Annotated in this window: 44 protein-coding genes and 1 pseudogene; 11 read left to right on the top strand and 34 right to left on the bottom strand. The window is 67.3% G+C overall.

Going from position 1 to position 40,603, the window contains the following annotated elements:
* From WAS25_RS02765 to mraY, 4 genes are all read left to right on the top strand, one after another.
* A partial coding sequence (locus WAS25_RS02765) for a glutamate ligase domain-containing protein (RefSeq protein ID WP_422309980.1) occupies positions 1-329 on the top strand: 329 nt, incomplete at its 5' end.
* A 279-nt stretch (positions 330-608) separates the two neighbouring features.
* A complete protein-coding gene (locus WAS25_RS02760) occupies positions 609-1,595 on the top strand; it encodes an L-threonylcarbamoyladenylate synthase (RefSeq protein WP_422309979.1) in 987 nt (328 codons plus the stop codon).
* Positions 1,592-2,941 (top strand): UDP-N-acetylmuramoyl-tripeptide--D-alanyl-D-alanine ligase, encoded by a 1,350-nt coding sequence (locus WAS25_RS02755; protein ID WP_422309978.1) that lies wholly within the window; start codon positions 1,592-1,594, stop codon positions 2,939-2,941. Before WAS25_RS02760 ends, WAS25_RS02755 begins: the two co-directional genes overlap by 4 nt.
* A gap of 21 nt (positions 2,942-2,962) precedes the next feature.
* Positions 2,963-4,051 (top strand): phospho-N-acetylmuramoyl-pentapeptide-transferase, encoded by a 1,089-nt coding sequence (gene mraY, locus WAS25_RS02750; protein WP_422309977.1) that lies wholly within the window; start codon positions 2,963-2,965, stop codon positions 4,049-4,051.
* On the opposite strand, the gene WAS25_RS02745 is transcribed toward mraY, so the two are convergent.
* Complete coding sequence (locus tag WAS25_RS02745) at positions 4,029-4,850, bottom strand: EAL domain-containing protein (protein WP_422309982.1); 822 nt, start codon at positions 4,848-4,850, stop codon at positions 4,029-4,031. The genes mraY and WAS25_RS02745 overlap by 23 nt on opposite strands.
* A gap of 119 nt (positions 4,851-4,969) precedes the next feature.
* Here WAS25_RS02745 and murD point away from each other — a divergent pair, with 119 nt between their 5' ends.
* Entirely contained in the window at positions 4,970-6,298 is a 1,329-nt protein-coding gene (murD, locus tag WAS25_RS02740) for a UDP-N-acetylmuramoyl-L-alanine--D-glutamate ligase (protein WP_422309976.1), read from the top strand.
* Positions 6,295-7,707, top strand: a complete 1,413-nt coding sequence (locus WAS25_RS02735) for an FAD-binding oxidoreductase (RefSeq protein WP_422309975.1) — start codon at positions 6,295-6,297, stop codon at positions 7,705-7,707. The genes murD and WAS25_RS02735 overlap by 4 nt, the downstream gene beginning before the upstream one ends.
* 89 nt (positions 7,708-7,796) lie before the next feature.
* On the opposite strand, the gene WAS25_RS02730 is transcribed toward WAS25_RS02735, so the two are convergent.
* The 5 genes from WAS25_RS02730 to WAS25_RS02710 form a co-directional block, all read right to left on the bottom strand.
* Positions 7,797-9,569, bottom strand: coding sequence for a cytochrome c biogenesis protein (locus tag WAS25_RS02730; RefSeq protein WP_422309974.1), 1,773 nt, complete (start codon positions 9,567-9,569; stop codon positions 7,797-7,799).
* Positions 9,570-9,571: 2 nt separating this feature from the next.
* Complete coding sequence (locus WAS25_RS02725; protein ID WP_422309973.1) at positions 9,572-10,723, bottom strand: cytochrome c biogenesis protein ResB; 1,152 nt, start codon at positions 10,721-10,723, stop codon at positions 9,572-9,574.
* Positions 10,716-11,366, bottom strand: coding sequence for a hypothetical protein (locus WAS25_RS02720; protein ID WP_422309972.1), 651 nt, complete (start codon positions 11,364-11,366; stop codon positions 10,716-10,718). Before WAS25_RS02720 ends, WAS25_RS02725 begins: the two co-directional genes overlap by 8 nt.
* A gap of 70 nt (positions 11,367-11,436) precedes the next feature.
* Positions 11,437-11,682 (bottom strand): 4a-hydroxytetrahydrobiopterin dehydratase, encoded by a 246-nt coding sequence (locus tag WAS25_RS02715; protein WP_422309971.1) that lies wholly within the window; start codon positions 11,680-11,682, stop codon positions 11,437-11,439.
* On the bottom strand, positions 11,679-13,274 hold the full coding sequence (locus WAS25_RS02710) for an aromatic amino acid hydroxylase (RefSeq protein ID WP_422309970.1): 1,596 nt from the start codon (positions 13,272-13,274) through the stop codon (positions 11,679-11,681). The genes WAS25_RS02715 and WAS25_RS02710 overlap by 4 nt, the downstream gene beginning before the upstream one ends.
* A gap of 81 nt (positions 13,275-13,355) precedes the next feature.
* On the opposite strand from WAS25_RS02710, the gene WAS25_RS02705 reads away from it, so the two are divergent.
* Positions 13,356-14,147, top strand: a complete 792-nt coding sequence (locus tag WAS25_RS02705; RefSeq protein WP_422309969.1) for a TrmH family RNA methyltransferase — start codon at positions 13,356-13,358, stop codon at positions 14,145-14,147.
* A 47-nt stretch (positions 14,148-14,194) separates the two neighbouring features.
* Here the strand turns inward: WAS25_RS02705 and WAS25_RS02700 are convergent, their stop codons facing one another.
* The 6 genes from WAS25_RS02700 to WAS25_RS02675 all read right to left on the bottom strand — a co-directional run bounded on the left by WAS25_RS02700 (position 14,195) and on the right by WAS25_RS02675 (position 21,141).
* Positions 14,195-15,124 carry a DUF4402 domain-containing protein gene (locus WAS25_RS02700; RefSeq protein WP_422309968.1) on the bottom strand — a complete coding sequence of 310 codons (930 nt, stop codon included), beginning with the start codon at positions 15,122-15,124 and terminating at the stop codon, positions 14,195-14,197.
* Complete coding sequence (locus WAS25_RS02695; RefSeq protein WP_422309967.1) at positions 15,121-17,943, bottom strand: carboxypeptidase-like regulatory domain-containing protein; 2,823 nt, start codon at positions 17,941-17,943, stop codon at positions 15,121-15,123. Before WAS25_RS02695 ends, WAS25_RS02700 begins: the two co-directional genes overlap by 4 nt.
* Complete coding sequence (locus WAS25_RS02690; RefSeq protein ID WP_422309966.1) at positions 17,930-18,781, bottom strand: molecular chaperone; 852 nt, start codon at positions 18,779-18,781, stop codon at positions 17,930-17,932. The genes WAS25_RS02695 and WAS25_RS02690 overlap by 14 nt, the downstream gene beginning before the upstream one ends.
* A 78-nt stretch (positions 18,782-18,859) precedes the next feature.
* A complete protein-coding gene (locus WAS25_RS02685) occupies positions 18,860-19,462 on the bottom strand; it encodes a DUF4402 domain-containing protein (RefSeq protein ID WP_422309965.1) in 603 nt (200 codons plus the stop codon).
* Positions 19,463-19,486: 24 nt separating this feature from the next.
* Positions 19,487-19,975 carry a DUF4402 domain-containing protein gene (locus tag WAS25_RS02680; RefSeq protein ID WP_422309964.1) on the bottom strand — a complete coding sequence of 163 codons (489 nt, stop codon included), beginning with the start codon at positions 19,973-19,975 and terminating at the stop codon, positions 19,487-19,489.
* Positions 19,976-20,358: 383 nt separating this feature from the next.
* A complete protein-coding gene (locus WAS25_RS02675) occupies positions 20,359-21,141 on the bottom strand; it encodes a response regulator transcription factor (protein ID WP_422309963.1) in 783 nt (260 codons plus the stop codon).
* Between the two features lie 270 nt (positions 21,142-21,411).
* Here WAS25_RS02675 and WAS25_RS02670 point away from each other — a divergent pair, with 270 nt between their 5' ends.
* The gene (locus WAS25_RS02670; protein WP_422309962.1) at positions 21,412-22,296 is read left to right on the top strand and encodes a tetratricopeptide repeat protein; all 885 of its coding nucleotides are present in this window, start codon (positions 21,412-21,414) and stop codon (positions 22,294-22,296) included.
* Here WAS25_RS02670 and WAS25_RS02665 read toward each other — a convergent pair.
* From WAS25_RS02665 to WAS25_RS02655, 3 genes are read right to left on the bottom strand one after another with little or no spacing between them, the layout of a single operon-like run.
* Positions 22,293-22,862 (bottom strand): thioredoxin family protein, encoded by a 570-nt coding sequence (locus WAS25_RS02665; RefSeq protein WP_422309961.1) that lies wholly within the window; start codon positions 22,860-22,862, stop codon positions 22,293-22,295. The genes WAS25_RS02670 and WAS25_RS02665 overlap by 4 nt on opposite strands.
* 14 nt (positions 22,863-22,876) lie before the next feature.
* Positions 22,877-23,635: a DUF1295 domain-containing protein gene (locus WAS25_RS02660; RefSeq protein WP_422309960.1), complete on the bottom strand. Its 759-nt coding sequence runs from the start codon at positions 23,633-23,635 to the stop codon at positions 22,877-22,879.
* Positions 23,632-24,147: a GNAT family N-acetyltransferase gene (locus WAS25_RS02655; protein WP_422309959.1), complete on the bottom strand. Its 516-nt coding sequence runs from the start codon at positions 24,145-24,147 to the stop codon at positions 23,632-23,634. The genes WAS25_RS02660 and WAS25_RS02655 overlap by 4 nt, the downstream gene beginning before the upstream one ends.
* A gap of 105 nt (positions 24,148-24,252) precedes the next feature.
* Here WAS25_RS02655 and WAS25_RS02650 point away from each other — a divergent pair, with 105 nt between their 5' ends.
* On the top strand, positions 24,253-25,296 hold the full coding sequence (locus WAS25_RS02650) for an NAD(P)-dependent alcohol dehydrogenase (RefSeq protein ID WP_422309958.1): 1,044 nt from the start codon (positions 24,253-24,255) through the stop codon (positions 25,294-25,296).
* A 51-nt stretch (positions 25,297-25,347) separates the two neighbouring features.
* The gene (locus WAS25_RS02645; protein WP_422309957.1) at positions 25,348-26,130 is read left to right on the top strand and encodes a tetratricopeptide repeat protein; all 783 of its coding nucleotides are present in this window, start codon (positions 25,348-25,350) and stop codon (positions 26,128-26,130) included.
* Between the two features lie 7 nt (positions 26,131-26,137).
* Here WAS25_RS02645 and WAS25_RS02640 read toward each other — a convergent pair whose 3' ends face one another.
* The 18 genes and pseudogenes from WAS25_RS02640 to WAS25_RS02555 form a co-directional block, all read right to left on the bottom strand.
* The gene (locus WAS25_RS02640) at positions 26,138-27,709 is read right to left on the bottom strand and encodes an esterase/lipase family protein (protein ID WP_422309956.1); all 1,572 of its coding nucleotides are present in this window, start codon (positions 27,707-27,709) and stop codon (positions 26,138-26,140) included.
* A 35-nt stretch (positions 27,710-27,744) separates the two neighbouring features.
* Positions 27,745-28,257: a dihydrofolate reductase family protein gene (locus tag WAS25_RS02635; protein ID WP_422309955.1), complete on the bottom strand. Its 513-nt coding sequence runs from the start codon at positions 28,255-28,257 to the stop codon at positions 27,745-27,747.
* Positions 28,258-28,288: 31 nt separating this feature from the next.
* The gene (locus WAS25_RS02630) at positions 28,289-28,666 is read right to left on the bottom strand and encodes a VOC family protein (protein ID WP_422309954.1); all 378 of its coding nucleotides are present in this window, start codon (positions 28,664-28,666) and stop codon (positions 28,289-28,291) included.
* Between the two features lie 64 nt (positions 28,667-28,730).
* The gene (locus WAS25_RS02625) at positions 28,731-28,907 is read right to left on the bottom strand and encodes a hypothetical protein (RefSeq protein WP_422309953.1); all 177 of its coding nucleotides are present in this window, start codon (positions 28,905-28,907) and stop codon (positions 28,731-28,733) included.
* A gap of 51 nt (positions 28,908-28,958) precedes the next feature.
* Positions 28,959-29,441 carry a hypothetical protein gene (locus tag WAS25_RS02620; protein ID WP_422309952.1) on the bottom strand — a complete coding sequence of 161 codons (483 nt, stop codon included), beginning with the start codon at positions 29,439-29,441 and terminating at the stop codon, positions 28,959-28,961.
* A 61-nt stretch (positions 29,442-29,502) separates the two neighbouring features.
* A complete protein-coding gene (locus tag WAS25_RS02615; RefSeq protein ID WP_422309951.1) occupies positions 29,503-29,781 on the bottom strand; it encodes a hypothetical protein in 279 nt (92 codons plus the stop codon).
* A 54-nt stretch (positions 29,782-29,835) separates the two neighbouring features.
* Positions 29,836-30,282, bottom strand: coding sequence for an SRPBCC family protein (locus WAS25_RS02610; RefSeq protein WP_422309950.1), 447 nt, complete (start codon positions 30,280-30,282; stop codon positions 29,836-29,838).
* Between the two features lie 125 nt (positions 30,283-30,407).
* On the bottom strand, positions 30,408-30,785 hold the full coding sequence (locus WAS25_RS02605) for a VOC family protein (RefSeq protein ID WP_422309949.1): 378 nt from the start codon (positions 30,783-30,785) through the stop codon (positions 30,408-30,410).
* Between the two features lie 69 nt (positions 30,786-30,854).
* A complete protein-coding gene (locus WAS25_RS02600; protein ID WP_422309948.1) occupies positions 30,855-31,523 on the bottom strand; it encodes a methyltransferase in 669 nt (222 codons plus the stop codon).
* Positions 31,524-31,667: 144 nt separating this feature from the next.
* A complete protein-coding gene (locus tag WAS25_RS02595) occupies positions 31,668-32,372 on the bottom strand; it encodes a hypothetical protein (protein ID WP_422309947.1) in 705 nt (234 codons plus the stop codon).
* A 235-nt stretch (positions 32,373-32,607) separates the two neighbouring features.
* The gene (locus tag WAS25_RS02590) at positions 32,608-32,910 is read right to left on the bottom strand and encodes a hypothetical protein (protein ID WP_422309946.1); all 303 of its coding nucleotides are present in this window, start codon (positions 32,908-32,910) and stop codon (positions 32,608-32,610) included.
* Positions 32,911-33,017: 107 nt separating this feature from the next.
* On the bottom strand, positions 33,018-33,554 hold the full coding sequence (locus WAS25_RS02585) for a hypothetical protein (protein WP_422309945.1): 537 nt from the start codon (positions 33,552-33,554) through the stop codon (positions 33,018-33,020).
* Between the two features lie 129 nt (positions 33,555-33,683).
* Positions 33,684-34,370 carry a M23 family metallopeptidase gene (locus WAS25_RS02580; protein ID WP_422309944.1) on the bottom strand — a complete coding sequence of 229 codons (687 nt, stop codon included), beginning with the start codon at positions 34,368-34,370 and terminating at the stop codon, positions 33,684-33,686.
* Positions 34,371-34,492: 122 nt separating this feature from the next.
* On the bottom strand, positions 34,493-34,867 hold the full coding sequence (locus WAS25_RS02575; protein ID WP_422309943.1) for a hypothetical protein: 375 nt from the start codon (positions 34,865-34,867) through the stop codon (positions 34,493-34,495).
* 149 nt (positions 34,868-35,016) lie between these two features.
* Positions 35,017-36,309, bottom strand: coding sequence for a dihydroorotase (locus WAS25_RS02570; protein WP_422309942.1), 1,293 nt, complete (start codon positions 36,307-36,309; stop codon positions 35,017-35,019).
* A gap of 92 nt (positions 36,310-36,401) precedes the next feature.
* Entirely contained in the window at positions 36,402-37,862 is a 1,461-nt protein-coding gene (gene guaB / locus WAS25_RS02565) for an IMP dehydrogenase (RefSeq protein WP_422309941.1), read from the bottom strand.
* 129 nt (positions 37,863-37,991) lie between these two features.
* Positions 37,992-38,603, bottom strand: coding sequence for an ATP-binding cassette domain-containing protein (locus WAS25_RS02560; protein WP_422309981.1), 612 nt, complete (start codon positions 38,601-38,603; stop codon positions 37,992-37,994).
* An 88-nt stretch (positions 38,604-38,691) separates the two neighbouring features.
* Positions 38,692-38,874: pseudogene (locus tag WAS25_RS02555) on the bottom strand (ATP-binding cassette domain-containing protein); the annotation flags it as partial.
* Between the two features lie 133 nt (positions 38,875-39,007).
* Between WAS25_RS02555 and WAS25_RS02550 the strand changes: the two are divergent.
* Entirely contained in the window at positions 39,008-39,241 is a 234-nt protein-coding gene (locus WAS25_RS02550; RefSeq protein WP_422309940.1) for a DUF465 domain-containing protein, read from the top strand.
* 341 nt (positions 39,242-39,582) lie between these two features.
* Here the strand turns inward: WAS25_RS02550 and hutI are convergent.
* Positions 39,583-40,603: imidazolonepropionase (gene hutI, locus WAS25_RS02545; protein ID WP_422309939.1), on the bottom strand; the 1,021-nt coding region annotated here is incomplete at its 5' end.

Raw genomic sequence — 40,603 nt, 5'->3', positions numbered from 1 at the left:
CCCTCATGGCCGCGGCCGTGGCCGCAGGCGCCGACGTGCTGTGGCACACCAGCGACAACCCCCGTACCGAGGATCCGGAGCGCATCCTCGACGACGCCGCGCCGGGTATTCCCGAGGTCATCTGCGGCGATGCCGCTCGCTACCACCGCAACGCCGATCGAGGCGAGTCCGTGCGTCAGGCCTTGGCCGACTGCCGACCCGGCGACCTGCTGCTGCTGGCCGGCAAGGGCCACGAGCCCTACCAGGAGATCCACGGCGTCAAGCATCCCTACAGCGACCGAAGCGCCGTGGAAGCTGCGCTGTCTCACAGAAAGAGAACCCATGAATGACCTGGGTTCCCGATCAGCCGCGTCTCCGAGCATTTCAGCTCTTGATCGGTATTCATCGGTGTTCATCGTTGGCTCAAAACATTCCTTCCACGCCGGGTTCACCGAATTTGCCATGAGGCAAGATCCAGAGCTGGAGATCACTGCTGGTTTTCTAGATCGATCAACCACCGATGAACACCGATGCACACCGATGAAAGAACCTAAGTCGTCGGTTCCGACAGGTTGCCCGGCGACGAAGCATGGCCCATGCGGGAAGCCAGCGTCGATCGGAGGCTTCCGATGACCCGCCTTCTGTCTGTCCACTCGGTGGACGATCCGGCCATCCTCGAAGCCGCGGCGATCCTCACTGCGGGCGGCCTGGTGGCCTTCCCCACGGAGACGGTGTACGGCCTTGGCGCTGACGGCCTAAACCCCGCGGCGGTGGCCCGCATCTATGCCGCCAAGGGTCGGCCCGCCACGAACCCCGTGATCCTCCATGTGGACGGCCCCGCCTCCGCGAGGGCGCTCACCTCGCGCTGGCCAGCCGAAGCCACGGCCCTGGCGGAGCGGTTCTGGCCCGGCTCCCTGACCCTGGTGCTGCCCGCCTCGGAGCAGGTTCCGGCCATCGTCCGGGCCAACGGCCCCACCGTGGCCCTGCGCTGTCCGGCCCATCCTGTCGCCCAGGCGCTGATCAAGGCGGTGGGCCGCCCCCTGGCCGCCCCCAGCGCCAACCGCAGCCAGCACCTGTCGCCCACCCTCGCCGAGCACGTGGCCTCCAGCCTTGGCGAGGGGGTGGACCTGATCCTCGATGGGGGGCCCACGGCGGCCGGCCTGGAGTCCACCATCCTCGACTTGAGCGGGGCGCGACCTCGCATCCTCCGTCCGGGCCCTGTGGCCCCCGCTGACCTGGCCGCGCTCCTCGGCGTCGTGGACCTGTGGGAGGGCGCCGTGAAGCCCGGAGCGACCCAGGCTGCGCCCGGAATGGCCGAGCGCCACTACGCCCCCAGGGCGCGGCTGGAGCTGGTTGCGCCCGGCAGCGGGCAGGCCGCGGGCCCTGGGCCGATCGCCTACGTGGCCTTCGGCCACCTTCCGCCCCTGCCGGATTCCATCCGTGGCATCCTCCTGCCGCTCGATGCGGAGGCCGTGGGCACGCGGCTGTTCGCGCTGCTCCACGAGCTGGATGACGCCGGTTTCGAGCGCGTGGTCATGGAGCGTCCCCCCGAGGGCGAGGCCTGGATGGCCGTCCGGGATCGCCTGCGCCGCGCCTCGGTGAAGGAACCTGTATGACGCTCTGGTCCCTCTTCCAGGTGGCCTCCCAGGTGGGTGGGGAGCTCCTAGGTGATGGCTCCGTGGTGCCGTCGTCACTCTCCCTCGATACGCGCACCCTCCAGCCTGGCGCCTGCTTCGTGGCCCTGCGGGCCGAGCGGGATGGCCACGACTTCGCCGCCCAGGCCGTGGAGAAGGGCGCCGCCGCGCTCCTGGTCGATCATCCCCTGTCCGTCGACTGTCCCCAGGTGGTGGTGCCAGACACCCTGGCCGCCCTGCAGCAGTGGGGCCAAGCCCGCCTGGCGGCGGTGCGTCCGAGGCAGGTCTGCGGCATCACGGGCAGCGTGGGCAAGACCAGCACGAAGGAGCTGCTCGCCGCGGCCATGGGGGCCTGGAAGACTCCCGGCAACCGCAACAACACCTTGGGCCTGCCCGAGGCCCTGGCCACGCTGCCCGAAGGTTTGGACTCGGCGGTGTTCGAGATGGGCATGAGCACGCCGGGCGAGATCCGGCAGCTCACCCGGATCGCGCCACTGGACGCGGGTCTCATCACCCTGGTGGGCACCGCCCACATCGAGAACTTCCCCAGCGGCCAGCAGGGTATCGCCGAGGCGAAAGGTGAGCTGGTGGCGGGCCTGAACCGTGGCGGGCTCTGGGTGCACCTGGCCTCGGATCCCTGGTGCCGCTGGATCGCGGCCCAGACCTGGGCTCAGCATGCCGAGGCCCTGGCGGTGGGTGAGGGCGAGTCCTTCGGCTGGGAAGCCGTGGAATCGCTCGGTGCCGCTGGCGGAGCCTTCCGGCTGCACACGCCGGCGGGGGACGTTCCCATCCGCCTGCAGCTGCCCGGCGAGCACCAGATCCGGAACGCGGCCCTGGCTGCGGCCCTGGCCCTCCGGCTCGGGCATGGCCCGGAACAGGTGGCCGAGGGCCTCAGTCGCGTCACTCCCGAGGCCGGACGGGGACGACTGCACACGCTGCCCGGAGGCGGCTGCCTGCTGGACGAGACCTACAACGCCAGCTCCGATTCCATCCTGGCCTGTGTGCGCGCCCTGCTGCAGCTTCCCGGCGGAGAGGCCGTGGCGGTGCTGGGCTCCATGCGGGAACTGGGGCCCGATGCCCCGAAGATCCATCACGAGACCGGCCGGGCGCTCCGGGACCTGGGCCTCGCGAGGCTCTGGGCCTACGGGGACCATGCGGGCGACTACGCCGGGGGGTTCGGCCCCAGAGCCCAGGCCTTCCCGGATTTCGAGGCCCTGCGCGATGCCGCGTCGGGACTCTCCGCAATTCCGCCCGGAGCCCGTATCCTGGTGAAGGGCAGCCGGTTCTGGCGCGCAGAACGCGCCGTGGACTGGCTCCTCGCCCACTGACCCGCCGACTCCGGACGACTCATGCTGCCTTGGCTCCTCTATCCCTTCCGTGATGTCGTGCCGGGCTTCTCGGTCTTCCGCTATGTCACCTTCCGCACGGCCATGGCCGCGGCCACGGCCATGGTGCTGAGCCTGTGGCTCGGCCCCTGGGTGATTCGCACGCTGACGGCCCTGAAGATGGGCCAGCACATCCGTGACGTGGGCCCCGAGAACCATCAGAAGAAGGCCGGGACGCCCACCATGGGCGGCATCCTGATCCTGCTCGTGATCACGGTCTCGACCCTGCTCTGGTGCGACCTCAAGAGCGGCGCCATCTGGGTGGTGCTGATCGCCCTGCTGGGCTTCGGCACGGTGGGCGCCTTCGACGATGCGCAGAAGCTGCTCAAGAAGCAGAACCTGGGCCTCACCAGCTGGCAGAAGATGGCGCTGCTGACGGCCATCTCGCTGCTGGTGGCCTGGCTCATCCTGCACTTCGGGCTGCGCGGTGCCGCCACCAGCAAGCTCTCGGTGCCCTTCTTCAAGAACTTCCGCCCCGATGTCGGTGTATTCCTCATTCCCTGGATCTGGTTGGTGATGGTGGGCACCAGCAATGCCGTGAACCTCACGGATGGGCTGGACGGCCTCGCCATCGGCGGCACGCTCATCGTGTCGCTCACCTACGCGATCCTGGCCTACGTGGTGGGCCACGCGAAGATCGCGGGCTACCTGGTGGTGCCCTATGTTCCCGGCGGAGCGGAGCTTTCGGTGTTCATGGGCGCCATGGCCGGGGCCTGTCTGGGCTTCCTGTGGTACAACGCCCATCCGGCCGAGGTCTTCATGGGCGACACGGGCTCCCTCGGCCTGGGCGGGGCGCTGGGCACGGTGGCCGTGGTCATCAAGCAGGAGGTGCTGCTAGTTATCGCGGGCGGCCTCTTCGTGCTGGAGGCCGTCAGCGTGATCCTGCAGGTGGGCAGCTTCAAGCTGCGCGGCGGGAAGCGCATCTTCCGCATGGCGCCCTTCCACCACCACCTCGAGCTAGGCGGGCTGCAGGAGACGAAGGTCGTCATCCGCATGTGGATCACCGCCATCGTCTGCTCGATCCTGGCGCTCAGCTCTCTGAAGCTGCGTTAGGAGCATGTCCAGGTATTCGCGCGGGGCATTCCAGTGACTCGGACAGACTCCTATCCCCGATGATCGGCCGGGGCTGGGTCGGCCAGGGTTGGCCCAGGATGTAGCCCTGTCCCCAAGGTACGTCGGCGTCCATGACCGCCTGCAGTTCCTCCAGGGTCTCGATGCCTTCGGCGATGAAGCCGATGCGCATGCGTTCGGCGAAGTGGGCCAGCGCATTCAGGAGGGCCGCCTGGTAGGGGCGGCGGTGCACCTGCTCCACCAGACTGCGATCCGCCTTTATGAAATCGGGAGCCAGCCGCGCCATGTGGGTGAGGCTGGCGACGCCGGCGCCGAGGTCGTCCACCGCGACCCGGAGGCCGAGGCCGCGCAGGCGGTTGGCATAGCCCTGCAGAACCTCGAGGTCATGCACGCCCTGCGACTCCGTGAACTCCATCACCACGCAGCCGGGATTGAAGGGCAGGGCCTCCAGCCAGCGCGGCAGGCAGTCCCAGAAGCCCGGCGCCTCAAGGCTGACGGGCTCCAGGTTCACGAAGTGCAGGTAGGTGTCGTGGCCGGTGCGGGCCAGAGTCTGAAAGGTGGACTCGAGAAAGCGCAAGTCCAGGGCGAGACGGTCCTCCAGGCACAGGGAAGGATCCTGCAGGAGGGGGCCCACGGGATGGGCCACGCCTGCCTCATCCAGATGCCTGGCCAGATACTCCTTGGCCATGAGGCGGTTGTCGTTGAGGCGGTACATGGGCTGCACATGGGGCTCGATGACGCCTTCGCCCCTCAGCATGCTCTCCAGGATGCCCTTCGGCATGTTCACTTCGCCTCCGACCCAGCGTCCTGGCCCAGTGTAGCGCGGGCAGCGTTGACTGTCCTTGGCACACGGGCATTCCAATCGCATGGACAGGCTCCTAGTCTGGAAGGGGAGGTGGCATGCGCACCGTGGTCATGGGAGCAGGACGGTCGGGGCTGGCGGCGGCACGTTTCCTCGCCGCGCAGGACCGCCCGGTGGTCCTGACGGACAGCCGCCCCGATCCCGGCCCCGTCCTGGAGCTGGACCTGGCCCAGGCGGGCATTCCCGGCGTCTGGGGCGACCACCCGTTGGCCCTGCTGGAGGACTGTGCCGAGCTCGTCATCAGCCCGGGCATCCCCCGCGCCACACCCTTCGTGCGCGAGGCACTGGAGCGCGGGATCCCGGTGATCGGCGAAGTGGAACTGGCCCACCGCCGGATCCGCGAGCGCTCGGATGGCAGCCGCGTGCTGGCCGTGACGGGCACCAACGGCAAGAGCACCACCACGGACCTCACCGCCCACCTGCTGCGCGCTTCTGGGATTCCCGCCATCGCCTGCGGCAATCTGGGCACGCCCGTGATCGAGGCTGTCGCGTCGGCGGCGCCAGGCTCGGTGTTCGTCATCGAGCTGAGCAGCTACCAGCTTGAGTCGACCCTGGCCTTCCACGCCGAAGGCGCGGCCTTCCTGAACCTCACCCCCGACCACCTGGCTCGGCACGGCGACATGGAGACCTACCGGCGCACCAAGCTGCGGGTCTTCGAGGGGCAGACAGGTGAGAACCTGCGGGTGGTGCCCGTGGCGCACCCGGAGTGGTGGCAGGATGCTCCGGGGAACGGGCGCGTGGCGCGGTTCGGCTGGTCCGAGTGCGAGGCCTGGTGCGATCCCGCTGGTGCGATGACGCTGCTCGGCGAGTCCATCCTGCACCGCTCCGAACTGCGGATCCCCGGCGGGCACAACGTGGAGAACGCCCTGGCCGCCTGTCTCCTGGCGGCCCATGGTGGGGCCTCCATCGCCGCCCTCCGCGAGGGCCTGTGCACCTATCCCGGTCTTGCCCACCGCATCGCCTTTTGTGGCGAACGCGGTGGCGTGAGGGCCTACAACGACTCCAAGGGCACCAATGTGGACGCCACGCTGACGGCCATCCGCGCCCTTCCGGGGCCCCTGGTCCTGCTGCTCGGGGGCACCGACAAGGGGGCCAGCTACGAGCCGCTGCGTGAGGCGCTCGCGGGCAAGCTGCGGCGCTTGGTCTTCCTGGGCCAGGCCATCCCCCAGCTCGTGCGGGACCTGGGCGACATGCCCCACGAGGTGGTGCCCGCTTTTGATGAAGCCACGGCCGCCGCGCTGGGTCTGGCCCAGGCAGGCGACCAGGTGCTCCTCAGTCCGGCCTGCGCGAGCTTCGACCAGTTCGACAACTTCGAGCAGCGGGGGGACCGCTTCGAAGCCCTCGTGCGGACCTGGAGTCGGTCATGAGCGCTGTCTTGATCCAGGACCTGCGGAACCTACTGGGCGCGGATGCGGTGCTCACGGAACCGGCAGACCTGGTCCGCTACGAGGAGGGCTGGCGCTACGGCAAGGGGAAGGCGCTGTTCGCCGTCCGCCCCGGCACCACCGCCCAGGTGGCGGAGGTGCTGAAGGCCTGCCGCACGACCGGGATCCGGCTCATCCCTCAGGGAGCGAACACCGGGCTGGTGGGCGCCTCCACGCCGGATGGCAGCGGCCGAATGGCCGTCCTGAGCCTGGAGCGCCTGAACCGGCGGCTGGAGATCGATCCTGTCAACCGCACGGCCTGGGTGGATGGCGGCGTGCTGCTGAGCGCCCTGAACGAGGCCCTCCTCGCGCACGGCCTGATGTTTCCCATCGACCTTGGCGCCGATCCTTCCATCGGGGGCATGATCGCCACCAATACCGGCGGTACCCGGCTGCTGCGCTACGGCGACGTGCGTCACAACCTGCTGGGTCTGGAGGTGGTGCTGGCCGACGGAACCGTGCTGGATGCCATGAACCAGCTGCGGAAGAACAACACTGGCCTGGATGCCAAGCAGCTGTTCGTGGGCACCAGCGGCGTGTTCGGCGTCATCACGGGAGCGGTACTCCAGGTGGTGCCGGTGCCCGGCCAGCAGGCCACGGCCCTGGTGGGCTGTGCCTCCGGCGAGGCGGCGCTGCTGCTCCTGAGGGCGCTGGAGCGGGACCTGGCCGATGTCTTCACGGCCTTCGAGGTCATCAGCGCTGAGGCCCTGGCACCGGTCTTCGTCCACCACGCCGGCGTGAGGAATCCCTACGGGGCGGCCCAGCCTCCGGCCTACACTGCCCTGGTGGAGCTGGCCTCCACCCTGCCTCCCGCCGCCCTGGATCTGTCAGGCCTGCTGGAGGAACGGCTGGGCGTCTTCCTGGAAACGGAAGGGGGCGAGGGGATCACGGATGTCTTCATAGGCCGCGCCGAAGATCTCTGGGCCATCCGGCACCACGTGAGCGAGAGCCTGCGGCAGGAAGGCAAGGTGCTGGCCTTCGACATTAGCGTGCCGCGCAGCCGCATGGCGGACTTCACGCAGGCTGCCCGGGACCTGCTGGCGGAGGCCTATCCCTTCGTGCGCTGTTGTGACTTCGGCCACTGGGGGGATGGGGGAACCCACCTGAACTTGGTCTGGAACGAGGCTGAGGCGCCACGAGTGGCGGCGGACCTGGTCCCCGAGCTCCAGGTGCGGATCTACGACCTCGCCGTCCGGGGCTTCGACGGCAGCTACAGCGCCGAGCATGGCGTGGGCCCTCACAACCAGCGGTTCTACGAGGCCTATACCCCCGCCGTCATCCGGTCCCTCAGCGGGGCGCTGAAGGCTCACATGGACTGCGATGGCATCCTGGGAACCACCCGGCTCGGTTGAGCAGGGAGTTGTTCGGCGACCGATCCTTCTGACCCCAATGCAAAGAAGCCCGGCGGTGCCGGGCTTCTTTGCATTGGGCTGACCTGCGCCTAGGCCTTGGCGCCGGGTTTCTGGACCCAGAACCGGGCGGGGGCCCAGCAGAGGGCCATGAAGGCCACCTGGGTGATCCAGAAGGACAGCAGCCAGATGAAGCCGCTGTCGGTGAAGCCGTAGGCATGGAGTCCCACACCGAGCAGGTTCACGCCAAACCAGGAGGCGGCGGTGATCATGTTGCCGAAGATGGCCATGACCATGGTGCCGCGCTCGCGCACATAGCCGGCCATGCGGGCGTGGAGGATGATGGCGTTCCACAGCACGATGAGCAGGGCGCCGTTCTCCTTGGGGTCCCAGCCCCAGAAGCGACCCCAGGACTGGTCCGCCCAGATGCCGCCGAGCACGGTGCCCACGAAGCTGAAGAAGAGGGAGAAGCAGATGATGCCGTAGGCCATGTCCCCGAGCGCCTTGTCGGTCTCAGGGTCCACGTTGGGGGTGATGTGCTTCCTCAGGGCGTAGGCGATGGCGAGGGAGCCGGCGAGGAAGGTGCCTGAGTAGCCGATGGTGATGGTGGTGACGTGCGTGGCCAGCCAGAAGTTGGAGTCCAGCACGGCGCGCATCATCTCCATGGTGTCGCCCGATTCACCCAGGTTTTGCGCCACGATCAGCGTGGCAAAACCAGCCAGGGCGGCCACGGCCGTGCCGAAGCCCTTGCGATACATCCGCTCGACGATGAGCCCGAGGATCACGGCGCCCCAGCCCACGAACACGGCGGAGGAGTAGAGGTTCGTGACAGGCGGACGACCCTGCAGGATGATGCGGGCGGCCAGGCCAATGGTATGGACGATGGCTCCTGAGCAGAGCAGGGCGTAGGCCGTGGGTCGCAGGAGTTCAGGCTTGTAGATCCAGGAGACGCAAAGCACCAGGAAGGCCACGAAGTAGATCGACAGGCCCACGAAGAAGGGCTGGGCCCGATTGAAGACGAGCTCGTTCGACGCGTGGCTGAGGGCATCCGGCTTGAGCGATTTGACCAGGGTGTTCATCTCCGTCAGGGCCGAGTTGAAGCTGGCGGCGTCATTGGCCACGTAGGCGGCGTTCAGCTTGGCGAGGGGCACCAGGCCGGGGTGGACCCCGGCTCCGGCCTGAGTGGCCGCCAAGGCCTGGCCGACACTCTGCCAAGCGTCTGGATTGGCCGCCGTGGTGGGCGGCAGCATGCGGAAGTGGGCCAGCTGGGTCAGGTCCTGGTGGCGCAGGGCCGCCTCGGGTGTGCCCAATGACTGGAGTTCCCAGCCCAGCCCCGGGGAGCCGGCCAGTTGCAGGGTGTTCCGCAGCTTGTAGTAGAGGTAGACCCGGTCGAAGAGGTTCACGACGGCGCCTTGGAACCGCGTGCGCTTCTGGGCGGCGATGGGCTGCGCGGAGGCCGCCTGCTTCTGGACCTCGTCCAAGTGGGAGGAGAGGTCGGCGAAGCTGAAATAGTTGCGGTTCTTGGTCTGCTGGGCGCCGATGAGGCTGATGACTTCCGGATCGTCGATGACGAAGATCCGCTGCTGGTCAGCCACCTGGGGGCGGAACATCACGTCGAGGATCCACTCGTCGGGGCCCACCATGCGGCCCTCGTGCCGGAACACCTGGCGACTGTGGATGAGGAGCAGCGAGTTGCGGGCGAGGGAGTCCAGAGGCTTGACGCGGCCCCCTTCGAGGACGGGCAGCGTGCCGAAGCCGCCGACATCGAAGCCGCGGGCCTTGCCGCCGGGCAGGGCGAAGATGAGGGCGACCAGCAGGGCCAGGACGCCGGCACCCCAGGCGAGGTATTTCTGTACGAAAGCCATGATCAGCCCTCCTTCTTGTCCTGGCGACGCTTCAGGGAGCGGCGCAGGACGATGGCGAAGTGCACAAGCAGGCCCAGAGACACGAGCACGCAGGACACGTAGGGAAGAAGCCAGCCGGGATTTTCAACCACGGAAAGGACGGAAAGGGTGTCGTTCTTGCCGAAACTCGCCTGGTAGAAGGTCTTGCCCTCGTACCGCAGCGGCTGGTTCATGTAGATCAGCACCTCGCGGGATTCATTCCGGGAGGGATTCACCACCTGGACCAGGCTGGAGAAGTTCTTGGGGATGTCGGTTCCGGGGTACACGTCATGCCGGAACTGCTTCAGGGTGAAGGCGTAGGGGAGGTATTGGCGGCGCAGGCGCATGGCCAGCGTGTAGGTGCGGCCCTCGTGGGTGAAGGACTGGGGGGCGCCCAGGGCCACGGACACCAGCCAGGTGCCGTAGCTGCGGCCGCCGGCCACGGGTTCCACGAAAGCCGAGGTCTGGTTCATATCGTTGTCAGCGGAGACGACGGGACGCTCGATGATGGACACGCCCGGGCCCACGCCAGCCGTGGCCAGGGAGGGCGGCGCGCCGGGGGTCTGGCTGGCCAGCTCGGCGTTGGCGTAGAACTTCTTCACATTCAGGGTGATCGGCGTGCCCGGGATGGCGACGGCGCCCCCCTTGGCCAACAGGGTGTCCGGCACCGAGTAGACCTCATCCCAGGTGGGATCGGTCACGTCGATGACGGCGAGCTCCATCTGCTTGTAGCTCTGCACGAAGTTGACCGTCTGGCCCACCTCGATGGACAGGTTGGTATCCACCTGCATCATGCCGGCCACGAACTCGCCGGCGAAGAGCACCACCAGGCCGGCGTGGACCAGCCACATGCCGGACTTCTGCCAGGTGAGCTTGATGTCGATGGTCTTGGCGATCAGGTTGAGGGTCAGTAGCAGCCCCACCAAGGCTCCGCCGGGGAAGGGCAGCCTCAGCAGCAGCGGCTGGTTCCAGACGATGAAGCTGCGCATGTAGGCGTTCACGGCGCCCTGGGTGCCCATCTCCACCTGGGCCAGGGTGCAGAACACCACCAGGCACATCAGCAGTGCCAGGAGGACGACGGTGAGTTGGAAGGACTTCAGGAGAGCCCAGATGCGGGAGGCGATGGTGTTAATCAAGGTGCAGGCTCCCCAGGATGGTCATGAAGTCGGGCTTGGCTTTGGCCACGGGATCGGCATCGCCCGTCAGCTTCAGGAACCAGGTGTTGCCGTCCGGCGTGGCGACGTAGCCGGCCACCATACGGCTCTTGGCCTGGCCCTCGCTGGTGAAGTCGTACACGTTCACCGCGCCGACCTTGCTCTTGAGGGTGCTGCGGGACTTGGCCAGGCCGGCCTCGTCCAGGGCGGGAAGGGCGATCTGGCCGCGCCAGCGGTTCACGTTGGCCAGTTCGCCGCCAGCAGGGCCCGGCAGCACCACCACCGTGGCCTCCAGCTTCCCGGCATAGGGGGTCTTGAACGTGGCGAAGCGCATGCCGCCGCCCGGCAGCTCACTCCAGCCCTTGGGCAGGGACCACTTGAGGGAGCCCTTGGGCTTGGGCGGAGGCGGCACATCTGAGGGCTCGCCCGTCCGCTCGCCCATGGGCTTCGGGGGCATGGCCGGAATGGGGGCCTGGGGGGTGGCGCTCTCCTTGGGCACGCGGTAGTGGGACACCCGATCGGAGCTGCAGCCGAAGCCCAGGAGCAGCAACCCGGCGCCCATGATGGCGGCCGAGGTGGGGTGCGTGAGGCAGGGACGATGGAGGGGGGTGGGCGGGTTCGGCAAGGGACTCCTCGATGGACATTTCAGAATACCGGACCCGGCAGTGATTGAACAGGCCGATTTTCTGCAAACCTTATAGATCAAATGGTTTAACCGCTGCGTCAATGGCGGCGGCAAGCTGGTGGTCCAGCTCTGTGATGCCGCCCGCGTCATGGGTGGTGAGGGTGATCCGAAGGTAGCCCCAGCCGAAGGCAATGTCCGGGTGGTGACCCAGCTCCTCGGCCGGCCCCACGACGACGCTCGCCAGGTTGTAGGCCGTCAGGAAATCCGGGGTCTTGAAGGTCCGCACCAGGGTCCCGCCTTCCTCTCGCCAGGTCATCGCATCGCCTCCAGCTCAGCCAGCTCGGCCTGCAGCAGCCACTCCCCGGGGTGCTCGGCAGCCCGGACGGCCAGGCTGCCGAGCCGATGGGCCTCGATCCGCCCGCCTTCCCTAAGGGTCCTGGCCTCGACGTAGAGGGCCGCCAGGTCACCCGGCAGGGCCTGGGCCTTCCGGTCGCGGGCCTGGGCCTCGGCCTCCCCCTCGGCGAGGGCGGAGGGATCGCCGAACCAGGCGTCCCAGGAGCCGGGATCGGCCGGTCCGCCGGCCACCGAGGGCAGGCTCCCGCTCAGGAAGAGCAGGGCCCAGCTGGGCAGGTCCAGGGGGCGGCCGTCCTGGTGCCCCCGCAGGTTGATCACCTCGTGCTCGCCCACCCGGAAGCCCGTGAGGAAGAGCCCCGAGGGCAGGTCCAGGCTGAAGGCGCCGCGATGAGGTAGCAGCCCGCTGCCGAAGGCCACCAGCGCCTCGCCAGGCCAGGGCCGCTGCCCGGCCTGGCCGTGGCGGGAGAGCTGGACGGGGCCCTCGATGCGGGCCAGGGCCGTGGCCAGGCCTGGCACCAGCTCGCCCCGGGCGGGGATCCGTGCAACGACCTTGCCCGTGAGCTCCAGACCGTCGTCCAGCACCAGGTGGTTCACGGTGCGGGCGCGCAGGGCTTCTTCCAGGCCGTGGTCGCCGCCGCGCCGCCAGCCGAGCGTGGCCTCGAAGGCCTCCAGCACCTCGAAGAGGTGGTCGAAATCCCGCGCCACGAAGAGCTGGGGCTGCATGCGTGTGATGTCGTATTCCGTGTCGGCGCAAGAGAGGCTGAGGGGCACCTTCTTCACCGCCAGGGTGAGGCAGTGGGCGGCTTCTCCCAGGCTGCTCAGCAGGCCCGCGCCGTAGAGTTTGGGATCCTCCAGGCTGCCCACCAGACCGTATTCCGCGGTCCACCAGTAGAGGCGGCTGGCCTTGGTGCTCTCGCTCACGTAGCGGCGGCTGGCCCCAGCGGCGTGGAGGCGCTCCTGGGCGAGACGAACCTCCTCCTCGGTGGCGGCGGGATCCTCTTTCACCACGCTGAGGTTGCGGATGGCCTCGTAGACCGCCTGATCCTCCACAGAGGCGATGGCGCGGAAGCCCGCTTCGCCGCAGCGCTTCAGGTACGCCGCATAGCGCTGGTCCGCCAGGATGGGCGCGTGGCCCGCGCTCTCGTGGACGATGTCGGGGGCGGGCGTGTACTCGATGTGCTCGTGGCTGCGGATGTCCGCGGCGATGGCCAGCACCCCCAGGGACTGAAGCTCCGTGAACACGGCCGGGGGGATGAAGCCCCGCACGCCCACGGCGGACCAGCCCAGGGCTTCCAGCTTCTCGTTCATCTCGTCCAGGCTGGGGATGCGCTCCAGGCCGATGCCCGTGGCCGCCAGGCCCGAGAGGTAGCTGGCATGGGCCGTGTCCTTCAGCCGACCGGCCAGCCGGTGCAGGATGTGCCGCCACACCGCGTGATCCCGGGGCGTGTATGCCTCGTGGTCCTGGTCCACCACGAAGCGGCGCAGGTGGGTGGGCAGGCGGTCGATGGCGCGCCTGGTCGGGGATGGGACAGGGAGCATGGCGGTGTCGGACATCATTAAAGTCTAATTTGGAAACAATCTGCGCGGGGTTTTCAATTCCGGGTCTTGGGCCAAGCCGGAGGCTACGCTGGTCCCATGAGCTTCGATCCCTGGGACCCCTACCGCGACCTGCGCTTCGCCGGCACGCGGGAGCACCCGGAACACGGCACCTGCTTCATCGCCGAGGGCCGCATCCTGGTGGAGGACCTGCTGGCGGCCGGCCGCGCTGGACGCCTGAAAGTGATATCCGTGGCGGCGACCACGACCGCGGCCCTGGACCTTCAGGAACGCCTGCCGGCGGGCACGGAGCTGCTCACCATGGAACCCGCCGCCCTGTCGGAGCTGGCAGGCTTCCCCTTCCATCGCGGCCTCATGGCCTGCGCCCAGGTGCCGGCGCCGCCGCCCGCCGAGTCCCTGTGCGCTGCCAAGCGCCTGCTGGTGCTGCCGCGTCTCTACGACAGCGAGAATCTGGGCCTCCTCCTGCGCAGCGCCGCCGCCCTGGGCCTGGATGGGGTAATGGCGGGACCTGGGCCGGGCCAGTGGACCCGCCGCACGGTGCGCGTCTCCATGGGTGCGGTGTGGCGCATCCCCGTGTGGCGCGTGGAGGATCCCTGGGAGCGCCTGGCCGACTGGAGGTCCGCAGAGTCGGGCTCGGAGGTCGTCGCCGCGGCCCTCACCGAGGTCGCCGAGGACGCCCGACTCTGGCGGCCCGCAGACCGCTGTGCCCTCGTGATGGGGCCCGAGGATACGGGGCTGGACGCCGAGCAGCTGGCCCGCTGCGACCGCGCCGTGGCCATCGCCATGGCCTCGGGCATGGACAGCCTCAACGTGGCCGCGGCCGGGGCGATCCTCATGTTCCGGATGGCCCATGTACCGCAGTTTGATTGAAGGTGGACCGCCCGAACCGGTCGCACCGGGAATGGGATAGGGTCTGGTCAGTTGTAGTCCACTTCGACGCGGAAGGTGCCCTGATAGGTTCCGCTGGAGGTGTTCGCCGGCAGCGCGAGCGTGGCACCCACGCCAAACTCCAGACCCCCGGCGGGAATGCGCCCAACCCATGGCGCGTCCGTGGTGAAGTCCCTGACATGGAGCTTGTCCGTGCGGCCGAAGAGGAGGATGTCCTCCCGCGGCAGGCGCAGGCTGTAGCCGGAACCTGCCGCCCCGCGCAGCAGAAACCGGGCGGCCACGGGATGCCGGTGGAGAAAGCGGGCCGGGCTGGCCCCCGTCCAGACATACGTGCCATCAGCCTGCACCCGGAGCGCGCCCCCTTCAGCCCCCGAGACGACATCGCCGAAAAACAGCGAGCGCAGGCAAGTCAGGGACATCGGCGCCCTCAGATGGCCCTGGATGGGCAGGAACAAAGGGGCGCTTCTCCCCTCCTCCCGGCCCCGGTCTGTGAACCTGGCCCGGACCAGGACATCCGGGAAGGCGCGGTAGGCCCCGGAGTAGGAACCCGCAGGGATGTCCAGCACGGCCCCGATGCGGACCTCCGCTCGGCCGGTGCCGTCCAGGGTGAGCACGCTGTCCCCCGGGAGCAGGATGAAGCGCTCGATGCGGGGAGCACCGGCCGCGCCCGACAGGGTGGGGCGGGCGGGGTCGAATTCCAGGCGGAACCGTCGTCCCGGCGCCCCTTCGATGGCGATCCTGCCCACCAGGGCCGGGGCTCCCGCCAGCCCGCGGATGCCCGGCGAAGGCTTGAGCAGGCCGTCCGGCGTGAGCTCCACGCTCCCGCCGCTCGGCTCCACCACCAGGGTCCCGAACTGGAGGCCCTGCAGACGGAGGAGCTTCAGGCCTGGACCCTCCTCCGCGAGGGCGGGAGGGAACGACGCCAGGGCCAGGAGTGCTGCGAGCATCCAGTGCTTCATGGGGGGCCTCCGGCGGCTGGTCTGGGATTTGGGCTGTCAGTGGGGCGTGCGGGATGGTCCGGGGAGCCGGCTGCGGGAAGCTCGGGCCTGGGCGGGGCCTGATCCGTCCCCCCCGGGGGGACTGGGGTGCCGGGCCCGGGCTGGTCCCCAGACTCCACCACGAGGTCCTGCCCATCATGGACGGTATGGGTGGGGTCCACGACGAAAGTCCGCCTGGGCACCTTGACCAGGCGGAGGCGCTGGCATTCCTCCGGGGTCACCGTGAGCGTGTAGCTCCCGAGGGGGAGGTTGCGGAGTTCGAAGAAACCGTCGTAGGCCGTCCGGATTCTGCGGACGAGCTTGTGGTCGGCCGAGGTGAGTTCCACTTCCAGGCCACCAAGGTCCTTGGTGGCGGCGCCCACGCGGCGGCGGGTGGTGCCGTTGACTTCCCCCAGGATCTGCACCGGGACATCCAGCCGGATGACCTTGCCGGGTCGGGGCAGGATGAAGGTGGCTGCTTCCGAAGGCTGCAGGCTCAGGTCTTCCAGCGAGGCGCCATCCACGGCCACGGGGACCCACTGGCTCCGCCCCAGCTGGGCATACCAGGCGATGCGGGGATCATGGCTGTGGTTCTCCGACTGGATGCCGTCCCGAACCGTGAAGCGGGTCCCTTCCAGCACCCGCTCGCCGGGGTCCTTCTTCCCGTTGCTGTTCTCGTCGAGGAAGGCCTGGGCGGAGACGCTGCCACTGGAAGCCAGGGACTGGGCGCTCGTGGTCCACTGGCCAGAGCGGGGCTCACGCTGCATGGACAGCTGCAGGCGCAGGGTGACGCCCCAGCCTCCGGCCCGGGACCAGGTTCCGTCCACACCAAAACCGAAGCTGCCCGCCAGGCGCGCTGCCCCAGCCTGCACGAGGATGGCGCTCGAATCCGGTGAAGCCTTCTGGATGGCGGCCCGGTAGCTCATGCCCGTGCTGCCCTGGTAGTCCCCGTTGAGCGTCCAGACAGTGCCGCGGCTTCCCGCGCTCTGGCTCTGGCTCTGGACCTCGCCCTGTAGGCCGAGCCCACCGGCCCGGGCGCTGAGGGTCAGGCCCATCTCACTCTGGTTCTGCGTGGTCCACCGGGAGCGGCCGAGAAAGGCCGTGAAGCTCAGGGACTGCAGGCCGAGTCCTGCCTGGAACCGCGACCGCAGGCGCCGTTCCCCATCCACGAAGGACTGTTCCCACAAGGTCCCCCCCAGGCTGAAGACCCGTCCGCCCGAGGGGAGGGAGGCGTTCAGGTCCCCCTGGGTTTCCTCCTTCAGCAGGTGGGTGCCAGTGGTGCTCACGAGGGAGGGCGTCTGGAAGCCACCCAGATACTGGGCCCGGCGCAAGGACAGGCTGTTGTAGCCGAACCCGGTGCGCAGCAAGCCCTGGTAGGCCTCTCCCGAACTGCCCAGGGGGCTGCGGTCCCGGGCACCGTAGACATCCAGGGCGAGGTAGGGAAGCACGCCACGCAGGCCCGCCACAACGTATTGGTGCGCCCCGTCCTGCAGGACCACGCGGGCTCCTCCGGCCTTCAGGGACAAGGCAGGACTGAGGCCGTACTCCATGCTGCCGAGGACGTTCTTCCCCCGGGGGGTCAGCGTGGTCTCGGGGGCCGTGGCGCTGGCGGCCTGTTGCCGGGGGATGGAGGCCATCACCTGGTAGTAGAAGGAGCCCGGGGGCGGCTGGTCGCCCGCGATGTCTAGGCGGAAGCTCTCCTTGCGCCGTTCGCCGAAGGGGCCGAGGAACAGCAGCTGGAAGTCGTTCATGCCAAAGCGCAGGGGCACTTCCTGGAATTCATAGCGGCCATCCGGCCGGGAGCGCCGGAAGCCCAGGAGCGTTCCATTCTGGTAGAGCTCCACGGTCCAGCCCTCCGGGAGCTGCCCGCGGAAGGCCCGGCTGCCGAAGGCCGTCCGATATTCCAGGGGCAGGTTGTTGAGGCTGAAGCCCTGGCCATTCGGCAGGGAGCCGACGAGTTCCAGGGAACCGGACTGCATGAGGTCGCCCACCTCGAACCTGCGGGCATGCAGGGGCCCCATCAGCCCGCCATCGGGATCCTCGCGGAACAGGGTGCCTCTGGAGTCGCGAAAACCCCTGGCCGAGTCGTGCGTCACAAAGAGCACAGAGCTCATCCACAACAGGTCCCCTGCCAGGTTGGCCGAGACCTGGGGCTTCTGCCCACCCCCGTGGGCACTGGCACTCCAGCCCACACCCAGGTCGAGGGTGGGTACATCCAGGAAGCTGTAGGGGACTCGCTGGCGAGCGCCCTTCGGGGTGCCCTCTCCCTCCTTCCTGCCGGCCTCCTTGAACTGCGCGTACCTCCCTTCCCGTTCCCAGATGTCCAGGATGGGCAGGCGGACCCCTTCCGCGGCCGCGAAGAGGGCCACGGCGTCCTTGAGGTTCACCTCCAGGCTCAAGGGGAACCAGGTCCCCAACAGCCCCGCCTCGACATAGAGGTCGTCCCCCACCGGGTGAACCTGGCCCGGGCGGAGGAAGGACGTCGCGCCGTTGAAGTGGACAGTACCGTCCGCCAGGTTCAGCTGGAAGGAACGACGGGTGGACAGGAACGTGCCCTGGGCCGATGCCGATCCTGGAGCCACGGTGATGTCGAAAGCCAGCAACCGGCAGACCTCGCCCAGGGGCAGGTAGACCTTTCCCTGGGAGGGGATGGCCAGGAGGTCTTCTCCGAGCGGCTTGCGGTCGAGGATGGGGCGCACAAGGATGCCCTCCGACTCCTGGAGGGGTGTCAGCCCCTGGGCTCGAAGGCTGAAGCCCACCAGGAGCAGCAGGGGGCGAAGCCTCGAACTAGCCCGCCACATCGACCAGGGCCGTCACCGGTGACGCAAGCCCGTCGGTGGGGGTGAAGGTGATCCTGAGCTGGGCTCCCCGGAGGGCCCCTCGCCTGGCTGGATCGAGCGGCAGGCGGATCTCCCGGGCCTCCAGCCCCGTGTAGATGCCGATGCCCTTCATCTGGGCCAGCACCAGGCCCCGCTGGAGCTGGCCTCCCTTCTCGACCTGCACCTTCAGGTCTCCCAGGACGCTGGAGTTCCCACGCCGCTCGAGCGAGAAGGCCAGGGTCCAGGGAGCCTCATCCTTCTCGGGCGGCATGGCCTGGGCCTTCGAGATGCCCAACTGGGCCTTCAGGTTCCCGTGCCGCACGATGATGGGAATGGTGATGCCGAAGATGGGGGTCAGCTTGAAGGAAAGAGCATGTTCCCCGGGCGCCGCCTCGGGTTCCGGGACATCGGCAGGAGGGACGGCCTGGAACAGCACATGGGACCGGTACTCCCCTTCGGCCAGTTCCGCCGGTTTGCGCAGCTGGAACCTCACCATCTGTACCTCCCCGGGTTTAAGCTCGACCTGCCGTGGGGTCATCCGCACCAGATCCACCGCGGTGATCTCGCCCGGCGCCTTGGTGCGGTCGTCCAGGCGTCCGCTGGGGAGCATGACCATCTCCTTGATCAGGATCCGGTAGGTGGCGGAGGTGGAGCCATCATTGCGGAGCATGACCTCGGCGGCCCGGTCGCGCCCCTGGAATACCACCCGGTGGGGCACCACCGCCAGGTCGCCGACTCCCTTTACCACCAGCGGGGGCCCCTGGGCGGTGAGACCCAGGGCGGTGAACAGGAGCAGGAAGGACATTCTTCGGAGTGGCATGGTGCCTCCAGACCATGGAAGGGGCCACGGCGCTTGGCCGTGGCCCCTTGGGTGTCAACAACGACCTCTAGGTGGAGATCAGTTGTACTGCACATCCACCGAGAAGGTCCCGCGATAGAGGCCCGGAGCCGAGTTGGCGCCCAGATCAAGCTCCCCACCCACATAGAACTGGGCGGCGCCTGTACTGCCTCCGAGGCTCCCTCCAAAGGGGCTTTGGGTGAAGGTTCCAATGGACCAGTTGTGATCGCCGGCCGGATTGGTGACGGAGCTGCTGTCGCAGACCTGGACTGTGAGGTTGAGGGTGCCGGTGCCTTCCCCGGAGGTGAGGGTGATGGTCTTCGGGGTGGTCACGAGGAAGGCATAGTCTTTCTCGCCAGTGGCGGTGAACCGGGCCGTGTGGGGTTCACCCAGGCCGGATTTGTTGCCCCACTTCTGGACGCCCATGAAGTTGGTGTAGGGGGTCCCATCCGTGTATTCCTCGAGGATGAGTTTCTTGGGGGTCGGCAGGGCCGGATCGACGATGTACTCGCCGAACCACATGCCGCGGGTATTAGCGACCTTCAGCGGGTTCACGATGGTGACCGAAGCCTTCGCTGAGGCTGTGCTGACGGAGCCGTCCTGAGCCACCAGGCCCATACTGCCGAAAGCCACGATGCTGGAGAGGAGAATGAGCTTATTCATGTGGGTTCCCTTTCTTCATCCGGGTTAGTTGTAGTTGACGCTGACGTTGAATTCCTTCTCGAAGGCTCCGGTCTTGCCGGCGTCAGCGACAAGGGTTCCATAGAGCGTCACGGTGCCGGCGGTCGAGGTGGTGCCGTCCCCGGTGATGGAACTCTGGACGGTCCAGTTCACGCCAGTGCCCAGCTCGACGGTGGTCGGGATGGTCCAGGCGACGGTCAGGGTGCTGTCTTTGGTGAAGCCGAACTTGGCAACCTGGGCGGCCTTGGCGTTGGCACCGATGAGGGCGACGCCGTTGGTGTAGGTCACGGTCCCGTCAAGGTTCAACAGCAGGCTCAGCGCATTGGCGGTGTCGTTGACGACCACGGCACCGAAGCTCAGGTCCTGGACCTTGCTGATCTTCACGGGTGCGTAGAGGTTCACGCCTGCGGTGGCCGAGGCGGAGGCGTGGTTGCCGTCGCCTGCGAACATGGGGGACACCGCAGCCACGAGGGCGAGAGCGATGAGTTTGCGCATGGAAACTCCTGTGAGCTAGCGTCAGGCGGTAGGGCCGAAGTCCTTCGCCGGACAATGGTGGGGAGAGGAGGTCGCCTGGTGGCGGCTCCGGGAAGTGCAGGCCGATGGCAGCCGCAGGGGCGGAAAACCTGCGGTGGTCATGACCTTGGGTGTCCTGCTTGGAGCGGCCCTGACGGGCAGACCCTGGCTTGGAGAACGACCTCAGAATGGAGTCGAGGTTGCCTAGGAACAAGCCGGAAATTGGTTAAGATTTGTTAAAAAATCGGCATTTTGAATCAATAAAAAACGATAAATATCAATACTTAAACACCGAGTAGTGGAGCATCATGTCCCACCCTTCCCGCCGCGGGTTGCTGGGTGCCGCCACCCTCACCTAGCGGCCACTACCGGCAAATGAAACCCACACCCCACTCCGTCCTGAAGTGCTTGGGGTGGGCCGGGTCATCCTCGAGCTTCTCTCTCAGTTTGCAGACGAAGACATCCAGGGCCTTGGCGCTGCCGTGGTGGTTTTCGCCCCAGACCTCCCGATGCAGGCGGTCCCGGGTGAGCACTTCGCCGGGGTGCTTGAGGAAGGCACCGAGGAGTGCGAATTCCCGGGGGGTGAGGTCCACTTCCCGGTCCCCCTTGAAGACCTTCAGGCTGTGGACCTCCATGCGGATATCGCCGAGGGTGAGGACATCCGAAGTGAGGAACTGGCGGGAACAGCGGCGCAGCACGGCCTTGGTCCTTGCCACCAGCACGTCGGGAGCGAAGGGCTTCACAAGGTAGTCATCTGCACCAAGGTCCAGTCCCCACACTTTGTCCGAGTCATCACCACGCCCGGTGAGGATGAGGATGGCCACATCCTCGCGCAAGCCGCGCATCATCCGGCAGACTTCAAAACCGTCCATCCCAGGGAGCCCGATGTCCAGCAGCACGAGTCGGGGTGACTGGCTGGTGAAGAGGTCCAGGGCTTCCTCGCCGCAGCCGGCCACCAGCACCTTGAAGCCAGCCTTCCGGAGGATGGAACGGATGTAATTCCGGGCGCCGGGATCATCCTCGACCACCAGCGCTGTACCGAGGGAATTCGCGGCGGAAGTCCAGGGTGCACAGCCAGGATTCCGGGGCAGGGCGGCTGATGCACCCGGTGCACGGACCTCGGGTTCGCAGGGGGTGTGCAGGTCCATTCGGTCACCTGGAGAGGATCCTCGGCAGCACGCTTGGGGCCGGGAGCCAGAGGTGATGACTTTATCATCTATTTTTCGGCTAGAGAGGTCATTTATGCATTTTTTTTCATGGTCGCGGTGAGTGGACGCAGTCGTTCAGAACGGGCAAACACGATGCACATGGGGTTTGATCCCTCTGCGCCGACGCCAGGATGGCCGGGACGACGGCATGGGACTTTTCACTCGAACTCAAAGCAGGGATGCCACCCTGCTGAGGGAGACCGCACCGCCATGGATCTTCAGGACCTCATCAAGGCCGGGGCTGCCAACCGCAAAGCTCGGCAGTTCCGGGCCGCTGTGGACTGCTACCTCCGTGCCCTTGCTCTGGAACCCCATCACCTTCAAGCCCTGAAAGGGCTAGCCGATGCCTACCGCGGCGTGGGCGATGGGAAGCGCTGCCTGGAGACCTGGGACCGGTTCCTTGCCCTCCGACCCCAGGTGGGATCGGTTCAGGCCCGTGTCGGCGATGCCTGCCGCAGGCTGGGGTTGGCCGAGCGCGCCGCGGAGCACTACCACGCCGCCCTTCGCCACGACCCGGGGGATCGCCATGCCTGGACCGGGCTGGGCGACCTTCATCAGAGGGAACGCCGGCCCGAAGCCGCGCTGGCCTGCTGGGAGCGCCTGCTGGAGCTGGATCCTCGCCTCCTGCACATCCGGACCATGGCCGGGAACCTCTGCCGGAAGAAGCTCGATTTCGCCCGGGCCGAGCACCACTTCCGGGAGGCGCTCCGGCAGGAGGCCGACAACGTCCACGCGGTCTTCGGGCTGGCCGACGCCCTGCGCGGGCTGGGCCGCTTCGAGGAGGCGGCGCCCTACTGGGACGAGATGCTCAAGGCCGATGGTGCCAACAAGCAGGTCCTCTGCCGGGCCGGTGACTGTTATGCCCGCCTGGGCAACCTCACTGGGGCTGAGGCCTTGTTCCGCCGCGCCCTCGACCAGGGCTACGACCGCTCCGCGCTGCTGGGCCTTGCCCGGGTGCATGGCCTCCGGGGCGCTTCCGCCGACGCGGTGCGCTGCTACGAGGTCATCCTGGCGAGGAACCCCGGTGATTCCCGGACCAGCCAGCTGCTGGCCCAGGCAAGGGCGGAGGCCATGGCAGGTGGTGTCGAGAGCTAAGGCTCCCGGCTCACCGCGATGTCCACGAGCTGCAGCAGCTCGGCCACCACCTCGCGGCGCAGGGTGTCCTGCTCGTACCGGGCGGAGACCTTCTTCCGGGCCGCGGCCACGTCGCCACAGGCCTTGCCCCGGGCGATGAGCTCGCGGCAGCACTCGGGCATGGGCCCCCAGCTGCCGCACTCCACGAAGCGGTCGCTCAGGAAGATGAACTTGGGGATGGCTTCGCCGCCGTTGGTGAGGAAGCGCAGGAACACCTGCGGGTGCTGCTCGCGGCTGATGTAGCGCACCCTCAGCATGGGTGCGGCTTCGGCCATGCGCTGCAGCACTGGCGCATGGCGCACCACATCGCCGCACCAGTCCTCGGCGATGGCCACGACGTGGACGGGTCGGGGCAGGGCCGCCAGGTAGCCCGCCACAGCAGGCTCGAGCGTCAGCGCCCCATGCTGGGCCTCCAGCTTGTCGCGCTGTTCGGCGGCTTCCGCGGCGGCGAGCCAGGCGTCGTAGTCCAGGCCGGAGTCGAACACGGCCTTCCAGTCGAGGACGGGCAGGGTGGCGGGCCGGGGCATGGGTCCTCCGTGGTTCAGGCAGGGTTGCGGGGCGGCCGTGGGGTGCGCAGGCGGGGCAGCAGAAAACCCGTCCTGGCCTTGTATTCCTGCCACCCGGGATGGCGGGACAGACGCGCCTCCATCACCAGCATGTTCGGCAGGAACAATCCGCCCCAGACCCATGCCAGCACCAGCCAGGGCCCCCAGTGCCGGGCCAGCAGGGCATAGGCCGCGTAGAGCAGCATCTCGCCCAGGTAGTTGGGGTGGCGCACCCGGGCGTAGAGGCCCGTGGTGATGAGTCCCGGCCGCTGGCTCAGCAGGGCGTGCTTCTGGGCGTCGGCGCTCAGCATGAGGGCCAGGCCCAGGGTGTGGATGGCCACCGCCGTGCCGAGGAGCCAGGCCGCGGGCTCGGGCCGCGGCCCCAGCAGGGGTGTCACCACCAGCACCGGTGCGAGCCAGTAGGGGCCCAGCACGGCGGCAAAGGCGAGCAGCCCGCCGCCCCAGGTGGCACGCACGTTCCAGCGCGCGTCCGGAAAGGTGGCGTGCTTGAGCAGCCAGCAGAGGCCGTAGGTGCCATGCAGGGCCAGGTAGGTCCAGGCCACCGGTCCCCAGTTCTGGAAGGCGGCCATGAGCCCCAGCACGAAGAGGAACGTGGCGCCCTTCTGCAGGTTGATCAGGGTGGACAGCCGCCAGGGACGCGGGCCGCCGAAGGCGTCCTCGCTCAGGTAGGTGGCGAGGCGATGCAGGCTCCTGGCCCAGGTCGGCGCGGTCTGGCGATGGGGCAGCCCGGTCATGTTGGCTCCAGGATCCGTCGATAGACCGCCACCGGATCGCCCGGAGTGAAGTCCCTGGTTTCGATATAGCGGAAGTCCAGGGCCTCCAGCAGGCGGATGGACGCCGCGTTGCCCGGTGACACGATGGCCAGCAGCCCGCGCAGCCCCAGCTGGTCGTACCCCCAGGTGACGCAGGCTTCGGCGGCCTCCCGGGCATAGCCCAGACCCCAGAACTCCGGGCAGAGGGCATAGCCGAGATCCACCTCCTCGAGGCTGTCGCGCTTGATGAGGCCGCACATGCCCATGGGGTTGCCGGTGGTCCGGTGCTGCACGAGCCAAAGCCCGTGGCCATGGGTGGCGTAGCTGGCCAGCGGCCCCTGGGCCAGATACTCCGCCGCCTGCTCCAGGGTGCGCACGCCCTTGTCCGTGATGTTCTCGATGAACGAGGGCTCGTTCAGCAGGCGCAGGATGAAGGGCGCATCCTCCAGGTTGAAGGGGCGGAGGATCAGGCGTTCGGTCTGGATGGGGTCCATCTGTCCAGGATTACCCAGGTGCTTTCGGCTGCCAACCACCCACGCACCTGGAGGTAACCTCTGGATCCCTGGTCTAGAGTGAAGGTTCTGCTTCAAGGAGCTGCCATGACCCTCGCCAAAGCCTACGCCGCCACGTCAGCCACCGCGCCCCTGGGGCCCTACCAGTTCGAGCGCCGGGCCGTGGGCCCGCACGACGTCCAGATCGAGATCGCCTTCTGCGGCATCTGCCACTCGGACCTTCACCAGGTGCGGAACGAGTGGGGCAACAGCACCTACCCCATGGTTCCTGGCCACGAGATCGTGGGCAAGGTCACCGCGGTGGGTTCCCACGTGAAGGGCTTCAAGGCAGGCGACCTGGCAGGCGTGGGCTGCCTGGTGGACAGCTGCCGCACCTGCCCCAGCTGCCAGCGCCAGCTCGAGCAGTTCTGCGAGAAGGGCGCCGCCTTCAGCTACAACGGCACCGAGATGGACCGCAAGACCGTCACCCAGGGCGGCTACTCGTCCAGCATCGTGACGGACGAGGCCTTCGTCCTGAGGATCTCGCCCAAGCTCGACCTGGCCGCCGCCGCGCCCCTGCTCTGCGCAGGCATCACCACCTACTCGCCCCTGCGCCACTGGAAGACCAAGAAGGGCGACAAGGTGGGTGTGGTGGGCCTGGGCGGTCTGGGCCACATGGCCGTGAAGCTGGCCGCGGCCATGGGCGCGGACGTCACCATGCTGAGCACCTCGAGGTCGAAGGAGGCCGACGCCCGCAAGCTGGGCGCCCACCACTTCGGGCTCACCTCGGATGACGCCACCTTCAAGAGGCTGGCAGGCCACTTCGACCTCATCATCGACACCATCTCCGCCCCCCACGACTACAACAAGTATCTGGGCCTGCTGCGCGTCGAAGGCACCATGGTGCTGCTGGGTGTGCCGCCCGAGCCCACGCCCGTCTCCGCCTTCCCCCTGATCATGGGCCGCCGCAGCCTCAGCGGCTCGCTCATCGGCGGCATCGCCGAGACCCAGGAGATGCTCGACTTCTGCGCTGAGCACAACATCGTCTCCGACATCGAGCTGATCCCTGTCCAGCAGGTGAACGAGGCCTACGAGCGCATGCTGAAGAACGACGTGCGCTACCGCTTCGTGCTGGACATGAAGACGCTCTAGATCCCCGGCTGGGCTGGCCTATCCTGGGTAAGGTCTCCCCGGAGTTGTTCCATGTCTTCCAGCCAGCCCGCCCGCATCTGGACCTTGCTGCTCCTGGGCGGCCTGATCCTGGGCGGGGCGAGGCCTGTCCCGGCCCAGGAATCGGATACCGCCATCTTCCAGCGCTACCGGTCCCTGGACGCCCCCATCGACCAGGCCGCCCGGGCCGTGGGGGCGGGCCGCTTCGAGGAGGCCCGCAAGCTGCTGCAGCCCTGCCTCCAGAAGGAGCCGGAGCACTTCGACGCCCACTTCCTGCTGGCCCGCATGGCCTACGAAGCCCGGGACTTCGAGGGCGTCCTCGCGCACCTGGAGGTGGCGGAGCGCAGCCTGGCCCTCCTGAACCGCCGCTACCGCGACCTGATCGACTACCTGAAGGCCCGGATCGAGGTCGAGGAGCAGACCGCGCGGTCCAACCTGGAAGCCGTCACCATGCGCGTGTCGGACCCCACCAGCTGTGTTGCACCCTACCTCGCCGCCCTCGAGCGCGAGGTGGAGGCAGTGCAGGCGCGCAAGGGGCCGCTCCATGACCACGAGAACCCCTACGGCGTCCCGGCCAGCCACCGGTTCCTGCGGGGCAACGCGCTGTACCGCCTGGGCCGCCGCGACGAGGCCAGGGCCCAGTTCCGGCAGGCCGTGGCCACAGACCCTGCGCACGCCCACGCCTGGAACAACCTGCTGGCCCTGCACCTCGAGGGAAAGGATTCGGCCTCGGCCCGTGCCGACTTGCAGCGGGCCGAGGCTGTCGGCACCGCCATCCGCCCCGAGCTGAGGCAGGCCATCCTCGCGGCCCCCTGAGGCCTACTCAGCTCCAGGGTCTCGCCTCGATGCGCAGGGTGCCCTTCAGGCCAGGCTTCGTCTTCTGGTCGATGGCGATGTCGAAGGCGAGGCCGCCGTCCAGCGGCCGGGTGACGGCATCCTTGCCGGGCTTGCCGGGATTGTCGCCCTGGAAGCCGTACTTGATGCGCCAGCCCCCCGGCGCGGCGGCATCGGGGAAGGCCTCCACGATCACCAACTCCCGCAGCACGTAGCCGCCCTCGAAGTGGCGCTTCAGGAACAGGATGCCGTCCACCTCGTAGTCGGGCACCAGCACCTTGAGGTCGAAGGCGAAGCTCACGGAGCCCGAGGCCTTCACGCTCTTGGCTGGATCCAGGAACACAGAGAAGAGGTGGGGGCTCTGGGACCGGTCGGGTCGCCGCTGGCTGCCGGGGGCGCCCGGGAACAGGGCCTCGTAGGTACGGAAGATGGCCGAGTGCTCGCGCACCTCGCGGCGGGTCATCTGCCACTGGCAGCCACGCACGCTGGCCGCGACCTCGAACTGGTACGAGGCCCGCACCTGCTTGCCGGCCTTCAGCTCCTTCAGCACCTCGGCGGGGAGGGTGATGTCGTCGATGTCGAGGATGCCGTCCACTCGCAGGGCCCCGAAGAGAAACCGGGTGAGGTTCTGGTAGCCCTCCTCGGAGTTCACCACGCCATAGGGGCCCGAGTGGCTGCGGTGGACGAAGGCGCGTGGCGAGCTGACCTCTCGGCCGTCGGCACCCCGGCCGTGGGTGGTGGCATTCTCGATGCGCACCAACCCGTCGCTCGCCTCGCCGGCCGCCCAGGCCGACAGGCCCCCGGCCACCGAGTAGTCGCGGGGGTTGGTGCCCACCAGGTTGAAGATCCGCTCCGGCGGGAAGTTGGTCACCACGGACACGTCGTCCCCGCTGGGCACAGCCAGGTAGCCCGCCATGCGCTCGCGATTGAAGTTGTTGATGTCGCCGAAGGACAGCCAGCCCGGCACGTTGCGCACGATGCGCATGTCGATGCCGTTGTGCGGGGTCGCGTATGTGTACAGCTTGTCCACGGCAGCCCGGGCCTGGGGGGAGCCAAGCTGCGGGTTCTGCAGGAAGGCGCGGCAGATGAGGCCGCCCATGGAGTGCGCCACCAGGTAGACGCGGAAGTCCTCCGGCGCGATGCCCAGCTTGGGATTGGCGCAGACCTTGTCGCGTAGCCGCAGGATCAGGGCATCCAGCCCCCTGGCGAAGCGCTCGATGGGGGGCGTCTCGCCGGTGCCGAAGTCCTTGCTGGCCTCGTCGTAGTAGCGGTAGATGATGACGCTGCGGTAGGGCACCACGCTGTCCGGGCGGTCCACAGCCACCAGGTCCTCGCCGTCCACGAACACGTCGTTGTAGCCGTGGTCGCTCATGAGCCGAACCAGGGGCGACTCGAAGTAGAAGCGCTTCACGTCACCGGTCCAGGCGGTGCGCGCCTTGGTCGAGCCGATGTTGAAGCCCATGTAGGGATCGGCGACGGTGTCCTCGATCTCGCCCTGGGTGGCGGCGAAGCCGCGCACGTAGATGATGGGGTGGTAGGGGTGCTGGGGATTGGTCAGCATGGCGCATCTCCCGCGGATGGATTGGCTGGATCAATTCAACCCACTTTGTACACCAATTGTAAGATTCCGTTGGAAAGGGCCTCGTGGTGGACCAGCTGCAGGGGGTGGCTGCAGCCCTCCGGAATCAGCCGGATGCCGCCCCCCAGCAGGATGGGGATCACCGAGACCTCCACCCGGTCCACCAGGCCCTGGTCCAGCAGGGCGCGGAAGAGGCTGGCTCCGCCGAACAGCCACAGGTCCTTGCCGGGGCCCGCCTTCAGGGCCTGGAGGCGCTCCGCCAGGCCCGTCCCCACCACCTGGACGCCTGGAAGCTCCGAGTGCGGAAGGGTGTGGGAGGCCACCAAGATGGACCGCCCGCGGGTGGGATCCTGCTCGCCCAGCGCCTGCACCACTTCGAAGGTCCGGCGGCCCATGATGAAGTGGTCGAACTCAGCGAACAACGCCACGAAGTCCACGCCGGGATCGGCGGGAAGCCAGTCGTACGAGCCGTCGGCCCGGGCGATGAACCCGTCCAGGCTCATGGCGACGTTGTAGCGGAGCAAGGGCATTAACGAACCCCGGCGGCCTCCTTTGGGTCCCCTACTGCAGGGAGTGCAGGCCGATCATGTTCCCTTCCGTGTCGACCAGCAGGGAGATGAAGCCGAACTGGCCGATGGACATCTTGGGCCGGTGCACCTGGCCGCCTGCCGCGGCCGCCCGGCCTTCCTCCACGGCGCAGTCCTCGCAGTGGAAATAGACCAGGGTGCCGCCGCCGCCGGAGGGTACGCCCGTCACCTTCACGAGGGCGCCGGAACTGCCGTACTGCTCCATGTCCGAGGGGAAGGCCCACAGCTCCAGTTCGTCCAGCGGGGCGTTCAGCTGCTGAAGCGCCACCTGGAACACAGCCTCGTAGAAGGCCCTGGCCCGGGCCATGTCCTGGACGTAGATCTCGAACCACCCGACCGCATTGCCACTCATGGCAGCCTCCAGAAAAGGGGAAGGGGATCGAAGGTAGCAGGCTTCTCCCGGGTCGTGAACGCCCTCACCGGCTGGCGCGGCACTTCGTGGCGCTGAACCGTGGGCCCATGAACAGGAGGGACGAGACGGCCAGGGTAGGCAGCAGGAGGACCGACAGCGCGGAAGGCGCCCCAACGAGGGCCGAGGCCAAGATGGCCGCCGCCCAGAGGATGGCGTTGGCGATGAGGTGGTTCCGGTTCACGGGGACCTCCAGTGGGTTGTTCCCCGGGGTACGGCCGCGCGGCGGAACGGTTTAGGGCCGGAAGGGCGCGGGCAGCAGGATCGGATTGACCGAGGTGCGCCGCACCAGGCGGCGGCGCTTCAGGTCGTACTTGCAGATCCAGGTGGTCTCCTCCGCCTTGACCTTGGCGGGGGTGAGCGTGCGGGCGAAGAGGTAGCGTCCGCCTGCGTCGATCCTCAGGTCCTCGGGGCGCTCCTGGGTGCTCAGGAGGAGGCCCGCCGGGGCTCCATCGATGGCGATGGCCGGGGGACGCTGGCCGGCCACCACGCGGAGGTCGCCGCCCTGGGGCAGCGCCACCCGCTCGTCCCAGGTCAGCGTGGGACCCTGCGGGTCGGGCCGGACCTGCAGCCGCAGAGGGGTGGCCTCCAGGAAGGCCTGAGTCAGCAGCTGGTCGGCGATCTTGCCGTAGCCCACGTAGGCGCCCAGGGCCGTGAAGGTCAGCACGAACAGGGTGAAGCTGACGAGGTAGGTCATGGGCTTAAAGGTGAAGCGCATTTTGGGATGACCTTTCAGGCGGCCCGGGGTGGCGGGCCGGATGTGTCGGCTGGGCAGGGGCTCAGCGGATGGAATACCAGGGCAGGGCCCCGGAGCCGTCCGGGTTGCCCGGCTCGGGGTAGAGCCGTCCCCCCTGGACCCGGAACCAGGCCGTGGAGCCGGCTCCCTGCGGATGTCCCTCGTCGGGGTACACCTTGTCGCCGCGGACCGAGAACCAGGGGGCCGTCCCCACGCCGTCGGGATGGCCCACGTCGGGATACAGCTTGCCGTCCCGCAGGGAGAAGAAAGCAGAAGGGCTCACCCCGTAGGGATGCCCTGCGTCAGGGAACAACCGCTCCATGTCGATCCTCCAGTGGTGGCTTCAGGAAGCAGTGTACGGGATTGGCCGCCCCGGTCAGCCCGGGATCTCGGCCTCGACCAGGAGCGCCAGCAGGAACAGGGACTCCTGCCAGCCCAGGAGGCAGGCTTCCGGGGGGATCACGGCGGGGATGCCCTCCTGCACGATGTCCACCTCGGTGCCACAGGACACGGGCCGCAGCGAGATCGTGGTCTGCATCTCCCCGGGCAGGCTGGGATCGTCGAAGGCGTCCGTGTGGCGGATGCGCTCGTTCGGGACCAACTCCAGGTACCTTCCGCCGAAGGCATGGCTCTGCCCGTTGGAGAGATTCGTGAACGACATCCGGTAGGTGCCGCCCACCCGGGCCTCCACATGCTCGACCCTGCCCGTGAAGCCGTGGGGCGGCAGCCACTTGACCATGGCATCGGCATCCAGGAAGGCGCGGTAGACCCGTTCAGGCGGGGCCTTGAGCACGCGATGCAGCCGGATGGTGTTCGTGGACATGGCAAGGCCCATTTGTGTTGGATCGGCCGGGGCGGAACAGCTTTCCCGGGGGATCGGGTGCGGGCGCCTCACCCGCTGGGGAAAAGGTAGTCGCCGCGGGCGGGGGCGCCAGAGACAGGTGGTGCTCAGGGCATGGGCGCAGCGGGGGGTTGCCACAGCTCGACCCGGTTTCCTTCAGGATCCATGACCCAGCCGAACGCGCCGAACTCGGATGCCTCCACCTTGGGATCGACGTCGCAGCCTTCCGCGCGCAGCGCCTCCAGCACCGCGTTCAGGTCCTCCACCACGTAGTTCACCATGAAGGGGGCCCGGCTCGGGGCGAAGTATTCCGACGAGTCCGGGAAGATGCTCCAGACCGTCACGCCATCGGGCTTGTTCCAGGGGAAGGCCGTTCCACCCCAGTCCTGCACATCGATGCCCAGGTGCTGCTGGTACCAGGCCCGGAGGGCTTCCGGATCCCTGGCCTTGAGGAAGACGCCGCCGATGCCCACGACCCGTTTCATGGCTGACTCCTTGGTTGGAATGACGAGTGATGACCATACACCAGGTGGGGCGGGGGGAGGAGGCGGCCCCTAGCCGGCACCTGCCTCCGGCTCCGCCAGCAGCAGCCGGTTCTTCGGGGTGATGTCGCCGGGAATCAGCTGGGTGGACACCCGGTAACCCTGGCCACGCAGGTGGGCAACCCGGGCCGCATCCATGGCCAGGGCACCCTCCATCCAGCCCTCCAGGCCGCCGAGGTCGCCCTGCCGCAGGTCGTGACAGCACGGCAGCACCGCCACCCGCGCCCCGGCCGCCATCGCCCGATCCAGGACCAGGTCCGTGAGGCCACCGCAGGCATGGGCGGAGACCACCAGATCCCCCGGGCCGAGGGGCACGGTCTCGAGATCCGCCTCGACATAGCGGACCCGGCCCCCCAGGCGCGGCCACTCGGCGCAGAGCGTGGCCTCAAGGGTGGCCGCGCTCTTGGGGATCCGCCGGTCTACGGCCAGGGCCTCGGGCGAGCTGTCGTCCAGCAGCAGCAGGACCTGCGCCAGCAGGCCGTGGCCGCAGGCCAGGTCCACCACCCGCCCGCCCCGGAACCGGCGCCGCACCCGGCGCGCGACCTCCCAGGCCTCGTACAGCTCCTTGCGCGGAAGGCACCCGGCCCGGCAGACCGCCCGGCCAAGGGCGTCGAAGAGGGTTTCCCCCGCGAACTGGTCGAGGCGCCTGTCGGTCAACCGGTTGCGGGACGAGCGATCCATGGGGACCACGGTTGCCTGGGGGACGGGAAATGTCGATGGCGAATATCCGCCTGCGCCCGCAGGCCGCCATCGATGGGCACTAGGTCCCTGACCAGCCTTTCGGGTTTGGGGCGTCGGAAGGCTTGTGGCTGATCGCAGAGCTGGTCAGGTGAGTGGAAGCTGACGGAACCTGTCCGCGAAGGCAGCCCAGCTCGCAGTGCGAGGGGCGACGAACCACAGCAGCTGCACGAAGACGACCATGCCTGCGAACCAGGCGAAAGCGCGCCGGTCACGCGAGTGCGCTGGCAGCCCGCGGAGCAGGACGAAGAGGATCAGGAACCCGAGGGGGAAGGTGATGAGCTGGTAGTGCCAGAACTTGGGGAGCTGCACCACATGGAACGCCAGGGTGCGAGCCACCACTGGATCCAGGAGAACGATCGCCGTGCAGAGCATGAAGCAGCCGTGCAGCCTGGGCCGATCAAGGTGTACCAGCGCCAGCACGTAGGCGCCCAGAAAGAGCACCGAGACGGAGAGCGGCAGGTAGAGGGTGTAGGCCTCCCTTGCGAAGGTGGCTTCGTCCATCCGGGAGAAGCGAAAGTGGGCGAGGAGCAGGGCGGACAGAAAGAACAGGGGCGCGACCAGGTAGGAGGCTCTCCCGAGCGCCTTGTGCATGTCTCGCCGTCCAGACCGGATCAGGAAAATCTGCCCAAGGAGCATGAAGAGCCAGAGGGCCCCGAGACCTGCGTGGGTGTGCGTATAGCCATCGATCGTCGAGAAGGGCCTGCTGAGGTAGGTCGGCCAGAACGCCAGGAGGGTCAGGCCAATGAGGCCGATCATGGAAAGCGCGGCGGTGGATCGCAAGGAGGTCACGCGTGGTCCTTTAGGAAGTATGGCCCGACCCCACGATGAACCAGCTCAGGGGGCAACGACAACCTGCGAGTTGAATGGATGAGACCAGCAAGCCTTGCCTGCACTGAGGTGCCAGGCCGAACCGTGGAAGGGAAATGAATGGAAAGCACGCATGGGCAGTGCTTGCGGGGGCGGGCCTTGGCGAATGGTTGGGCTGCACGAGTCGAAGGCACTGAGATATAGCGGACAGCAGACATCAGCTTCGTGGCAATTCTCTGATTTCCACGGTGCCTCCCGACTCAATCACAGGGTTTCCCGTCAAAAACCGTCTGGCCCCTTCAAGGCTCTCGGCTTCGACGCGAATATAGCCAGAGAGATGAGATGTGATTGGTTTCGGCTGGCCATTCCTTGACACACATTCCCCGAGGCCAATGGAACTTCCTCCTGAAAACCGCCCGCTTGCTCGGAGCATGGCGAAATAGGAATTCCATGAAGCTTCACTGTTGAAGGGTGAACGCTCATCCGAATCGTCATGCATGAAAAGGATGTAGTCGTTCATCGGTTGGCTCCTCGTTCATGGCCGAAGGGGCGGCATGATGGGTGGGAGGGTAACGGAAGGCAGTGCAGGCAGGGGCCGAGTTGAGCGGAGGGTTGGACCGCCAACCTTTACTCTGGTCCTGTCGGCATGGGGCCAATGGGAGAACCGCAGGTTTCGCAGAACTGCGCCAAGGGCCCGACCGAATGGCCGTTGGGGCAATGCTTCGGTCGGTCTTCATCTCGGGCGTGAGCTTTGGAATAGAGAATCGAGAAGGCAGCACAATAGAAGGCCATCCAGTGACCCGAGAACCCTCGCACCACGGACGGCGGCATTGGACCAGCGGAGGGATGACCAGAGGGCGCGATAATCATGAACAGAACGAAATTGAAGATGGCGTACCCAAAGAAAAAGTAGGTGAGGTACTTCATCCAGGTGGGACTCCAGCGCAGGGCGGCCTTCCATACATTCTTGGAGGGGACGTTCCGGCTCAGCATGTGACTTGAAATGACAGCCGGGATCCAAACAACGAAGATTCCGACGTGGAGAAACCAGGTCTGATCGCCCAACGGCCCATTGAAGCCGAACAGAGCCGAAAGATGTGAGACCAAGCTCGCCGCGAAGCCGATGGCGGCGAGGAAGGCGAATCCGTTCAGAAGTGGCTTCATGAGAGTCCTGGCGGTCTAAGGATGTGACCAACGGGACCCGCCTGCGACAGGGCGCAGAGCGGAGTCGAGGAGGCTGGGACTTGAGACAGAGCGGAGGACACGACAGGTGGTGGCCGGTTGAGCTTAGGGTTAGATGTCAACGTGCGGCGAAACGGCATGAAAGGGCTTCATCAGGGATGGGACGAGCGGCATCTCTGCTCTGGTGTTTGGCGTATGTGACGCGCCTAGAAAGCCGCATGGGATTCCCTGGGCTTCCCATAGATTCGCAGTGTCAGTCACCTGAAAGTGTAGATGAGGCATGGTTGAGTTTCCGGAATTCCCAACTGAGGCAATCCGTTGGCCTGGAATCAAGTGGTCTCCAGGCCGAACGGTGAGACTGCCCCTCTGCAAGTGTGCGTAGAGTGCCACTCCATCCTCGCCCTTGATGAGGACATAATTTCCAAGTAGCGGACGAAGGTCGTCCTTCTTCGGTTTCCGCTGCAGCACATGTGCTCGCAGGACTTCCCAAATCGCATTGATCTGCTTCCGATCGGGCCAGTCGTCTTCTGCTGCGACGACCACCCCTGGGAAGGCTGCGAACACCGGTTCGCCCCAGGCAAAGAAGGCCTGAGCGGGCACTCGCAGGAAGAACTGCCGCCAAAGTGAGTGATGAGAAAAACTCGTTCCCGACTTCGATATGCGAGCGAGGTCATACGCGTAGGTCTGTCCAAGGAAGTGTGTTCCATGGCTTGGTACACGTTCAGCAGGTGTATTGACGGCAACCCAATCGCCAGTGACCGGCGGATTGATAGATAGAGTTGCAGCAGAATCCTTCATTGACGCCTATCGAACAGAGCCAACCGGCCACACATGCGCCGAGGCGGTAAGCGGAGCCGAGGAAGCTAGAAGATGAGAGAGAACCGAAGGCAATGCAGGTGGGGCCCGGGTTGAGCGCAAAGTTAGGTGGCGCCGACACACATTGAAATGATGCCGATGGCAATGAAAACAGGCCAAGCCAGATGTCTGCCCCGAGAAGCAGTGAGCGTGACAAGTCCAGTTGTAAGGAAGGTTGTACCAATAGCAAAGGCCACGACCTGACGTGAGATGGAACCTTGAGCCAGATGCAACAGGATTGCAGCAAAGCCCCACCAAGCAATCGTTGTGATGTGCCATGCGAATCGAAGGGTTCGAGTTGTGAACTGAGTACCACCAAAGAGTTTTGGCAGGTCTTCTCGGCGAAAGAGCCGAATGAGGATGTAGCGCTCACCGAGGTAGGAATGAGCTACACCCACTGAGATGAGCAGAAACGCCGCGATGTAGAGGGCGATGGACATAGCCACCTAACTCTGAATTATGCGACTGGGCTTGAAGTGGGTATGGCCGCATAAGGGGGAGAGCTGAAAAATCAGGTAGAACTAACATAGGAAATAACGGCTCGATTGAGGAATAGGCAAACGTAAAAAAATCCGAATGGATTGGGGGTCTAGCCCCACACCCGCTTGCCGGCGACCCAGGTGCCGAGGATCTGGCCGGGGAGGTTCCAGCCCTTGAAGGGGGTGTTGAAGGACTTGGACTGGATGAAGGCACGGTCGACCTGGACCTTCTGGTTCGGGTCAAAGAGGACGAAATCGGCGGGGGCGCCGGGCTTCAGGCTGCCGAGTCCCTGCTTGTCGAGGTGGAAGGCCTTCGCGGGCTCCCAGGCCAGCAGGCTGATGGCCTTGGCCAGGCTGATGACCTTGCGGTTCACCAGCAATTCCAGCGTCAGGGGCAGGGCGGTCTCCAGGCCGATGACGCCGAAGGCGGCGATGGGCAGTTCGACCTCCTTGTCGTCCCAGCCATGGGGGGCGTGGTCCGTGGCGATGGCGTCCACGGTGCCGTCCGCGATGGCCTCCAGCAGGGCCTGGATGTCGGCCTCGGTGCGCAGGGGCGGGTTCATCTTGTAGTCGCTGTCGAACTTCATGAGCTCCTTGTCCGAGAGAGCGAAGTGGTGGGGCGTCACCTCGCAGGTGACGGCGATGCCCCGGGCCTTGGCCTCGCGCACCATGCGCAGGGAGCCCGCAGTGCTGAGGTGGGCCAGGTGCAGGTGGCCGCCCGTGTGCTCGGCCAGCACGATGTCCCGGGCCACCATGGCTTCTTCGGCCGCGGCAGGAATGCCCAGGCAGCCGAGCGAGGCGCTCACGGCACCCTCGTGCATGTAGCCCTTGCCAGCCAGATCCTTGTCCTCTTCGTGGGCCACCACAGGCACTTCTAGCCAGCGGGTGTATTCCAGCGCCCGCCGCATGAGCGAGGCGTTGGTGATGGGCAGGCCGTCGTCCGAGAAGGCCACGCAGCCCGCGGCCTTGAGGGTGCCCATGTCCGCCAGTTCCTCGCCCTTCATCTCGCGGCTCACGCTGCCAATGGGGAAGTAGCGGCAGAGGTCCGCCTTGGCGGCCCGGGTGAGCATCATCTCCGTGATGGCCACGCTGTCGTTCACGGGCTTGGTGTTGGCCATGGCGCAGACGGAGGTGAAGCCCCCGGCCACCGCCGCCCGGCTGCCGGTCTCGATGCTCTCCTTGCGGGTCTGCCCCGGCTCGCGGAAGTGCACGTGCAAATCCACGAAGCCCGGCGCCAGCACCGCCCCGCCGCCATCGAGCACCTCGAGGCCTTCGCGCTTCGGGATGGCCGCCGCGTCCGCGGCGATGGCCTCCACCTTCCCATCGACCACCAGCAGGACTCCGAGGCCATCGAGGTTCTGGGCCGGATCGACCAGGCGGACATTCTTCACGAGCAGGGACATGGGGGACTCCGGGGCTCTGGAACTCGGGGCAGACCACTAACGCTTCAAGATAAAAGAAGAATACCTCGGTGTTCCGCTTTTGCTTTTTGGCCCTACTCCATCCGGTAGTTCGGGGCTTCCTTGGTGATCATCACGTCGTGGGCGTGGCTCTCCCGCAGGCCGGAGCCGCTGATCTCCACGAAGGTGGCCTTCTCCTGGAAGTCGGCGATGCTCTGGCCGCCGCTGAGGCCCATGCCCGCGCGCAGGCCGCCCATGAGCTGGGTGACCAAGTCGCCCATCTTGCCCTTGTAGGGAACCTGGCCCTCGATGCCCTCGGGCACCAGCTTGGTGTCGTCCTTGCCTTCCTGGAAGTAGCGGTCCTTGCTGCCCTGCTTCATGGCGCCCAGGCTGCCCATGCCGCGGTAGGCCTTGAAGGTGCGGCCGCCGTAGAAGATGGTCTCGCCCGGCGCCTCGTCGGTGCCCGCGAAGAGGCTGCCGATCATCACGGCGTTGGCGCCCGCGGCGATGGCCTTGGCCACGTCGCCGCTGAACTTGATGCCGCCATCAGCGATGCATGGCACGCCCGCTTCGCGGCAGGCCCGGCTGGCCTCGGCCACGGCCGTGATCTGGGGCATGCCGGCGCCGGTGACGATGCGAGTGGTGCAGATCGATCCGGGCCCGATGCCGATCTTCACGGCGTCAGCTCCGGCGTTGCAGAGGTCCTTGGCGCCCTGGTAGGTGGCCACGTTGCCCGCGATGAGCGACACACCGGGGTAGGCCTTCTTCAGGGCCTTCACGGCATCGAGCACGCCCTGGCTGTGGCCGTGGGAGCTGTCCAGGCAGAGCACGTCCACTTGGGCCTCCACCAGGGCTGCGGCGCGGTCCAGCAGGTCCTTGCCCACGCCCACGGCGGCGCCCACCCGCAGGCGGCCGAAGCTGTCCTTGCAGGCGTTGGGGTACTCGATGGACTTCTCGATGTCCTTGACGGTGATGAGGCCCTTGAGCTGACCCTGGCCATCCACCACCAGCAGCTTCTCGATGCGGTGCTTCTGCAGGATGGCGCGGGCCTCCTGCAGGGTGGTGCCCACGGGCACGGTGACCAGGTTGTCCTTGGTCATGGCTTCGCGCACGGGGATGTCCCAGCGGGTCTCGAAGCGCAGGTCGCGGTTGGTGAGGATGCCCACCAGCTTGTGCCCTTCCACCACGGGCACGCCGCTGATGCGGAACTTCGCCATCAAGGCCTCGGCCTCGCGGATGGGCGCGTCGGGCTCGATGGTGATGGGGTCGGTGATCATGCCCGATTCCGAGCGCTTCACCTTGTCCACCTCCTCGGCCTGGCGCTCGGGGCTGAGGTTCTTGTGGACGATGCCGATGCCGCCGAGCTGGGCCAGGGCGATGGCCATGCGGCTCTCGGTCACCGTGTCCATGGCCGCGGAGAGCAGGGGGATGCGGAGGGTGATGTCGCGGGTGAGGCGGGTGCCCAGGTCCACCTGGTTGGGGTGGAGCTCCGAGTAGCCCGGCACCAGCAGGACGTCGTCAAAGGTCAGGGCGCGCGGCAGGGGCAAGGTCAGCATGGGGATTCCAGGATCCGGACCCGCGGCCTGCGGGACCTTGCAGCCCATGGTCGCACGGCCCCGGGGCCGCTTCCACCCTCAGCGGGGCGAAGCAGCGCAAACCATTCTCCGGCGGGCCCTCCTACGCAATCAAATCCGAGCAGTCGGTCTGTGCCCACTCGCAGCGTGGCTGGAAGGGGCAGCCGGTCGGAATGTCCTGGGGGCGGGCAGGAACCCCGCTTCCTCGGAAGCCAGACCCCGGGCGGCCTGCACCAGCCTGGCCGTGAAGGGGTGCCTGGGCGGGGTTAGCAGCCGGGTCACGGGGCCGGCCTCCATGGCCGCGCCGCCGTAGAGGACCAGCAGGCGCTCGCAGACCTGCGAGGCCACGGCCAGGTCGTGGGTGATCCACAGGAAGCCAAGGCCCCGCTCCCGCTTGAGGTCCAGCATCAGGTCCAGGAAGTCCCGCTGCACCAGGGGATCCAGGGCCGTGGAGGGTTCGTCCAGCACCAGCAGCTCAGGGTCGCAGGACAGGGCCATGGCTAGGCAGAGCCGCTGGCGCTGGCCGCCGCTGAGCTGGTGGGGGAAGCAGGCCAGGAAGGGGGCGTCGCCGGGCAGCCGCAGGCGCTCCAGCAGGGGGCCCAGCCGCCGCAGGGTCGCAGCCTGGGGCTCCTTCCGATGGAGACCCGGCAGCAGGGCCAGGTGCTCCCCCAGGTTGAGCAGCGGGTTCAGGGCCCCCAGGGGGTCCTGGGGCACCCACGCCAGCCGGGCACCGCGGAGGGCGTCCCGGGCCGATCCCGCCCCGGTCCAGGCGGATTCCGAAGGCGCTCAGGGTGCCGACAGACTGGAGCACGCCCGGCGGCAGCACGCCGAACAGGGCCCGGGCCAGCAGGCTCTTGCCGGAACCGCTCACCCCGGCTACGCCCAGGCGCTCCCCGGGGGCCAGGGTGAGGCTCAGGGCCCCAGCAGGCGCACCCCATCCGCCCGCTGCAGGACCAGTTCCTCGACGACCAGGGACATGCCCAGAGGATTGCATGGAAGTGGTGGCTGTCAAAGGAGTTCCAAAGTCTCCGCAGATAGGCCTTGACGCCCTCCGGGGCGGTCCTACCCTTGGTCCACCCGATCACCCCGCGGAACCTGAACCGGTCCCGCCATGGCATGGAGGAGTCATGGATTTCCTGCGCCCAGAACTTCAGGAGCGCCTGATGAAAGAACACTTCGAATTCCGCAAGCTCATGGAAGAACACAAGTCTGCGGACTCGCGGCTCGGTGACCTCCAGAAGAAGCCCAGCCTCTCCGCCAAGGAATCCCTGGAAGAGGTGGAGCTTAAGAAGATCAAGCTGCGCGCCAAGGAACGCATCTACCACATTGTGCAGGAGGTCTCCAAGCGAGCCGAACAGTAGGCCGCCGCACTCACAGGAGAAGCCCCGGGAATCGGCCCGGGGCTTCGTTTTGTTCTGAGGTGACGATCACAATTGGGCGGACTGTGATCGACTCGGGGAAAGCCAAGAAGCGGTTTGAACCACCGATGAACACCGTTGAACTCCGCTGAAAAGCTGATCAAGAAAAGGTCTGGGAGAAAGCCAACTGTCACTTTCTCGGCTTTGGCCCTATCTGCATTTTTCGGTGTGCATCGGTGTGCATCGGTGTTCATCGGTGGTTCTTCACTTACTGATTCCATAAACGGCTGAATCGCCGTTCCTTCCCATCCACCAAATATTCCTTTGTGGTCGGTGGTTGAGGTTCATCGGGCCGGAAGGAACCTGGGCCGGTAGGGCTCTCCCACCCAGTAGACCAGCTCCAGCAACTCCTCTACGTCCCACAGCAGCACCTCGGCGCGGGCGCCTGCGTGCAGGTGGCCCAGGTCGGCGTGGCGCAGGCTGCGGGCGGCGTGGAGGGTCATGGCGGTGAAGGCCTCCTCAAACGTCAGGCGCAGCTGCAGGCAGCCCAGGCGCAGGATGGTGAGCGGGTCCACGCAGGGGCAGGACCCGGGGTTGAAGTCCGTGGCGAGCGCCACGCGGCAGCCCGCCTCGATCATCTTCCGCGCCGGCGCCCAGTCGCGCATGCCCAGGAACAGCGTGGTGCCCGGCAGCAGCACGGGGGTGACGTCGGCCGCCGCCATGGCCTTCATGCCGGCCTCGCTGCAGAACATGAGGTGGTCGGCGCTGGCGGCGCCAAGCTCCGCGGCCAGTTCCGCGCCACCGGTCCAGGTGAGCTCGTCGGCGTGCACGCGGGGGATGAGGCCGAGCCGCTTGCCGGCCTCGAAGATGCGGCGGCCCTGGTCGGCGCTGAACACGCCGCTCTCCACGAACACGTCACAGAAGCGCGCCACGCCCGGATGGCGCCGAACCAGCTCCGGCAGCCAGTCCTCAGCCACGGCGCGGGCGTTGGCCTCGGCATCACCGCCGAATTCGGGTGCCAGGTCGTGGGCGGGCAGCAGCGTCACATCGAGGCTCCAGCCCCGCCGCTTCAGCTCGGCATAGGCGGCCGTAAGGCGGGACTCGGCCTCCAGCTCCAGGCCGTACCCGGTTTTGCATTCGAGGTGCACCACGCCGCGCTGACAGAAGGCCCGCAGGCGGGATTCTCCCGAGGCCACCAGCTCCTCCACGGTCGCGCCGCGGGTGGCGCGCACGGTCTCGCGGATGCCGCCGCCCTCGGCGGCGATCTGCTGGTAGGTGACGCCGGCCAGTCGCCGGTTGAACTCGCCCGAGCGGTTGCCGCCGAAGAGCAGGTGCGTGTGGGGATCCACGAAGCCCGGCGTGGCC

This window comes from Geothrix sp., assembly GCF_049292215.1.
In the GTDB taxonomy this organism is placed as follows: Bacteria; Acidobacteriota; Holophagae; order Holophagales; family Holophagaceae; genus Geothrix.
Note: the sequence above shows the minus strand (reverse complement) of the source record. Positions and strands in the feature narration are given on the sequence as shown.

Excerpts from the sequence above, each read along its gene's own strand:
- WAS25_RS02760 (WP_422309979.1), top strand. The coding sequence starts at position 609 with ATGACCCGCCTTCTGTCTGTCCACTCGGTGGACGATCCGGCCATCCTC.
- WAS25_RS02755 (WP_422309978.1), top strand. The coding sequence starts at position 1,592 with ATGACGCTCTGGTCCCTCTTCCAGGTGGCCTCCCAGGTGGGTGGGGAG.
- mraY (WP_422309977.1), top strand. The coding sequence starts at position 2,963 with ATGCTGCCTTGGCTCCTCTATCCCTTCCGTGATGTCGTGCCGGGCTTC.
- WAS25_RS02745 (WP_422309982.1), bottom strand. The coding sequence starts at position 4,850 with ATGCCGAAGGGCATCCTGGAGAGCATGCTGAGGGGCGAAGGCGTCATC.
- murD (WP_422309976.1), top strand. The coding sequence starts at position 4,970 with ATGCGCACCGTGGTCATGGGAGCAGGACGGTCGGGGCTGGCGGCGGCA.
- WAS25_RS02735 (WP_422309975.1), top strand. The coding sequence starts at position 6,295 with ATGAGCGCTGTCTTGATCCAGGACCTGCGGAACCTACTGGGCGCGGAT.
- WAS25_RS02730 (WP_422309974.1), bottom strand. The coding sequence starts at position 9,569 with ATGGCTTTCGTACAGAAATACCTCGCCTGGGGTGCCGGCGTCCTGGCC.
- WAS25_RS02715 (WP_422309971.1), bottom strand. The coding sequence starts at position 11,682 with ATGACCTGGCGAGAGGAAGGCGGGACCCTGGTGCGGACCTTCAAGACC.
- WAS25_RS02710 (WP_422309970.1), bottom strand. The coding sequence starts at position 13,274 with ATGTCCGACACCGCCATGCTCCCTGTCCCATCCCCGACCAGGCGCGCC.
- WAS25_RS02705 (WP_422309969.1), top strand. The coding sequence starts at position 13,356 with ATGAGCTTCGATCCCTGGGACCCCTACCGCGACCTGCGCTTCGCCGGC.
- WAS25_RS02700 (WP_422309968.1), bottom strand. The coding sequence starts at position 15,124 with ATGAAGCACTGGATGCTCGCAGCACTCCTGGCCCTGGCGTCGTTCCCT.
- WAS25_RS02695 (WP_422309967.1), bottom strand. The coding sequence starts at position 17,943 with ATGTGGCGGGCTAGTTCGAGGCTTCGCCCCCTGCTGCTCCTGGTGGGC.
- WAS25_RS02690 (WP_422309966.1), bottom strand. The coding sequence starts at position 18,781 with ATGCCACTCCGAAGAATGTCCTTCCTGCTCCTGTTCACCGCCCTGGGT.
- WAS25_RS02685 (WP_422309965.1), bottom strand. The coding sequence starts at position 19,462 with ATGAATAAGCTCATTCTCCTCTCCAGCATCGTGGCTTTCGGCAGTATG.
- WAS25_RS02680 (WP_422309964.1), bottom strand. The coding sequence starts at position 19,975 with ATGCGCAAACTCATCGCTCTCGCCCTCGTGGCTGCGGTGTCCCCCATG.
- WAS25_RS02675 (WP_422309963.1), bottom strand. The coding sequence starts at position 21,141 with ATGGACCTGCACACCCCCTGCGAACCCGAGGTCCGTGCACCGGGTGCA.
- WAS25_RS02670 (WP_422309962.1), top strand. The coding sequence starts at position 21,412 with ATGGATCTTCAGGACCTCATCAAGGCCGGGGCTGCCAACCGCAAAGCT.
- WAS25_RS02665 (WP_422309961.1), bottom strand. The coding sequence starts at position 22,862 with ATGCCCCGGCCCGCCACCCTGCCCGTCCTCGACTGGAAGGCCGTGTTC.
- WAS25_RS02660 (WP_422309960.1), bottom strand. The coding sequence starts at position 23,635 with ATGACCGGGCTGCCCCATCGCCAGACCGCGCCGACCTGGGCCAGGAGC.
- WAS25_RS02655 (WP_422309959.1), bottom strand. The coding sequence starts at position 24,147 with ATGGACCCCATCCAGACCGAACGCCTGATCCTCCGCCCCTTCAACCTG.
- WAS25_RS02650 (WP_422309958.1), top strand. The coding sequence starts at position 24,253 with ATGACCCTCGCCAAAGCCTACGCCGCCACGTCAGCCACCGCGCCCCTG.
- WAS25_RS02645 (WP_422309957.1), top strand. The coding sequence starts at position 25,348 with ATGTCTTCCAGCCAGCCCGCCCGCATCTGGACCTTGCTGCTCCTGGGC.
- WAS25_RS02640 (WP_422309956.1), bottom strand. The coding sequence starts at position 27,709 with ATGCTGACCAATCCCCAGCACCCCTACCACCCCATCATCTACGTGCGC.
- WAS25_RS02635 (WP_422309955.1), bottom strand. The coding sequence starts at position 28,257 with ATGCCCTTGCTCCGCTACAACGTCGCCATGAGCCTGGACGGGTTCATC.
- WAS25_RS02630 (WP_422309954.1), bottom strand. The coding sequence starts at position 28,666 with ATGAGTGGCAATGCGGTCGGGTGGTTCGAGATCTACGTCCAGGACATG.
- WAS25_RS02620 (WP_422309952.1), bottom strand. The coding sequence starts at position 29,441 with ATGCGCTTCACCTTTAAGCCCATGACCTACCTCGTCAGCTTCACCCTG.
- WAS25_RS02615 (WP_422309951.1), bottom strand. The coding sequence starts at position 29,781 with ATGGAGCGGTTGTTCCCTGACGCAGGGCATCCCTACGGGGTGAGCCCT.
- WAS25_RS02610 (WP_422309950.1), bottom strand. The coding sequence starts at position 30,282 with ATGTCCACGAACACCATCCGGCTGCATCGCGTGCTCAAGGCCCCGCCT.
- WAS25_RS02605 (WP_422309949.1), bottom strand. The coding sequence starts at position 30,785 with ATGAAACGGGTCGTGGGCATCGGCGGCGTCTTCCTCAAGGCCAGGGAT.
- WAS25_RS02600 (WP_422309948.1), bottom strand. The coding sequence starts at position 31,523 with ATGGATCGCTCGTCCCGCAACCGGTTGACCGACAGGCGCCTCGACCAG.
- WAS25_RS02590 (WP_422309946.1), bottom strand. The coding sequence starts at position 32,910 with ATGAACGACTACATCCTTTTCATGCATGACGATTCGGATGAGCGTTCA.
- WAS25_RS02585 (WP_422309945.1), bottom strand. The coding sequence starts at position 33,554 with ATGAAGCCACTTCTGAACGGATTCGCCTTCCTCGCCGCCATCGGCTTC.
- WAS25_RS02580 (WP_422309944.1), bottom strand. The coding sequence starts at position 34,370 with ATGAAGGATTCTGCTGCAACTCTATCTATCAATCCGCCGGTCACTGGC.
- WAS25_RS02575 (WP_422309943.1), bottom strand. The coding sequence starts at position 34,867 with ATGTCCATCGCCCTCTACATCGCGGCGTTTCTGCTCATCTCAGTGGGT.
- WAS25_RS02570 (WP_422309942.1), bottom strand. The coding sequence starts at position 36,309 with ATGTCCCTGCTCGTGAAGAATGTCCGCCTGGTCGATCCGGCCCAGAAC.
- guaB (WP_422309941.1), bottom strand. The coding sequence starts at position 37,862 with ATGCTGACCTTGCCCCTGCCGCGCGCCCTGACCTTTGACGACGTCCTG.
- WAS25_RS02550 (WP_422309940.1), top strand. The coding sequence starts at position 39,008 with ATGGATTTCCTGCGCCCAGAACTTCAGGAGCGCCTGATGAAAGAACAC.